This window comes from Brevundimonas sp. NIBR10, assembly GCF_027912515.1.
Classification (GTDB): Bacteria; Pseudomonadota; Alphaproteobacteria; order Caulobacterales; family Caulobacteraceae; genus Brevundimonas.
The window spans coordinates 334029-390714 of sequence record NZ_CP115464.1 but is presented as its reverse complement, the minus strand read 5'-3'; the positions used below and the strand labels follow the sequence as shown (position 1 = coordinate 390714).

At 67.8% G+C, this 56686-nt stretch carries 51 protein-coding genes (2 of these 51 only partly in view); 26 read left to right on the top strand and 25 right to left on the bottom strand.

The annotated features are described in order from the left end of the window. The 4 genes in view from pheT to pheS are tightly spaced (at most 5 nt apart) and all read right to left on the bottom strand, a layout consistent with a single transcriptional unit that may run on beyond the window. Positions 1-67, bottom strand: partial view of a phenylalanine--tRNA ligase subunit beta gene (pheT, locus tag O5K39_RS01950; RefSeq protein WP_271145629.1) — the beginning only. It extends 2375 nt beyond the left edge of the window; 67 of the gene's 2442 nt are visible here — the first part of the coding sequence; its start codon is at positions 65-67; its stop codon lies off the left edge, out of view. Further along, positions 64-441, bottom strand: a complete 378-nt coding sequence (locus O5K39_RS01945) for a hypothetical protein (protein ID WP_271145628.1) — start codon at positions 439-441, stop codon at positions 64-66. The genes pheT and O5K39_RS01945 overlap by 4 nt, the downstream gene beginning before the upstream one ends. Further along, complete coding sequence (locus O5K39_RS01940; RefSeq protein WP_271145627.1) at positions 438-845, bottom strand: hypothetical protein; 408 nt, start codon at positions 843-845, stop codon at positions 438-440. The genes O5K39_RS01945 and O5K39_RS01940 overlap by 4 nt, the downstream gene beginning before the upstream one ends. A gap of 5 nt (positions 846-850) precedes the next feature. Continuing rightward, positions 851-1933: a phenylalanine--tRNA ligase subunit alpha gene (gene pheS / locus O5K39_RS01935; RefSeq protein ID WP_271145626.1), complete on the bottom strand. Its 1083-nt coding sequence runs from the start codon at positions 1931-1933 to the stop codon at positions 851-853. A gap of 117 nt (positions 1934-2050) precedes the next feature. Here pheS and O5K39_RS01930 point away from each other — a divergent pair, with 117 nt between their 5' ends. Further along, positions 2051-2923 carry a pirin family protein gene (locus O5K39_RS01930; RefSeq protein WP_271145625.1) on the top strand — a complete coding sequence of 291 codons (873 nt, stop codon included), beginning with the start codon at positions 2051-2053 and terminating at the stop codon, positions 2921-2923. Positions 2924-2945: 22 nt separating this feature from the next. On the opposite strand, the gene O5K39_RS01925 is transcribed toward O5K39_RS01930, so the two are convergent. From O5K39_RS01925 to timA, 5 genes are all read right to left on the bottom strand, one after another. After that, a complete protein-coding gene (locus tag O5K39_RS01925; RefSeq protein ID WP_271145624.1) occupies positions 2946-4727 on the bottom strand; it encodes an ATP-binding protein in 1782 nt (593 codons plus the stop codon). 222 nt (positions 4728-4949) lie between these two features. Further along, entirely contained in the window at positions 4950-7769 is a 2820-nt protein-coding gene (locus O5K39_RS01920) for a TonB-dependent receptor (protein ID WP_271145623.1), read from the bottom strand. Between the two features lie 189 nt (positions 7770-7958). Next, the gene (locus tag O5K39_RS01915) at positions 7959-8324 is read right to left on the bottom strand and encodes a hypothetical protein (protein ID WP_271145622.1); all 366 of its coding nucleotides are present in this window, start codon (positions 8322-8324) and stop codon (positions 7959-7961) included. A 103-nt stretch (positions 8325-8427) separates the two neighbouring features. After that, the gene (locus tag O5K39_RS01910) at positions 8428-9648 is read right to left on the bottom strand and encodes an MltA domain-containing protein (RefSeq protein WP_271145621.1); all 1221 of its coding nucleotides are present in this window, start codon (positions 9646-9648) and stop codon (positions 8428-8430) included. Next, a complete protein-coding gene (gene timA / locus O5K39_RS01905; protein ID WP_271145620.1) occupies positions 9648-10286 on the bottom strand; it encodes a TIM44-related membrane protein TimA in 639 nt (212 codons plus the stop codon). Before timA ends, O5K39_RS01910 begins: the two co-directional genes overlap by 1 nt. Before the next feature lie 214 nt (positions 10287-10500). Here timA and secB point away from each other — a divergent pair, with 214 nt between their 5' ends. From secB to O5K39_RS01890, 3 genes are all read left to right on the top strand, one after another. Next, positions 10501-11019 carry a protein-export chaperone SecB gene (secB, locus tag O5K39_RS01900; protein WP_271145619.1) on the top strand — a complete coding sequence of 173 codons (519 nt, stop codon included), beginning with the start codon at positions 10501-10503 and terminating at the stop codon, positions 11017-11019. Positions 11020-11132: 113 nt separating this feature from the next. Beyond that, the gene (locus O5K39_RS01895; RefSeq protein WP_271147209.1) at positions 11133-11453 is read left to right on the top strand and encodes a 2Fe-2S iron-sulfur cluster-binding protein; all 321 of its coding nucleotides are present in this window, start codon (positions 11133-11135) and stop codon (positions 11451-11453) included. Positions 11454-11514: 61 nt separating this feature from the next. Then, positions 11515-11853, top strand: a complete 339-nt coding sequence (locus tag O5K39_RS01890; protein WP_271145618.1) for a PilZ domain-containing protein — start codon at positions 11515-11517, stop codon at positions 11851-11853. Here the strand turns inward: O5K39_RS01890 and O5K39_RS01885 are convergent. Further along, positions 11850-12704, bottom strand: coding sequence for an HAD family hydrolase (locus O5K39_RS01885; protein WP_271145617.1), 855 nt, complete (start codon positions 12702-12704; stop codon positions 11850-11852). The two genes, O5K39_RS01890 and O5K39_RS01885, sit on opposite strands and share 4 nt — an antisense overlap. 194 nt (positions 12705-12898) lie before the next feature. On the opposite strand from O5K39_RS01885, the gene lpdA reads away from it, so the two are divergent. Then, complete coding sequence (gene lpdA / locus O5K39_RS01880; RefSeq protein ID WP_271145616.1) at positions 12899-14302, top strand: dihydrolipoyl dehydrogenase; 1404 nt, start codon at positions 12899-12901, stop codon at positions 14300-14302. On the opposite strand, the gene O5K39_RS01875 is transcribed toward lpdA, so the two are convergent. From O5K39_RS01875 to fsa, 4 genes are all read right to left on the bottom strand, one after another. Then, entirely contained in the window at positions 14299-15312 is a 1014-nt protein-coding gene (locus O5K39_RS01875) for a retroviral-like aspartic protease family protein (protein WP_271145615.1), read from the bottom strand. The two genes, lpdA and O5K39_RS01875, sit on opposite strands and share 4 nt — an antisense overlap. Positions 15313-15381: 69 nt before the next feature. Then, positions 15382-16296 (bottom strand): tyrosine recombinase XerC, encoded by a 915-nt coding sequence (locus tag O5K39_RS01870; RefSeq protein WP_271145614.1) that lies wholly within the window; start codon positions 16294-16296, stop codon positions 15382-15384. Between the two features lie 25 nt (positions 16297-16321). After that, positions 16322-17047 carry a DUF484 family protein gene (locus tag O5K39_RS01865; protein WP_271145613.1) on the bottom strand — a complete coding sequence of 242 codons (726 nt, stop codon included), beginning with the start codon at positions 17045-17047 and terminating at the stop codon, positions 16322-16324. A gap of 50 nt (positions 17048-17097) precedes the next feature. After that, a complete protein-coding gene (gene fsa / locus O5K39_RS01860; RefSeq protein WP_271145612.1) occupies positions 17098-17751 on the bottom strand; it encodes a fructose-6-phosphate aldolase in 654 nt (217 codons plus the stop codon). Positions 17752-18003: 252 nt separating this feature from the next. On the opposite strand from fsa, the gene O5K39_RS01855 reads away from it, so the two are divergent. The 4 genes from O5K39_RS01855 to O5K39_RS01840 all read left to right on the top strand — a co-directional run bounded on the left by O5K39_RS01855 (position 18004) and on the right by O5K39_RS01840 (position 24734). Beyond that, the gene (locus tag O5K39_RS01855) at positions 18004-20166 is read left to right on the top strand and encodes a primosomal protein N' (protein WP_271145611.1); all 2163 of its coding nucleotides are present in this window, start codon (positions 18004-18006) and stop codon (positions 20164-20166) included. Between the two features lie 169 nt (positions 20167-20335). Continuing rightward, on the top strand, positions 20336-21205 hold the full coding sequence (locus O5K39_RS01850) for an alpha/beta hydrolase (protein WP_271145610.1): 870 nt from the start codon (positions 20336-20338) through the stop codon (positions 21203-21205). Next, positions 21202-23736 carry a hypothetical protein gene (locus O5K39_RS01845; RefSeq protein ID WP_271145609.1) on the top strand — a complete coding sequence of 845 codons (2535 nt, stop codon included), beginning with the start codon at positions 21202-21204 and terminating at the stop codon, positions 23734-23736. The genes O5K39_RS01850 and O5K39_RS01845 overlap by 4 nt, the downstream gene beginning before the upstream one ends. Beyond that, a complete protein-coding gene (locus O5K39_RS01840) occupies positions 23733-24734 on the top strand; it encodes a protein-L-isoaspartate O-methyltransferase (protein ID WP_271145608.1) in 1002 nt (333 codons plus the stop codon). Before O5K39_RS01845 ends, O5K39_RS01840 begins: the two co-directional genes overlap by 4 nt. A 3-nt stretch (positions 24735-24737) precedes the next feature. Here the strand turns inward: O5K39_RS01840 and O5K39_RS01835 are convergent, their stop codons facing one another. Beyond that, positions 24738-25217 carry an SRPBCC domain-containing protein gene (locus O5K39_RS01835; protein WP_271145607.1) on the bottom strand — a complete coding sequence of 160 codons (480 nt, stop codon included), beginning with the start codon at positions 25215-25217 and terminating at the stop codon, positions 24738-24740. A gap of 47 nt (positions 25218-25264) precedes the next feature. On the opposite strand from O5K39_RS01835, the gene O5K39_RS01830 reads away from it, so the two are divergent. Next, complete coding sequence (locus tag O5K39_RS01830) at positions 25265-25591, top strand: metalloregulator ArsR/SmtB family transcription factor (protein ID WP_271145606.1); 327 nt, start codon at positions 25265-25267, stop codon at positions 25589-25591. Between the two features lie 60 nt (positions 25592-25651). Here the strand turns inward: O5K39_RS01830 and O5K39_RS01825 are convergent, their stop codons facing one another. Then, positions 25652-28723, bottom strand: a complete 3072-nt coding sequence (locus O5K39_RS01825) for a calcium-binding protein (RefSeq protein WP_271145605.1) — start codon at positions 28721-28723, stop codon at positions 25652-25654. 214 nt (positions 28724-28937) lie between these two features. Further along, positions 28938-30287, bottom strand: a complete 1350-nt coding sequence (gene glmM, locus O5K39_RS01820; RefSeq protein WP_271145604.1) for a phosphoglucosamine mutase — start codon at positions 30285-30287, stop codon at positions 28938-28940. Positions 30288-30434: 147 nt separating this feature from the next. Between glmM and glmS the strand changes: the two genes are divergently transcribed. Then, a complete protein-coding gene (glmS, locus tag O5K39_RS01815; protein WP_271145603.1) occupies positions 30435-32252 on the top strand; it encodes a glutamine--fructose-6-phosphate transaminase (isomerizing) in 1818 nt (605 codons plus the stop codon). A 9-nt stretch (positions 32253-32261) separates the two neighbouring features. On the opposite strand, the gene O5K39_RS01810 is transcribed toward glmS, so the two are convergent. Together O5K39_RS01810 and O5K39_RS01805 are read right to left on the bottom strand one after the other, a co-directional pair. Beyond that, complete coding sequence (locus tag O5K39_RS01810; protein ID WP_271145602.1) at positions 32262-32942, bottom strand: response regulator transcription factor; 681 nt, start codon at positions 32940-32942, stop codon at positions 32262-32264. Then, positions 32939-34891 carry an ATP-binding protein gene (locus tag O5K39_RS01805; RefSeq protein WP_271145601.1) on the bottom strand — a complete coding sequence of 651 codons (1953 nt, stop codon included), beginning with the start codon at positions 34889-34891 and terminating at the stop codon, positions 32939-32941. The genes O5K39_RS01810 and O5K39_RS01805 overlap by 4 nt, the downstream gene beginning before the upstream one ends. Before the next feature lie 217 nt (positions 34892-35108). Between O5K39_RS01805 and O5K39_RS01800 the strand changes: the two genes are divergently transcribed. Both O5K39_RS01800 and O5K39_RS01795 read left to right on the top strand, forming a co-directional pair. Continuing rightward, positions 35109-35561 (top strand): peptidase S1, encoded by a 453-nt coding sequence (locus O5K39_RS01800; protein ID WP_271145600.1) that lies wholly within the window; start codon positions 35109-35111, stop codon positions 35559-35561. A 610-nt stretch (positions 35562-36171) separates the two neighbouring features. Beyond that, entirely contained in the window at positions 36172-37410 is a 1239-nt protein-coding gene (locus O5K39_RS01795) for an argininosuccinate synthase (RefSeq protein ID WP_271145599.1), read from the top strand. Positions 37411-37422: 12 nt separating this feature from the next. Here the strand turns inward: O5K39_RS01795 and pyrF are convergent, their stop codons facing one another. Then, positions 37423-38154, bottom strand: a complete 732-nt coding sequence (gene pyrF, locus O5K39_RS01790) for an orotidine-5'-phosphate decarboxylase (protein ID WP_271145598.1) — start codon at positions 38152-38154, stop codon at positions 37423-37425. An 84-nt stretch (positions 38155-38238) separates the two neighbouring features. Here pyrF and O5K39_RS01785 point away from each other — a divergent pair, with 84 nt between their 5' ends. After that, complete coding sequence (locus tag O5K39_RS01785) at positions 38239-38937, top strand: MarC family protein (RefSeq protein ID WP_271145597.1); 699 nt, start codon at positions 38239-38241, stop codon at positions 38935-38937. Here O5K39_RS01785 and O5K39_RS01780 read toward each other — a convergent pair. Beyond that, entirely contained in the window at positions 38934-39656 is a 723-nt protein-coding gene (locus O5K39_RS01780) for a TetR/AcrR family transcriptional regulator (protein ID WP_271145596.1), read from the bottom strand. The two genes, O5K39_RS01785 and O5K39_RS01780, sit on opposite strands and share 4 nt — an antisense overlap. A 178-nt stretch (positions 39657-39834) precedes the next feature. On the opposite strand from O5K39_RS01780, the gene O5K39_RS01775 reads away from it, so the two are divergent. The 11 genes from O5K39_RS01775 (at position 39835) to O5K39_RS01725 (ending at position 53454) form a co-directional block, all read left to right on the top strand. Then, positions 39835-42060 (top strand): TonB-dependent receptor, encoded by a 2226-nt coding sequence (locus O5K39_RS01775; RefSeq protein ID WP_271145595.1) that lies wholly within the window; start codon positions 39835-39837, stop codon positions 42058-42060. Between the two features lie 118 nt (positions 42061-42178). Then, complete coding sequence (locus tag O5K39_RS01770; RefSeq protein ID WP_271145594.1) at positions 42179-43714, top strand: MFS transporter; 1536 nt, start codon at positions 42179-42181, stop codon at positions 43712-43714. 119 nt (positions 43715-43833) lie between these two features. Then, complete coding sequence (gene sucC, locus O5K39_RS01765; RefSeq protein ID WP_271145593.1) at positions 43834-45024, top strand: ADP-forming succinate--CoA ligase subunit beta; 1191 nt, start codon at positions 43834-43836, stop codon at positions 45022-45024. 3 nt (positions 45025-45027) lie between these two features. Continuing rightward, complete coding sequence (locus tag O5K39_RS01760; protein WP_271145592.1) at positions 45028-45612, top strand: hypothetical protein; 585 nt, start codon at positions 45028-45030, stop codon at positions 45610-45612. Positions 45613-45658: 46 nt separating this feature from the next. Beyond that, complete coding sequence (locus O5K39_RS01755) at positions 45659-45919, top strand: DUF6364 family protein (protein ID WP_271145591.1); 261 nt, start codon at positions 45659-45661, stop codon at positions 45917-45919. Next, entirely contained in the window at positions 45903-46325 is a 423-nt protein-coding gene (locus O5K39_RS01750; RefSeq protein WP_271145590.1) for a PIN domain-containing protein, read from the top strand. Before O5K39_RS01755 ends, O5K39_RS01750 begins: the two co-directional genes overlap by 17 nt. An 18-nt stretch (positions 46326-46343) precedes the next feature. Further along, positions 46344-47246, top strand: a complete 903-nt coding sequence (sucD, locus tag O5K39_RS01745; RefSeq protein WP_271145589.1) for a succinate--CoA ligase subunit alpha — start codon at positions 46344-46346, stop codon at positions 47244-47246. A gap of 164 nt (positions 47247-47410) precedes the next feature. Beyond that, on the top strand, positions 47411-48124 hold the full coding sequence (locus O5K39_RS01740; RefSeq protein ID WP_271145588.1) for a hypothetical protein: 714 nt from the start codon (positions 47411-47413) through the stop codon (positions 48122-48124). 217 nt (positions 48125-48341) lie between these two features. Then, positions 48342-51359 (top strand): 2-oxoglutarate dehydrogenase E1 component, encoded by a 3018-nt coding sequence (locus tag O5K39_RS01735; protein ID WP_271145587.1) that lies wholly within the window; start codon positions 48342-48344, stop codon positions 51357-51359. 117 nt (positions 51360-51476) lie between these two features. Further along, positions 51477-53027, top strand: a complete 1551-nt coding sequence (odhB, locus tag O5K39_RS01730; protein ID WP_271145586.1) for a 2-oxoglutarate dehydrogenase complex dihydrolipoyllysine-residue succinyltransferase — start codon at positions 51477-51479, stop codon at positions 53025-53027. Between the two features lie 16 nt (positions 53028-53043). Then, positions 53044-53454: a hypothetical protein gene (locus O5K39_RS01725; RefSeq protein ID WP_271145585.1), complete on the top strand. Its 411-nt coding sequence runs from the start codon at positions 53044-53046 to the stop codon at positions 53452-53454. Here O5K39_RS01725 and O5K39_RS01720 read toward each other — a convergent pair. Continuing rightward, entirely contained in the window at positions 53448-54029 is a 582-nt protein-coding gene (locus tag O5K39_RS01720; RefSeq protein ID WP_271147208.1) for a GNAT family N-acetyltransferase, read from the bottom strand. The two genes, O5K39_RS01725 and O5K39_RS01720, sit on opposite strands and share 7 nt — an antisense overlap. 8 nt (positions 54030-54037) lie before the next feature. Continuing rightward, the gene (thpR, locus tag O5K39_RS01715; protein WP_271145584.1) at positions 54038-54574 is read right to left on the bottom strand and encodes an RNA 2',3'-cyclic phosphodiesterase; all 537 of its coding nucleotides are present in this window, start codon (positions 54572-54574) and stop codon (positions 54038-54040) included. 127 nt (positions 54575-54701) lie between these two features. Here thpR and O5K39_RS01710 point away from each other — a divergent pair, with 127 nt between their 5' ends. Then, positions 54702-55451, top strand: a complete 750-nt coding sequence (locus O5K39_RS01710) for a Bax inhibitor-1/YccA family protein (protein ID WP_271145583.1) — start codon at positions 54702-54704, stop codon at positions 55449-55451. A 66-nt stretch (positions 55452-55517) separates the two neighbouring features. Here O5K39_RS01710 and O5K39_RS01705 read toward each other — a convergent pair whose 3' ends face one another. Together O5K39_RS01705 and O5K39_RS01700 are read right to left on the bottom strand one after the other, a co-directional pair. Continuing rightward, positions 55518-55859, bottom strand: a complete 342-nt coding sequence (locus tag O5K39_RS01705; protein WP_271145582.1) for a DUF2794 domain-containing protein — start codon at positions 55857-55859, stop codon at positions 55518-55520. Positions 55860-56162: 303 nt separating this feature from the next. Beyond that, on the bottom strand, positions 56163-56686 hold the 3' portion of the coding sequence (locus O5K39_RS01700; RefSeq protein ID WP_271145581.1) for a trypsin-like peptidase domain-containing protein. The gene runs 943 nt beyond the window's last position; the window shows 524 of its 1467 coding nt (coding positions 944-1467); its start codon lies off the right edge, out of view; it ends in the stop codon at positions 56163-56165.

The following is a 56686-nucleotide window of genomic DNA, read 5'->3' as shown; positions in this document are numbered from 1 at the left end:
CGGCGACCTGGGCCGCATCGGCGGTGGTCTCCAGATGGTCCTTCAGCCAGGCGAGCGTGAACTTCACGGCTGCACCCCGATGCCGCGCAGGCCGTCGAGGAAGTCCGGCGCGCCCGTATAGGCGACCGAGAAGAACCCGCACCGCTCGAACCGGCAGTCGCGGAACGGAATGCAGCCGGTGATCTTGGTCGGCCCCAGGGGTTGCAGCATCAGATTGGCCATGTCGCCGTCGGCCGAACCCAGGTTGCAGCCTGCGAAGTCGCAGCCCGAGACCGGCACGATCACGGCGGGGCCGTGAAGCTCGCAGTCGATGAAGGTCCGGCCCTCGATCACCGAGGCACCGCCCAGCGCGACCTCATGCATCAGCAGCGGCAGCCAGATCCGCTGACCCGTGTAGATCGGACCGGCACCATAGGCGGCGAATTGGAAACCCGGGGTCATGCGCCGGTCCCTTCGGTGGACAGGCCGGTCAGGCCGGCCGCCAGATCATCGAGCACGGCCTCGGGTCCCGTGAAGCCGATCTGGACGAATTTGCAGCGCACGAAACGGCAATCCACCAGGCCGATCGCCCCGATGATGTGATCGCCCAGCGGCCGCAGCATCAGGCTTCTGGGATTGGTCGTGGCTCCCAGGTTGCAGCCTTCCAGCGACACCCCGCCCATGGCCGCGATCACGGCCGGACCCTGGATGACGCAGTCGGTGAAGGTCTTTCCGCGAATGACGGTCTCCCCGGCATTCAGGTGCTGGACACCCAGCAGGGGCAGCCAGACGGCTTCCTTCTCGAAGGTGGTGCGGGCGACCTGTTCGCGGCCGAGGGCTTCGTCGTGGAGGGGGTTCTGGGTCATGACGATCAGCTCAGGCCGGAGGCGGGATTGGGGGCGGAGAAGGCGGAGAAGCCGTAGTGGGCCAGCCACCGTGTGTCGGCCTCGAACATGGGGCGCAGGTCGGGCATGCCGTACTTCAGCATGGCCAGGCGATCGACGCCCATGCCGAAGGCGAAGCCCTGGTATTCGTCCGGGTCGATGCCGCAGTTCCTCAGCACATTGGGATGCACCATCCCGCAGCCGAGGATTTCCAGCCAGTCGTCACCTTCGTTGAACTTGAGCTGGCCGCCGGAGCGGTCGCAGCGGATGTCCATCTCGGCCGAGGGCTCGGTGAAGGGGAAGTGGTGCGGGCGGAAGCGTGCATCCACGGCGTCCAGCTCGAAGAACCGGGCGATGAAGGTCTGCAGCGTCGTCTTCAGGTGTCCCATGTGGATGTCGCGATCGATCACCAGGCCCTCGACCTGATGGAACATCGGGGTGTGGGTGGCGTCGGAATCCTTACGGAAGGTCCGGCCGGGCGCGATGATGCGGATCGGCGGTTGCCGCGATATCATGGTGCGGACCTGCACGGGCGACGTATGGGTCCGCAGCACCTTGCGCTCGCCCGTTTCGGGGTCGGGCCTCAGGAAGAAGGTGTCGTGCATCTCCCGTGCCGGATGTTTGGGCGGAAAATTGAGCGCGGTGAAATTGTGAAAATCGTCCTCGATGTCGGGCCCTTCGGCGACGGCGAAGCCCATGGAGGCGAAGATGGCGACCATCTCGTCCATCACCTGCATGGTCGGATGGACCGCGCCCTTTCGGCGAGGCCGCGACGGCAGGGTCAGGTCGATGCGCTCGGACAGCAGCCGCGCGTCCAGCTCGGCGGCCTCCAGCTCGGCCTTCCTGTTCGCGATCGCCGAGGCGACCCGGTCGCGCAGGCCGTTGATGACCGGCCCCTGTTCGCGCCGCTCGTCGGGGCTCATCGTGCCCATCCCCTTCAACAGGCCGGAGATGACGCCGGTCTTGCCGAGGGCGGAGACCCGCACGGCCTCGACCTCGGCCACGGTGGTCGCGCCGCCGATCGCGTTGATCAGGTCGAGTTCGAGCTGGGGAAGGTCGGAATGGGACATGGTCGGCAGCGTCTAGCCTCTGGCGCGGCGTTCGTCACCCTCGGGGCGGCGGGTGGTGCCGTCGAAACGCGCCGGAAGCCGCTGGCGACCCGTGATCCGGCACATTAGATGTTGCTGATGACATCCCTGACTCCCCGCACCGTCGCCCGTCGGCATCAGGCCGTCCGTGACGACATCGGCGACCTGATCACCCGTCGGCCCCTGCCCGGACCGGGTCTGGACCAGGTCGATCCCTTCCTGTTCCTGAACCACCATGGGCCCCAGACCTATGCGCCCGGCAATCGCGGCCTGCCGTTCGGGCCGCATCCGCATCGGGGGTTCGAGACCGTGACCTTCATCCTGGAGGGCGAGCTGGCGCACAACGATTCCGGCGGCGGCGAGAGCATCATCCGCGCCGGCGGGATCCAGTGGATGACGGCCGGATCGGGCCTGATCCACGCCGAACTGTCTCCGGCCGGCTTCAAGCGCGACGGCGGGCCGATGGAGATCCTCCAGCTCTGGGTCAATCTGCCTTCGCGGCTGAAGATGACGGCACCGGCCTATGTCGGGCTCCAGGCCGAGGACATCCCGACCTTCACGACCGACGATGGGCGGGTCACGGTCGAGGCCGTCTCGGGTCGCTGGGGCGAGACGACCGCCCCGATCCAGTCGCTGATTGACGTCCAGATGGCGGTGGTGCGGTTCCGGTCCGGCGGGACGTTCACGGCGCCGATCGCGCGCGGTCGTAACGTCTTCCTCTATGTCGTCAGGGGCCAGGTCTCGGTCGGTGGCGCATCGGTCGAGCCGTGGCATCTGGTGACGCTGAACGACGACGGGGATGCGGTGGCGATCGAGGCGGGTACGGACGCCGTCGTCCTGCTGGGTCATGCCGCACCGATCGGCGAGCCTGTGTTCTCCCATGGGCCGTTCGTGATGAACACGCGCGAGGAGATCATCCAGGCGATCGAGGACTACAACGCCGGCAAGTTCGGACCCCCGCCTCCCGTCTGAGCTGGAATGCGTCTAGCGTCGCTCAGGCCGCGTGGGGATCGGCCAGGGACACGGCGACCTCGGCCCCCTCGCCTGGCGTGGTCTCGATCGACAGTGCCCCGCCGGACTGACTGGCGAAGGCGGCGGCCTGGGCCAGACCCAGCCCGGCCTGACCGGTCTTGGTCGTGAAGAAGGGTTCGACGGCGCGGGCGGCGACGTCGCGGTCCATGCCGGGGCCGGTGTCGCGGACGCTGAGCCGGGGCCCCTGATCGGTCATCTCCAGCCGGACGGCGACGGAACCCGTGCCGCCGACCGCCTCGACCGCATTGGTCAGAAGCGCCCGCACCGTGGCCTCGAAGGCGACGGGGTCCAGCCGGGCAGGGGCGGGACCGGACGGGGCCTCGACCAGAAGGTCGATGCCGGGCCCCGCCTGGGCGCGCAGGCGACTTTCCATGGCGCGCAACAGGACGCCGACGTCCAGGGTTCGGACCTCGCTCTCACTGGTCTCGACGAAGGCCGACAGACGCTGGGTCACGGCCTCGCCGCGACGCCCGGCCGCCAGGGCCGCCTCGCCCAGGCGGCGCACGCGCCCGGCGTCGTCCGCCTGTTTCAGGATCATGTCGAGCGCCGAGGTGATGACGCCCAGCAGGGCGTTGAAGTCTCGAGCCACGTCGCCGGTGATGCGTCCGACCGTCTCCAGCCCCCGCCCGGCGTCGCTCTCGGCGTGGAGCAGGGCGGCCAACCTTTCGGCCTCGGCCAGGGCGGTGTCGGCCTCGGCGCGGGCGGCGCGGGCCTGGTCCAGGGCGTCTTCGGCCAGTGTGCGGGCCTCATCACGCTCGCGGACCGCCTGCGCGACAACGGCATCGGCCTCGGAGGCGACGGCTTCGGAGGGGGCATCGGCCTCAACCTCAGCTGGCACGGCCTCACCGGCCAGCAACAGGGATTCGGTCACGCCGTCGGGCCCCGCCAGTGGCAGGATGTTCCAGCGCATGGGAACGCCGTCAGGACCGGGCACCATCAGCGGACCCGCCTCGCCGGGGCCGACGCGCAGGGCGGCGCGCAGGGACTGGCGTGCCTCGACCCTGTTCACCGGGGCCACGAATCGGTCGGCGAAGTCGGCGCCGATACAGGGCTGGCCGTCGATCCGGTCCAGGGCCTGACCGTTGGCCAGCCGGATCTCGCCTTGCAGGGTCACGACCACCAGGGCGCTGGACGCCGCCTCGAACACCCGGCCGGTGATCTCGGCGACCGGATCGACCGTGGGTTCGACGACGACGGTGTCGGGCGTGGTCAGGCCGTCGGTCTCGACGATGGCGGCCGTCGATCCGACGATCTGGCCCATGTCGTTCTCGATCGGCATGGCGGTGACCGAGACCAGCATCTTTCGCCGCGTCGCCGGATTGGCCAGGATGTGCTGGAAACCGCGCACCGTCTGGCCGCGCAGGGCCCGGGCGCTGGGCAGCATGTCGGGCGGGATCGGCCGTCCGTCCGGAAAGGTGATGCCCCAGGTCGCCGAGTGGAACCGCAAGCCCAGCAGTTCGGCGTCGCGTCGCCCCATCAGCTGGTGCGCGGCCCGGTTGGCGAAGACGAATTTCCCTTGCGTGTCTGTCTCGACGATGGCGACGGGAATGGCGTTCAGGGTCTCGAACAGCCGCTTGTCGGCCGATTCGGCGACCTTCTGCACCACGTCCAGCTCGCCGGTGGTGGTCACGACCCGGCTCCTGTGGGTCAGGGCGAACCAGGTGGAATAGGCGGCGATCAGGGTCATGATGCCGGCGAGAACCGCCAGCACCCACACCCAGTTGACCTCGCCCTCCAGAAACATCGTTCGGTCGTCCCATTTCGGCGCAGCCCCGCGCCGCATAGGCCGCACGTTGCAAAGTGCGAGCCTGTTCTCGCCCGGCAGGCGAAACGCCGCCCATCACTCGACCGCCTGAACCCCGTCCGTCAAGCCGCCGCCCGCAGATGACGCACCGCCCCCTGAAGGAGGCATGAAAAAAGGCCGGACGTCGCCGCCCGGCCTCTCTTTCGTCAGGTCTCGTCAGCTTCAGAGCTTGAAGCGCACGCCGACGAAGACGTTGTAGCCGAACTTCTCGTACTCATAGGTCCGCTCGGTCGAGCCGTAGTAGCGGACGCCGGCCGAGTCGGTCAGGTTCTTGGCCTCGCCGAACACCTCGATCCCGTTGCCGAAATCGTAGCTGGAGGTGAAGTCCAGCTGGCCACGACCCTCGACATAGAGGTCGAGCCCGGGCCGGGTCGCGTCGATGGCCTCCAGGAAGTCGCTGCGGTGGGTATAGGACACCCGGGCGCTGAAGCCGTACTTCTCGTAGAACAGCGCGGCGTTCCAGGTGGTGTCCGACTGACCGGGCAGGACAAAGGTGTTGCGTCCGGCATAGGCGCGGCGGGTTTTGATCTCCGCATCGGTCAGGGTGTAGTTGGCGAACACCCCGAAACCCGAAGCCCAGCCCGGCAGGAAATCGAAAGTCTGCTGCCAGTTCAACTCCACCCCCGAAAGATGACCCTCGGGCGCATTGCGGGTTTCGGTCACGATGGCGCTGACGGTCCCGCCCGGCAGGACATAGGGCTCGACCGAGTTCAGGGTGAAGCGGTAGTTCGACAGGTCCTTGTAGAAGGCGTTGATCGAGACGACGCCCAGCGGCCGCAGATAGTATTCCAGGCCTGCGTCGAAGTTGTTCGACAGGGTGGGTCGCAGGTCGGGATTGCCGCGCGCCACTGTGGTCACGCCAGCGTCAGTGGTTTCCAGCACCCGGGGGACGATGTCGGCATACTCGGGACGCGAGATGGCGCGTGTCAGGGCGACACGACCGATCAGGTTGTCGTTGAAGCTGTGACGAACCGTCAGATTGGGGAAGAAGTCGGTCTGCTCGCGTCCGACCGTGCGCAAGGTCCCTGTCGTGCCACCCGGCGGCACCACCAGGGCGGATCCGTCGAAGCTGGTCTGTTCCAGCCTCAACCCCACCAGGACGTTGGTCGCCCCGATATCGAACCGGGCCTGGCCATAGCCGGCCAGGATGTCTTCCTGCGCGGTGTAGTCGGCGCTCAGCGACTGGGGGATGCGCCGTGACGCGGCATTGGTCGAGACCGCGCGCACGCCGTCGAGATAGGTCTCGACCAGATCGTGATCGAACTTCAGACCCAGGTCGTAGTCATAATTCTGCGACGGGGAGGTGCTCAGCAGAGGGGCCAGCAGGCCGGGGTTGACCGGGGCGGTGGTGGTCCGGTCGCGATAGCGTTCCTCGTCGGCGGTGATGTCGCGGGTCGCGTACTTGGCCCCGAACTTCAGTGTCACGTCGCGGTCGAACAGCACGGTCGGCAGTTCCAGATTGGCCTTGACCGCCACGTCCTCTTGTTCGGTCGTGTTCGAGCGGAAGGTGTTTTCCCGGAAGCTGTAGTTGGTCGGCGTCGCATAGTAGGTCGAGGCGAACGGCGAATAGGTCGGCGAATAGTGGTTGGTCGTGTCGTAGCTCAGGGTCTGGGACCCCGAGCGATAGACCAGTTCGTCGCGGTGCGGATAGGTCTGCTCGCTGCGGGCCCACGACACCGCGCCGTCCAGCACGGCCCCGTTGGTGAAGGTGTGTTCCGCGCCCAGGTTCAGGGTCGCGATCTGATTGTCCTGCTCGCGGTGACGCAGTTGCTTGTAGATGCGCGCGCCGGTGAAGGTCGCGGTCCGGTCGGTCGATCCAGCCTGAAGCACCCCGTCCGAATAGGTGAAGCGCAGGGTGTCGCGGAACTCGTTGTCGTTGAACTCGGCGAACGACCCGCGCAGCCAGGCCCGGGTGGCGTCGGACGGCCGCCATTCCAGCGCCGCCGTGATCGCCTTGCGGGTGCGTTCGGTCTCATAGTCCTTGAACAGGGTCTCATCGAGATAATAGCGGTTGGTGGTGGCGTTGTAGTTCCACGCGTTCTCGACGTTCTCGGGCCGGCGGTTGGTCTGGGAGAAGCTCAGCGACACCAGGGCGCCGAAGGTCTGGTCCGGTCCGAAGACGTTGGACAGGGTGCCGCCCGCGCGGACATCCGAACCGCCGTAGTCGTTGTAGCTGCCGCCGCCATAGGCGCTGACCGCCAGGCTGCGCTGGTCGAAGGGCGAGCGCGTCTTGATGTTGACGGCGCCGGCGATCGAGTCGGCGTCCTGGCTGGGCGACAGGGTCTTGGAGACTTCCACGGTCGAGACGATGTCGGACGGCAGGGTGTCGAGGTCGACGGCGCGCGTGGTGGGCGAGACGGCAGGGACGGCGACTCCGTCGACGGACACGGCGGTGAAGGCGGCGGGCGCGCCACGCACGTTGATGTAGCGGCCTTCGCCCTGATCGCGCTGGATGGCGATGCCCTGGACCCGCTGGAGCGATTCCGCGACATTGGGGTCGGGATAGCGGCCGATGGCGTCGGCCGACAGGATGTTGACGGTGCCCTGGGCGTTGCGCTGCTGGTTCAGCGAGCGGGCGATCCCGTCCGTGATCACCCCGGTCACGACCACGTCCTCGATCGACACGGCGTCAGCGTCGGCGATCAGGGCGATGTCCAGTGTGGTCACAGTGCCGGCGGCGACCGTGACGGGTCGTGTCGCATCGGGCAGGCCGAGGTAGCGGATTTCGAGTGTCGCGGGTCCGGGTTGCAGGCCCGACAGGCTGAACGTCCCCTGGGTGTCCGTTACCGCCCGGCGACCGGTCTCGCGCACCACGATCTCCGCGCCCGGCAGGGCGGCACCGGAAGGCCCGGTGATCCGGCCCGAAAGGACCTCGCCCGCCGGCGGGGCCTCGGCCACGGACGGTGCGGTTTCGGCGGCCGACACGGCGCCGGCAAAGGCGAGCGGCACGATGGATGCGCCCAGAAGAAGAGCCAGTTTCATTGCATGATCCCCACGCGCGACCGGGCGATATTTCGCCTCGATCCGATGGGGCGGCCCTTAGCCCTGCGCAGCTACGTCACCGCGACGGTTCCACGACGCCTGTTTCGCGGTTTCTCTTCGGGGGTGTGACAATCCATCCCGTGACGGAGAATCTGTCACATCTTCGATATGTGAACCGGCCGCAGAGTCTCAGTGGGCGTAGCGCCGGCTGCGGAAGGCGCGGCCGGTCAGCAGGGTCTTGATGAAGAAGAAGATGGCGATGGCGATCGCATAGCCCAGGAACAGGGCCAGACAGGTCATCCAGAACTCCAGGCTCATGATGTCCGGCAGGACCATCGAACCGCCGTCCAGCATGGGCCTGATCATCATGATCAACCGGTCGACGATCACGGCCCCCAGCGCGCTGCCGCCCAGACCGCGCCAGCCGCCCATCATCAGGGCGGCGATCAAGGCGATGATCAGGCCGGTCACCTGGTTGACGCTGTCGAACCCGCCCGAGGCCAGGGCGAACAGGCCGTTCAGCAGGCCGCCGATCGAATCGATGAGACTTTCCATAGGGACGCTCCGTTCGGCGCGCCTTAGCGGCGGCCTGATACAGGGTTAACGTCGTTCGCCGGGATTCGCTCCGCATGGCACCCCGTCGTCCCGATGCGGTCGATCAGCGCGGTACCAGTCGCCACATCCGCAAGGGATGCCGAACGGTGCCGGCCTCGGCCCCCGCCGCCTCGCCCCGCCCCATGTAGAAGTCGGCGCGGACCGGCCCCCGGATCGCCGATCCGGTGTCCAGCGCCACGACCAGACCCTGATAGCCCCCGCGGGCTCCTGCAAGAAGGGGGGCGCCGTTCAGATTGCCTGCGTCCGCCTCGATCCAGACCAGGTCGCCGTAGGTCCAGTGGGCGGGATCGACGGCGATAGACCGGCGGGCGGTGAGTGGAATCCCCGCCGCCCCGGCCGGGTGACCCCCGTCGTCGGGCTGCAGGTCGAAGAAGATATAGCGGGGGTTCAGGGCCGTGATCGCCCGCGCCTCGCGTCCTCTATGCGCGGCTAGCCATGCGCGGATGGCGTCGCCGGAGGTGCCGTTCTCGGGCAACAGGCCCTGCGCCGCCATGGGCCGGGCGATGCCGGTGAAGGGCCGGCCGTTGTCGGCGGCATAGGCGGCCCGCCCCGTCGCTCCGTCCTCGAAGGTCAGATAGCCCGAGCCCTGGATCTGGAGGAAGAACAGGTCCTCGGCCCTCATCCAGGCCAGGACGGGCGCGGAGGGCGATCCGGCCGCCGCCGCCGCCTCGATCGCCGCCCGGTCGGCATAAGGGCCGGTCGAGCCGTCTGGACGGCGCTGCACCACGCCGGCCGCCGTCTTTTCCAGATCCAGCGGCCGAGCCAGCACCGGCATGTCGAACTCGCCCCCCTGTGCGTGGCGGGCCGGATATTCGGGCGCGAAATAGCTGGTCAGCAGGCCGGGGCGGCCGTCCGGCGTCCGGGCCGCCTCGACGCGGAAGCCGCGCTCGAAGAAGCTGCGGGCCACGGCCGGGGTCACGGGTTTCGAGGTCTGGCGGATCGCCTGGGCTTCGTCGCAACGGGCCATGGCGGCAGGCTGCCGCGCCGCACGGCAACCCTCGGCATAGGCCATGAAGGCGGCCAGGTGATCTTCCCGCGACCAGCCGGGCAGGCCGGCGGGACTGTCGGCGGGCAGGGTTTCGTAAGGTACGGGTTCGGGCGGGGGTGCTGCCGGTTCCTGGGGCGTGACCACGGGCGGCGGTGCCGAGGGTGACGGGGCCGTCGTCGAACAGGCGGCCACCATCAGCAGGCCGCACAGCATGCCGATCCGGACTGGGCCGATCCGGGCCAGACCCGGCATCGACCGCACGGCGGAGCGGCGCATCAGGCGGTGGCGGGTTCGACCCGCGCCAGGACCCAGTTGGGATCGGTCGCGCCCAAGGTGCGCTCGAACGTCCAGTGCTCGGCCGTGCGACGTTCCTCGATCCGGGGCTCGCCCGGCGCCCCCGGCGTGGCCTCGCCCTCGGGCGGAATGATGTTGGAGCGGATCTCGGCCAGGAAACGGACCTTGGCGATGGCGCGGTCGCCCTCGACCGTGGCGCTTTCCAGATCGGCGCGGGGGGGATGCAGGAACTCGACCTGTTCGGTCTCGCCGCGCACCTCGCGCGCCGCGATGCCGTGCTCGAACGACTCCATCACCGCCGGGGCCAGCAGGGGTTTCAGCGCCGCCCTGTCGCCCGAGGCATAGCCCCGCACGATGGTCTCATAAGCCTGACGCGAGCCGTCGAGGAATTTGCCCGCATCGAAGGCCGGATCACGGGCGCGGAGGCCGGAAATCGCCTGCATCGTGATCGAATCCAGCGCCGGGCGAGGGGCCGGGGGCGTCTCGCCGGACGGCAGGACGGGGGTCTTGGCGTCCTCCTGCGGCTGGCGGCCGACGCGTTTGCCCAGCACATTGTACAGCTGGAACAGCACGATGGCCGCGATCACGGCGAACAGAACGATGAGAACCTGGGCCGGCAATCTGGATATCCTGAGATGGGCGTCGGCGCGGCCTGAGGGGGCTGCGTCCTTCAAGCGGAACGATTAGGGGCTGATATGGATGCGCGCAAGGCGCGGCGCACCCCCGCCGGGTCGTGCGCCGTTGCCGCAGGGCCCGCCTTCTGATAGTCGCCGCGCCTCATGCGAGGCCGCGTCCGGCCTCAGCCCCACAGCTTCATTCGACGGCCCCACGCCCATGACCGACGTTTCCCCCACCGACAGCACCGTCCCCGCGCCCGGCGAGAATGCCCAGGGTGGCCCGCCCACCGGCGGCTTCCGCATCCTGGCGCAATATGTTCGCGACCTGTCGTTTGAGAACCCCAAGGCCCCCGAGAGCCTGCGCATGGAGGGCAAGCCCGCCATCGACATGGGCGTCGAGCTGAACGCCCAGGGCCGCCCGGACAATCTGTTCGAGGTCGAGATGCGGCTGTCGGTCAAGGCGACCACCGACGCCGGTCCGGTGTTCAACGTCGAGCTCCACTACGGCGGCCTGTTCCAGCTGAACAACGTCGCTCCGGCCGACATCGAGCCCCTGCTGCTGATCGAATGCCCGCGCTACCTGTTCCCGTTCGCGCGCGAGATCATCGCCCGCGCCACCTCGGATGGCGGCTTCTCGCCCCCCTTCATGATGGACCCGATCGACTTCGTCGGGATCTACATGGCGCGCCAGCAGCAGATGGCCCAGAATCGCGACGCCCAGCCGGGCCAGGCTTGAGGCCCGGCCGGGTGATCCGGTCCGGATCGCCCATGCGCTGAGACACCGGTGTCGACGACGAGAGTTCGTCTTCCCGGCTTGTGCGGGGCGCGGACATTGATATGACGCGTCCCATGGCCAAGATTACCTATATCCAGCACGACGGCGGCGAGAGCACCGTGGACGTCAAGCCCGGTCTCTCGGTGATGGAGGGGGCGGTGCGCAACAACGTTCCCGGCATCGACGCCGACTGCGGCGGGGCCTGCGCCTGCGCCACCTGCCACGTCTATGTCGATCCCGACTGGACCGAGAAGACGGGCAAGCCCTCGGCCATGGAGGAGTCCATGCTGGACTTCGCCGAAGAGGTCGAGCCGAACTCGCGCCTGTCGTGCCAGATCCGGGTGTCCGACGATCTGGACGGGCTGATCGTCCGCCTGCCGCAAAGCCAGCACTGACACCCCGCCTTTACGAAGTCTGGGGCACGGTCGTCGCCGGTCAGGCGTTACGGTCCCCAGTATGGCGTTGCTCTCATCTCCCAGCGAACGACGGCTCGAGCCGCGCCAGGTCGCCAATGCGCGCGGCGTGCTGGTGGCGCCGGGTCTCGAACTGGTCTGCATGATCGTGGACCTGTCGGGCGGCGGCTATCGCGTCCGCCTGGACCGTGGCCTGTCCCTGCCGCGTCAGGTCATGCTGGTGGACATCGCCGCCGGCACCGCCTGCGAGGCCGACGTCGCCTGGTGCAAGGGCATGGAGGCGGGCCTGAAATGCCGCGTCCGCGCCAACAGCCTGAGAGGCCTGGTCCCCGCCCGCTTCGCCCCCGCCCGCGACGCCTGGGTCAGGGCCGGTGGGCGCTAGACCCCCGACGGCATCGTCCCCGAGTTGATGGCGATCCGCCCGACCAGACCCTTGACGATCAGGTCCAGCGCCGAGCCTTCGCGGTAATCGGCGGCGGCGACGAAATTGACCCTGTCCTCGCTGATCAGCCCATAGATCTTCTGCTGGTCGCGTTCGGAGTTGCGTGGGTCATAGACGGCGATCGAATAGCCGCCCTTGGTGTGCATCATCTTCATGGTGGGCACGTCGGTGTCGCCGTCGCCCAGGAAGATCATCCGATCGAACGGCACGGCCCGGTCGTCGTCGGGCATGAATTTGTTGATCTGTTCGTGGTCCCAGTGGTTCAGGACGCCCTTGTTGATGCGGAACAGATACTGGGTCTTGGTGGTGTAGTTGACCCCCACCGCCGGCCAGATGGCCACGCCGTGGTCGTCATAGACGAATTTGGACGCGAACACGTGGTGGAAGGCGTCGCGGATCGGACAGCCGTCGATCATCTCCTCCAGCCCGGCCGAGATGATGTAATGCTCGATGTCCAGGCCGTATTCGGCGCCCTTGGCGTTGATCCGCTCGAACCAGCCCGGTCCGGTCAGGTCGGCCTTGAGCCCGTCGAACAGCTTCACGTCCTCGCCGTGCCCGGCCAGCAGCCGCTTGGTGATGGGGTTGCCGTGCTCGCGCGCGCGCTGGAGCATCAGCTGCATGTACATCAGGATGTTGTCGGCGTCGGCGGTCTTTGTCAGCCGGTCCGCCTCGCCCCAGAAGTCGCCGATCCCCATGCCCAGCGAGGGGATGAAGGTTACCTCCTGCATGTTCCCCCGCGCCAGGGTGCCGTCGAAATCATAGATGATGGCGGTCTTCAGACGGTCGGCCATTGTGGCCTCCTGGAGTTAGGGCTTGGCCGCCATGGCTTAGGGCCTGGATCAAACCGGCTCAAGCCAGGGCTTGCCGCACGCGATCACGGGCGATCGAAAAGGCGCCGCTTGCCGGTTCCCCGTGGCGTCCCGATGTTCTAGGACACGCGCGCGCCCTCCTCGACCCGCGCGACAGACCCTCGAAGGATACTCCCATGGCCGAAACTTCCTATGACGTCGTCATCATCGGCGGTGGGCCCGGCGGGTACAATGCGGCGATCCGGGCGGGCCAGCTGGGGCTCAAGGTCGCCTGCGTCGAGATGCGCGAGACCCTGGGCGGGACCTGCCTGAACGTCGGCTGCATGCCCTCAAAGGCCCTGCTGCACGCCTCGGAACTGTTCGAGACGGCGGTCAAGGAGTTTCCCAACATCGGCATCAACGCTGGCACCCCGACGATCGATCTGGCCAAGATGATGGGCCAGAAGCAGGACAGCGTCACGGCCTTGACCAAGGGGATCGAGTTCCTGTTCAAGAAGAACAAGGCCGACTGGATCAAGGGCAAGGGCAAGATCTCCGGTCCCGGCAAGGTGGAAGTGACCGCTGCCGACGGCACCGTCACCACCCTGACGGCCAAGGACATCGTCATCGCTACGGGCTCGGAGCCCACCCCGCTGCCCGGCGTGGATTTCGTTCCCGGCAAGGTGATCGATTCGACCGGTGCCCTGTCGCTGTCGGCCGTGCCCAAGAAGCTGATCGTCGTCGGCGCCGGGATCATCGGGCTGGAACTCGGGTCGGTCTGGCGGCGTCTGGGGGCCGAGGTGACGGTGGTCGAATACCTGCCGCGCATCACCCCGGGGATGGACACCGATCTGGCGACCGCCTTCCAGCGCGCCCTGACGAAACAGGGCATGACCTTCAAGCTGGGCTCCAAGGTCACGGCGGCCAAGACCACCAAGACCGGGGTCGAACTGACCGTCGAACCGGCGGCCGGCGGCGCGGCCGAGACCCTGACGGGCGACGTCGTCCTGGTCGCCATCGGCCGTCGTCCCTACACGGCCGGACTGGGCCTTGAGACCGTCGGAGTCGAGACCGACAAGCGCGGCGTGATCGTCGGCGATCACTTCAAGGTGGCATCGGGCGTCTGGGTGATCGGCGACGTCACCACCGGTCCGATGCTGGCCCACAAGGCGGAAGAGGATGCGGTCGCGGCCATCGAGCTGATCGCGGGCAAGGCGGGTCACGTCGACTACAACCTGGTGCCCAGCGTGGTCTACACCTTCCCCGAGGTCGCCTGGGTCGGCAAGACCGAGGACCAGCTGAAGGCCGAGGGCGTCGCCTACAAGTCAGGCAAATTCCCCTTCACCGCCAACTCGCGCGCCAAGATCAACCACGAGACCGAAGGCTATGCCAAGGTCCTGGCCGATGCGACGACCGACCGGATCCTGGGCGTCCACATCATGGGTCCCCAGGCCGGCGAGATGATCGGCGAGGCCTGTGTCGCCATGGCGTTCGGCGGCGCATCCGAAGACCTGGCCCGCACCAGCCACGCCCACCCGACCCGCTCCGAAGCCGTCAAACAGGCGGCCATGGGCGTCGAAGGCTGGACGATGCAGGCCTAACTCCGCGTCGGCCCCGCGATCGCCCGCCTCAACCCCGTGAAGCTCATCCGCGAGCGGCCGAAGTCGAGCGACACCGTCCGGAACCGGTAGAGGACGTCCGCCCCCAGCAGCAGGGCGGGCGCCTCGATCAGGTCCAGCGCCCCGAAGGCGTGCAGGTCGGCGAACAGCAGGGAGGTCGGCCCAAGACGCTGGCGGTTGATGTCCAGCATCCCGACCGAGCCCCGCTCGGCCATCAGGGTCTGGCCGGTGACGCCGTAAACCGGGGTCAGGGCGCGCTGGATCGTCGTGCCCCCGCGACCGCCCAGCGCCCGGTGCAGGGCCATATTGCCGATCGAATACTGGGCCCCGGAATCGACGAAACACTCGACCGGCACCCCGTCGGCGCGGGCGTTGAGCAGGATCATCTGGCCGAACTCGCCGGTGCGGATCCGGCTGCAGTCGCCGCGCCGGATGCGGCTTGAGGTCCCGAAGGCGCGGCCGAACTGGATGATGTCGGGCCCCGACGGGCGCAGCAGCATGGTGCGCCGGACCATGTCGAACTGCAGCTCGAACCGCGACAGCACGTCCAGCCCCAGCAGGCCGTCGGCGGCCAGCATCTCGCGCGGGAAGACGGCGGCATAGACGTCGTTGAACCGCCGCCCGCCGAAGCTGAGCCGCGCGATCTTCACCGTCGGCGCGATCTCGGCCGAGGTCACGCCGTGGACCAGGATCGACGGACCTGCGGGCAGGGCCAGGGCCGTGGCCAGGTCGGCGGCGATGGCGGTGCGGCCGGCCCCGGTGTCGAGCACGAACTGTGACCCCGCATGGCCGTTGATATTGGTCTTGGCCGACATCCGGGTCAGCAGGTTGGAGAGCAAGGCCGTGCGGTCTTCGGTGGGCGGCAGGCGGGTTCCGGTAACCTGGGACAGAGCCAGGGCCGGGGTCGCCGCCAGACCGGTCAGTGCCGCGAGCCCACCTGCAAAGGCGCGGCGGCTGGTGGTTCTGTCCGACGTGACGTTTTCCGCCCTCATCCCCGCCTCCCCAGCGGCTTTGGTGCGAAGTCTAGGCCCAAATCGGGCGGTGAGTCCAAACGGCGGCGGTCAGGCCCGGGGATGCGCCGCCGCATAGGCGCCCAGCAGGCGGGCAGAATCGACGGCGGTGTATTTCTGGGTCGTCGACAGGCTGGCGTGGCCCAGCAGGTCCTGGATCGAGCGCAGGTCGGCCCCGGCCCCCAGCAGATGGGTTGCGAAACTGTGCCTCAGGGCATGGGGGGTGGTCGAGGCCGGCAGGCCCAGCCGCCCGCGCAGGGCCTGGACCGTCGCCTGCACATGGCGCGGGCTCAGCGGCCCGCCCCGTACGGCCCGGAACAGGGACTCGCGCGGTCCGATCACAAAGGGCTGGAGCGCCAGATAGGCATCGACCGCCTCGCGCACGGCCGGCAGGACGGGCACGAGCCGGGTCTTGGATCCCTTGCCGACGATACGCAGGGTCTCGGGCAGGGGCGCATCGGCGCGGATCAGGCTGAGCGCCTCCGAAATCCGCAGGCCGCATCCGTACAGCAGGGTCAGCACGGCCCGATCGCGCGCGGCAGCCCAGGGCGCGCGGTCGGGATCGGCGTCCGGATCGTCCAGCATCTCTCGCGCCTGAACCGCAGTGACCGGCCGGGGCAGGGTCGCCTTGATCCGGGGCCCGCGCACCAGGGCCAGCTGCGGCGTCGGGGTGTCGCAGCGCCGGTCGAGAAAGCCGTGCAGCGACCGGATCGCCGCCAGGGTCTGGCCCAGCGACCGTGCGTTCAAGGGATGGTCGCCGCTGCGCCGCGCCGCCAGATGGGCGCGGACCTCGGCGGCGGTGACGGTCCCCAGATCAGCGAGCGATTGCGCCTCGCCGCGATGCTGTTCCAGAAAGGCCAGCCAGGTTCGACCGATGTGGCCATAGGCCTCCAGCGTCCGGGGCGACAGGCGGCGTTCGTGCGCCAGATGTTCCAGCCAGGCGAACAGGGCCTCGGAGGATGTCATGGTTTCGGCCCCGACGCCGCGCCCTTCACGTCAGGATCGGCCAGCGTTCGGCGGTGCGCTCCACCACCCGGGCGATGAAGGCGACCAGTTCGCAACCCATGCTGGGCGTGAAACCCTCGGGATCGGGCGAGCCGAAGGCGCAGATGGCGTGGCGCACACCTGTGACCTCGATCTGCGCCGCGCCGCCGCCGAAGATGGGGGCCATGCGGATCAGGGCGACGGACTGCACCTGGTCCTCGTTCGCGCCGAACAGATCCAGCCCGGCGAAGTTGGGACCCAGCCAGGTCAGGCCGTGATCGCCGAGCAACCCATCGACGCCGCCCGGCTCCAGCGCGCGCCAGCCGAACGGCACGCCGCCGGGCTTCTCGATGGCGATGGCGGCGCCGGCCAGGCCGAACCGACCCTGGGCACAGGCGTCCAGCCGCCGGGCCAGGTCGGAATGGTTGCGCGCCTCCAGCAGGTCCAGCGAGGCGACATGGGTCTGGGTCTGGGCGGCGAAATTGGCGCGGGCCACGGCCTCGATCTGTTTGCGCGCGTCCGATTCGCGGGTGACGACGGCCTCCAGCCGGGTCAGGGCGGCGGCCCCGAACTCGACCACATTGCGGCCGTGGGGCTTCAGCCCGATCTCCTCCAGCAGGGACCGGTCGTCGAGCAGGGTCTGCGGATTGGCCTGCAACCATGCCCGGACGTCCGGCCAGTGCGGCGCCGGATCGGTCTCGACTTCGGCGAAAAGGTCCCGGGGTCCGCTCATTTGGGTCCGCTCACGGTCACGTCTCCTCCCGGAAACGCCGGGGTCGGATGCTACAGGATGGACTGACCGGTCTTGCCCCAGTCGGCCAGGAATTGATCAAGACCCTTGTCGGTTAACGGGTGCTTGACCAGGGCCTTGAAAACGTCGGCCGGCAGGGTGGCTGCGTCCGATCCTGCCGTGGCGGCGGCCGAGACATGGTTGGGGTTGCGCAAGGACGCGGCCAGGATCTGGGTGTCGAAACCATGCACGTCATAGAGGACGCGGATTTCCTCCAGCAGGCCGATGCCGTCGGCGCCGTGGTCTTCCAGCCGCCCGACGAAGGGCGAGACGAATGTCGCGCCCGCCTTGGCCGCCAGCATGGCCTGGGCCGCGCTGAAGCACAGGGTGACGTTGGTCTTGATGCCCTTGTCGGCGAAGTTCCGAGCTGCGCGCAGTCCGTCCCAGGTCAGGGGCAGCTTGACCACGACATTGGGGGCGATGGCGGCCAGCTTGTCACCTTCGCGGACCATGGTCTCGAAATCGGTCGCCACGGCTTCGGCCGAGATCGGCCCCTCGACCAGGGCGCAGATTTCGGCGATGACCTCGGCGATGTTCCTCCCCGACTTGGCGATCAGCGACGGATTGGTGGTCACGCCGTCCACCATCCCGGTGGGCAGCATGTCCTTGATGACGGTGACGTCGGCGGTGTCGAGGAAGAGTTTCATGGGGCAGGTGTTTAGCGGGGGCGAAGGCGGTTGGCGAGCCTTCTCCTCCCCGTCGGCCGCTTGGCCGATGGGGCTGCGGGCGGCTCGTATACGAGCCGTCCTCAGGCGCGGCGCGGCTTCGCGCCGTGACGGAGGGGGCGACACGGTGTCTGGCCTTGCGAGCCCTCTCGTCTTCTTGGGTGTCGCCCCCTCCGTCAGCTCGCAAGAGGCTCGCTGCCACCTCCCCATCGCTGCGCGACGGGGAGGAGAAGGTTGATCGTCGCCTCCGTCCTGATCCCCCTGCCGGTGCAGGAGGCCTTCGACTACGAGGTCCCCGAGGCCATGACGCTGACGCGCGGGGACCAGGTCGCCGTGCCGCTGGGTCCCCGGCTGATGCGCGGGATCGTCACCGAGGTGCGCGAGACGACGGGGTCGAACCGCAGGCTCAAGGCGGTCGACGGCCTGCTTGACGATCCGCGCCTGCCGCCCCGAACGGTCGATTTCGTCGAATGGGCCGCCCGCTGGACCCTCAGTCCGCCGGGCGAGATGGCGGCGATGGCGCTCAAGGGTTTGCGCGCCCCGCGTCCCCGGCCCGAACGCCGCCTGCGCCGGGTCGGCGACCGGACCCCGGCCCGGCCGACCGCCGCACGCACGGCGGTGCTGGAGGCGATCGGCGACCGGGCCATGACCCGGCCCGCGCTGACCGCCCTGTCCGGCGCGTCATCGGCCGTCATCAAGGGACTGATCGACGAGGGGGTGCTGGAACTGTTCGAGGTCGAGGCCCTGGCCGCCTTCGACCCTCCCGATCCCGATCACGCGCCCGCCCGGCTGAACGCGGACCAGGCGGCGGCGGCCGATGTGCTCGCGGGTGCGACGGCGAAGGGCGGATTCGCCCCCTTCCTGCTGGATGGGGTCACAGGGTCGGGCAAGACCGAGGCCTATCTGGAGGCGGCGGCGCGGACACTGAGGGCCGATCCGGACGCGCAGATCCTGATCCTGCTGCCCGAGATCGCCCTGACCCAGGCCCTGATCGCGCGGATCACCGACCGGTTCGGCACGGCCCCCGCCGAATGGCATTCCGGCATCGCCCCGCCCCGTCGCCGCATGGTGTGGGAGGCGGTGGTCGCCGGCCGCTGCAACATCGTGGTCGGGGCCCGATCGGCCCTGTTCCTGCCGTTCGCCAACCTCAAGCTGATCGTGGTCGACGAGGAGCACGACGGGTCGTTCAAACAGGAGGACGGGCTGGTCTATCACGGCCGCGACCTGGCCGTGGCGCGGGCCCGGATCGAGGGGGCGACGGTGGTCCTGGCCTCGGCGACGCCGTCGCTGGAGACCCTGTGGAACGCGCAGCACGGCCGCTATGGCTGGCTGAAACTGTCGGCGCGGCACGGGGCGGCGGTGTTGCCCTCGATCGAACTGCTGGACCTGCGCCAGAACCCGCCCGACCCCCAGACATGGCTGTCCCAGCCGCTGCGTGAAGCCATCGGCGAGACCTTCGCGCGCGGGGAACAGACCCTGCTGTTCCTGAACCGGCGAGGCTATGCGCCCGTGGTCCTGTGTCGCGCCTGCGGGCACCGGCTGACGGCACCCGACACCGACTCCTGGCTGGTCGAGCACCGCTATACCGGACGTCTGGTCTGTCACCTGACGGGGTTCTCGATGGTGCGGCCCCGGCTGTGCCCGTCGTGCGGGGCCGAGGACACGCTGGTCTCGGTCGGACCCGGCGTCGAACGGGTCGAGGAGGAGGTCCGGGCCCTGTTCCCCGAGGCGCGCACTGCCGTGTTCAGCTCCGACACCGTGCCGGACGCGAAGTCCGCGCGAGCCCTGATCCAGTCTATGATCGACGGGCAGATCGACATCCTGGTGGCGACCCAGGCCGCGGCCAAGGGGCACAACTTTCCCAACCTGACCCTGGTCGGGGTGGTGGACGCCGACCTGGGCCTGAGGGGCGGGGACCTGAGGGCCGCCGAGCGGACCTTCCAGTTGCTGACCCAAGCGACCGGTCGGGCCGGGCGACACGACAAGCCGGGCCGCGCCATCCTCCAGACCTGGACGCCCGAGCATCCGGTGCTGATGGCCCTGGCCGCGGGGGACCGGGACGCCTTCGTCGCCGCCGAGATGGCCGAGCGGGAGGCGGCGTCGCTTCCACCCCACGGCCGTCTGGCGGCCCTGATCCTGTCGGGCGAGGACGCGACTGCGGTCGAACGGGTGGCCCAGATGCTGGCCGAGGCCATTCCCAATGCCGAGCGGCTGGAGGTCTATGGCCCCGCAGATGCACCCCTGGGGCTGATCCGGGGAAGGCGACGCAAGCGGCTGCTGGTCCGGGCCGACCGGGACGTGGACCTGCAAGGCTTCCTGCGCGCCTGGCTGGCCCGGGTGAAGGTCCCGGGCTCGGTCCGGCTGACGGTCGACGTGGACCCCTATTCATTCCTCTGACGCGAGCGCGCACTGAAGCCCGTTAACCACACCGTTCCCCTGTCAGGCGGCGCCCTCTCGACACCGGCGTTATCCCGGGTCCAGATGGGCGGCGATGGAGCTTAACGGCACACAGAGGCGCAAGGTCTTCACGCGCGCCCTCGGCGCTGCGTGGCTGGCCGTTGGGGTCATGATGGCGTCGGGGGGCGTCGCCATGGCCTCGGGGATACCGCCTGCGAGCCGTACCTTCATCACCAGCGACGGGGCCCGTCTTCATTATCTGGAGGCGGGCCCTTCGCTGGCCCGGACCGTGATCTTGGTCCCCGGCTGGACCATGCCCGGCGGGATCTTCGAGCCCCAGATCGCCGCCCTGTCGGACCGTTTCCACGTCCTCGCCCTGGATCCGCGCGGCCAGGGTGACAGCGAGGTCACCCGCTTCGGCTATGCTTGGGAACGGCGCGGTGCCGATATCGGCGACCTGATCGCCGCCGCAGGAGGATCACAGCCGGTGGTGCTGGTGGGCTGGTCGCTCGGGGTGCTCGACGCCCTGTCCTGGGTGCATCAGGCGGGTGATGCCCGGATTGCCGGCCTCGTCCTGATCGACAACTCCATCGGTGAGCCGCCCGCGCCGGTCGCGCGTGAAGGGGCGTCCACTGCCAGTCCCGCCGACGCGGCCCCCATCCCCGAGGCCGAACGCCGTCGTCGGCGCGCCGCCTTCGTCGCCTCCATGTTCGCCCGCGATCCCGGCGCCGAGTACCGCGCCCGTCTGACCGATCAGGCCCTGCGCATGGACCAGGCCGACGAGCGCCGGCTGCTGGCCTACGACACGCCACGCGAGACCTGGCGCGACGCCGTCCATTCGGTGCGGGGGCCGGTCCTCTACGTTATCCGGCCACGCTGGCGCGAACAGGCGGCCAACCTCGTCGCCACCAAATCGAACGCCTCGGTCGCCGTGTTCGATGCGGCGGGACACGCCCTGTTCGTGGACGAACCCGAGCGGTTCAACGCCTTGCTGATCGACTTCCTCGACCGCCTCGACGCGTCGGGAGCGACCCCGTGAAGGCCGCCGCCCCTGCTGCCCGCGCGGCCCTGATCCCCCTGTTCCTGATCGCGCTCGGCGTGGTGGGGATCGAGAACGCCCTGACCCGCTATTTCGCCGTCGCGAAATGGTCGGAGTATGGCTACTGGATCATCTCCATCGTCATGGCCGGGTTCGCGCTCAGCGGGGTCTTCGTCGCCCTGTTCCGCGACACGACCGCCAGATTAGGCGTGCCCCTGAGGGCCATCCTGCCCGCCGCCATGGTGCTGGCCGCCGCGATCGGGTTCCAGGTCATGACGGCCAATCCCTTCAATCCGCTCCAGCTCCAGAACCCGACCACCTGGCCCGATCAGGTCCGCAACATCGGCCTGTATTACGCAGCGCTCCTGCCCTTCTTCTTCCTCGCCGGCCTCTATATCTCGCTGATCTTCGTCCTGAATCACCGCGAGATCGGCCGGGTCTATGGCTATGATCTGATTGGCGCGGGACTGGGCTCGGCGGTGGCCCTGGGGCTGATGTTCGTCGTCCATCCCTTCCTGCTGGCCCCCGTTCTGCTGATCCCGCTGGCCCTCGCGCCCTGGTTCCAGCCGGGCCGCAGCCGCTGGATCGGCGGCGTTCTGGCGCTGGCCGCCCTCGTTGGGGGCGAGTACCTGCTGTTCACCGGTCCGGCCCCGGCCTTCAGCGAGTTCAAGGCCATCTACGCCCCCCTGAACACCCCGGGCGCGAAGGTCGTCGCCGAAATCCGCGCACCCCGGGGCCACTATCTGCTGCTCGACGACTTCACCGAGCGGGTCGACGCCGACGTGTCGAACAACGCCGGAATGATGAACATCCCCGGCCCGCCCGCGACCTTCGGCCTGTACCGCGACGGCAACCGGATCGCCTCCCTGCCCAAGCTGTTCGGCCGCGACGCCGCCTATGCCCCCAGCGCCCTCAGCGCCGCCCCCTATGTCCTGCGCCCCGAGGCCGAGGTGCTGCTGGTCGGGATGTCCGGCGGGTTCCGCGTCGCCGAGGCGCTGGCCCTGGGCGCTCACCAGATCGACGGGGTCGAGGGCGAACCCGTGCTGCGCGCCGCCCTGATGCAGGGGCTCGGCCCGTCACCCGCCCTGCCGACCGATCCGCGCGTGCGCCTGCTCGACACCGGCCCCGTCGCCGCCGCCTGGCAGGCCGGTCCCAACCGCTACGACATCGTCGATGTCTCCGCCGACTTCGTGGACGCGGCCCCGGCCAATGTCACAGGCCTGACGGTCGAGGCGATGCAGGCCTATCTGGCGGCGCTGCGGCCCGGCGGCGTCATTTCGGTCTCGGTCTCGATCCGCGACTTTCCGGTCTATGCCCTGCGCGTGCTGGCCACGGCGCGCGAGGCCCTGACCACGCGCGGCATCGGCGACCCCGCCGCCCATGTCATGGTCTATCGCTCGGCCTGGAACGCGCGGATCCTGGTCTCGCCGACGCCGTTCTCGCCTGCCGACGCCGCGGCGTTGAGGACCTTCTGCGAGGCCCGGTCCTTCGACGTCTCCTGGGCCCCCGGTCTCGACGTCACCGCCGCCCGTGCCCGCCTGTTCAACGACCTGCCCAGCGTCTCGTTCGAGACCGGCCAGATGACGTCCAGCGGCCCCGACGACGCGATCGCCAACGAGGTCGCCGCCGTCCTCGCTGGTCGACCATCGCCCTCCAGCACCGCCTTCAACATCCGCCCCGCGACGCTGGACCGTCCCGCCTTCTATTCGTCGCTTCGGCTCGAACATCCCGCGACCCTGATCAAGCGGCTGGAGGTCCTGCCCCAGGCCGAGATCGGCGCCCTGGTCAATGTCGCGGTCCTGGGCCAGGCCATCCTGATCGCGGCGCTTGTGCTGCTGGCCCCCGCCCTGTTCCACCACAAGGCCGCCGGAAAGGTTGAGCGTCGCCGGTTCTGGCCCGTCCTCTATTTCCCGGCGCTGGGCCTCGGTTTCCTGTTCATCGAGATCCTGCTGATCGATCGGGCCGCCTTCTATCTGAACGACTATTCCTCGGCCTTCGCCATCGTCCTGACCGCCATGCTGATCTTCTCCGGCCTCGGCTCCATGGTCGCGGGTGCGGTCGCGGGCTTCCCCAAGGCGGCCTCGGCGGTGGGGCTCATCATCGTCCTGGCCTGGATCGGGGCCATGTTGCTGGGAGCCGAGGACGTCATCATGCGGACGCTTGACCAGCCATGGTGGGCCCGCGCCGGGATCGTTCTCCTGGCCGCCGCACCGGTGTCTCTGGCGCTCGGCCTGCCCTTCCCGCTGGGCCTGATTTCGGTGGGGGAGGGGCGGGCCCTGCCCTGGGCCTGGGGCCTCAACGGCGCCTTTTCCGTCGTCGCCACGCCCCTGGCCAATCTGATGAGCCGGGATATCGGCTTTTCGTCCCTGCTGATCGCGGCGGCCGGTCTCTACACCCTGGCCTTCCTCGCCCTGCCGACGGCCCTGCCGGTGTCGGTGCGCCGGACCGGCACCGTCTCGCACCCGGCCGGAAACGTCATCAATCCCACCTTCGACAGCCCTGGCCAGACGCCGCTGGAGACGCCCGCATGACCACGATCGACCGCCGTGCCCTGATTACCGGCACTGCCGCCACTGCCGCCACGGCCCTCGTCGGCTGCGACGAAGCCACGACGAAGAAGCTTCAGGCCCGCCTGAATCCCGGCCAGACACCGGGCGGGGCCGCCCCCGCCGCGACACCCGCCGCCCCCACGGCGGCCACCGCCGGTGCACCCGCCGCCTCCGCCGTCTCGACCACCGTCCGCGCCCCCGCCTCGCCCTGGACCTACGCCGCCTTCGACGCCGCGATGCAGGCCTCCGGTCGTCCCCACGTCGTCACCGAGGCCCAGTGGACCGAGATCAACGCCAGGAAGCCCGCCGCCATCGAACGTATCCGCGCCTATCTGGCCGGGCGCTTCAACGGCGTCGCCGACCCGGCCGTCATCGCCGCCTTCGAGAGCGTGCCGCGCGAGTATTTCCACTACGCCTACGCGTCACAGGCCTCGACCGCCTACCAGGCCTATGAGGCCAACCCCAAGCCCTGGGCCATCGGCCACGGCTCCGTCCTGTCCGACTATCTGGGCCAGGCCTATATGACCCAGCTGGCCGCACCCAAGCCCACCGATGTGACGCTCGAGATCGGCACCGGCTCGGGCTTCCAGTCGTCCCTGCTCGGACGCATCGTCCGCGATGCCTATACGATCGAGATCATCGAGCCGATCGGCCGGGCGGTGGGCCGGATCTTCGCGCCGCTGGGATACACGAACGTCCACGGCCGGGTCGGCGACGGCTATTTCGGCTGGCCCGAGGTGACCGAGGGCTTCGACACCATCATGCTGACCTGCGTGGCCCAGTACGCCCCGCCCGAACTGTTCCGCCAGCTCAAGCCCGGCGGCAAGCTGATCATCCCGATCGGCCAGCCGTTCAGGCGGGGCCAGGTCCTGTACGTCTACACCAAGGACGCCGAGGGTCGCGTCCACTCCCGCCGCGACGTCGGCGTCTTCTTCATCCCCATGACCGGGGCCATGCAGGCGCGGCCGAAACCCGCCTGAGGCCTACCGATACATCCCCTCGCGGATGTTGAGGCCATGCTCGATCCACGCCTTCATGGCGCACAGCATCTGCGACCAGCCCATGCAGTTGCCGTAGGACGCCTTGAGCCCGGTCTCGGTCTCGCGCCAGCCTTCCTCGGCGATGGTGACCAGGGTGCGGGTGTCGTCGTCCAGCGGTGCGAAGGTCATGGTGACCGTGGTCATGTATCCCTTGCCCGCCGGAGCCGCCTCGCCTTCGGGAGGGCCGTCGTTGGCCTCCCAGCGCAGCACGATCTTCGCATTGGGCACCACCTCGACCACCTCGACCGGGAAGGCGCCGGGGAAGTCGCGAAAGTCCCAGGTCACGGTCGCCCCGGTCTCCAGCCGGCCCCTGGCCCCACCGGTGGTGAAATAGTGCGACAGCTTGCCTGGATCGGCCACTGCCTCGAACACCTCGGCGACCGGGCGGGCGATCCGGCCCGAGACCTGAAACCTGAACTCCATGACCGGCTCTCCTTGCTGCGAGGCCAGTTAGGTTATAAAAATATAACGTGTCAACCGAATCAGAGACGGACGCCGTCTTCAAGGCGCTCGGCGCGCCGGTCCGGCGCCGGATGCTGGATGCGTTGAAGGATGGGCCGCGCACGACGGGCGACCTGTGCGAGACCTTTGACGGTCTCGATCGCTGCACGGTCATGCAGCATCTTAAGGTGCTGGAAGCGGCGGGGCTGGTGGTCGCGCGGCGCGAGGGCCGCGAACGCTGGAACCACCTCAATGCCTTGCCGATCAAGGCCGTCCACGACCGCTGGATCGAACCCTATGCGCGCCGGGCCGTGGGCCTGATCGACGCCGTGCGGGTCGCGGTCGAGGACGTCTGAACACCGGGACGGCCTCGGAGGAACCGCGCTGCGGCCCCTCCTTGTCCGATCCGGCTCCTTCTAGAGGTACCAGTCCTGGCCGTGATAGGCGCCCTGGCTCGCGGTCGGGTCGAGGTCCAGCATGAACCGGCCGGACAGGCTCGAAAGGCCGGATCCTGCGTCGAGATCGTCCAGGGCCGGCAGGACAGACGGGCCCGCGTCCTTGACGCCCGTTTCCTCGCCGATTCCGCCGGCCGCCCAGATCACGTCGGCTGTCCGCAGGGTGGTGTTGGTCAGACCGACGACCATGTCGTTGGTCCCGTTGCCGCCCAGGTCGACGAACAGGAAGGACGCGCCGTTCAGATAGGCGATGCCGAAGGTGTCGCTGGCCCCCGTACGCACGGCAGTCAGGTCGATCCGGTCCGTTCCCGAGACGAAGTCATAGATGATGTCCGCCGCGCCCGAGGTCGAATCCGAGACCCGGTCGTAGCGGAACGTATCCGCGCCCGCCCCGCCGAACAGCTGGTCGGCACCCCCGCCACCGGCGATGATGTCATTGCCCGCGTTGCCGACGATCGGATCGGCCAGCGACGACCCGACCAGGATGTCGGCCGAAGCCGAGCCCTCCATGTAGACGCCGAACCCGCCGCCATAGTCGATGTCGCTGCCGTTGACCGTGCGCCCCACCGCCGTGGTCAGGAACAGCCCCTGGGCCGTCTCGGCATAGACATAGCTCCAGCCGTTGGCTTCGCGATAGATGGTGACCGAGGTCGCTCGCAGGGCGGTAATGTCGATCCGGTCCTCGCCCGTCGTAAAGTCGTACAGGTTGTCGAAGCCCGAGGTCTGGTTGGAATCGCCGCGTCCGTCATAGCGGAACACGTCCGCCCCGGCCCCGCCGCCTATGGCATCCGCGCCGCCGCCGCCGATCAGAATATCGGCGCCCGCGCCGCCGAAGATGGGATCGGCGGTGCTGGAACCGAAGATGGTGTCGGCGCCCGCCGAACCGATCACATAGACGCCGAAGTTGCCGTTATAGATGAAATCGTCGGCATTGACGTTGGAGCCCCGGACGAAGATCTGCACCGGGCCGCCGGGGGTTTCGGCGAAGACCACCGAACTGCCGTCGGCCAGTCGCCCGACGCTGACCGAGGTGGCGTTCAGAGCGGCCAGATCGATCTGGTCCACGCCCGACTGGAAGTCGGTGATCGTGTCCTGGGAACCGGCCGACGAATCCGAGGCTGCGGTGTAGCGGAACACGTCGGCACCCGCGCCGCCGGTCAGGGTGTCGGCACCGCCGCCGCCCACGATCAGGTCGTCGCCGGCCCCGCCCGCCAGGGTGTCAGGCGCGGCGTTGCCCTGCTGGATCACGGGCTGCGGCCCGCCGAGGGTGAAGGCCACGTCCGAGAACTGCAGACGCTCGACATTGGTCAGGCGATCGGATCCGTCCGCCCCGGTCACGGTGGTCAGGCCGTTCAGGGTCGAGATTGTGTAGCTGGCGTAGGCGCCGTTGAAGACAGCCGTGTCCGTGCCGGCCCCGCCGTCGATGATGTCATTGCCGAGGCCGCCGGTCAGACGATCGTCGCCGTCGTTGCCGAAGATGGTGTCGATGCCCGCGCCACCGTCGATGGTGTCATTGCCCGAAACCAGCACGCCGCCGCCTCGTGGCCCGACGGCACCGCCGCTGTAGAGATCGCCGTACAGAAAGTCGTTGCCGTCGCCGCCCAGGATGAAGTCGTCGCCGCCGTTGCCGTAGACGGTGTCGTTACCCGCGCCCCCGTCCAGCGTGTCGCGGCCGGCGGCCAGATAGCCGTTCAGGCCGTTGTCGTTGTCCTCGTCGCCGTAAAGGATGTCGTCGCCGAGGCCACCGATGCCGGTGTCGTCGCCCTGGCCGCTCCAGATCCGGTCCGCGCCGCCGCCTGCGTCGATGGTGTCGTCACCGGCATTGCCGCCGAAGAACTGGGTGGCGACGTCGCCGGTCATCGTGTCGTTGCCGCCGAGGCCGTAGAAATTCCCGCTGCGGGCGACGTTGAAGGAATCGTCGAAATTGGTCAGGCGGATGTTGTTGCCCAGGACCTCGACCGAGGTCAGGGTGCCGCCGATCACGGCACCCAGTCGTGCGACGCCGTCGGTCGTCAGGTCCAGATTTACCCCCGACGTCCGGGCGATCAGGCTGACGTTGATGACGTCGTTGCCGTCGCCACCGTCGAAGCTGTCACCAAAGCCGATGAACGCCGTGTCGTCGCCCGCGCCGCCCGTTACCGTTTCGGCAATTCCGTCGTCGAGTTCCGCCCCGGAAACGGTCCGCCCGGCGGCATTCTGCAGCAGCGAGCCGAAATTAAAAGAGGAGGTCAGGTTGTCGTTGCCGTCGCCGCCATCGATGATGTCGCGCCCGGCGCCACCGTCGATGCTGTCATTGCCGACGCCACCCAGGATGATGTCGTCGCCGTCGTCGCCGCTCAGGCTGTCGTCGCCCAGCCGACCCTCGATCAGGTCATTGCCCGCGCCGGCAGAGATGCCTTCGTTGGTCGCGCCCCCGAAGAATTGGTCGTTGAAGTTCGTCAGGACGGCCTGGAAGGTCTCGAAATTGGTGAAGGTCCCGCCTGTGACCCCTGCATAGGCGGCTTGCCCGGCCAGGGCATCGCCCGCCATCTCGATCGTCACGCCGGCCGTCCGGGCGGACAGGTCGATGCGCAGCCGATCCGTGCCGATGCCGCCGTCGGCGATGTCGCCCTGGCCGGCGGTGATCGTGTCGTCGCCCGCGCCGCCGTTCAGTGTGTCGATCTCGTTGTCGTCGACATAGTTGCTCAAGCTTGGGGTGCGAACCGCCACGTTCCCGAGGAAGCCGTCGGTGAAGGTCAGGGTTGCCAGGCCGCCGGTGATGAAGTCCACGCCGTCATCGCCGTTGACCGTGTCCCGGCCACGCCCGCCCATCAGGAAGTCCCGTCCGGCCCCGCCGGAGATCTGGTCGTCGCCGTCGCCGCCGTCGACCCCGTCGCCCGCATTTTCCAGCGCCCCGGTCTCGTCGCCGCCGCGAATGACGTCGTTGCCGGCACCCCCACGGATGGAGTCGCCGCCCTCGAAGCCGTCGATGATGTCGTCGCCCGCCCCCCCGATCAGATCGTCAATTCCGGTCGTTCCGGTGAAGGTCGGCATGGTTGTTTCTCCCTATTGTTGAGGGAAACGTGGGCCGGTTGTAAACAGTCTGTCAACCGTTGTTCGGCGTTTTCGCCAATTCGGGGACATCATTTGTGCATTGAAATATCAATAGAAATGCACGTTACCGTACATTGACGGTGGCGGGAAGGCTGCGGCTCGCGGGTCCGGATTTCCCGCGTCGCGAGCGCAACCCCGACCCAGGAAGAACGGGTCAGCCCGCCGCCTGCACCGCCCCCGCGACATCGGCGACCACCGATTTCACCAGCGCCGCGTCGTCGCCCTCGGCCATCACGCGGATCAGCTTCTCGGTGCCCGAGGGCCGGACCAGAAGCCGGCCTGCGCCATTCAGTCGCGCCTCGCCCGCGGCGATGGCGGCGATGACCGTGGCATCCTCCAGCGGTTTGCCCGCCGAATAGCGCACGTTCTTCAGCAGCTGCGGCACCGGGTCGAACTGGCGCGCGAGCTCGCTCATCGGCTTGCCGGTCTCGACCATGACGGCCAGCACCTGCAAGGCCGCCATCAGTCCGTCGCCCGTCGTCGCATGGTCGTGCAGGATCAGATGCCCGGACTGTTCGCCGCCCAGGTTGAAGCCGCCCTCGCGCATCCGCTCCATCACATAGCGGTCGCCCACCTTGGTCCGCTCCAGCGTCAGCCCCTCTGCCTTCAGCGCCCGCTCCAGTCCCAGGTTCGACATCACCGTCGCCACCACGCCGCCGCCCTGCAGCAGGCCGCGCCGCGCCCAGTCCAGACCGATCAGGGCCATGATCTGGTCCCCGTCCACCACCTTGCCGTTCTCGTCGCAGATGATCAGCCGGTCGGCGTCGCCGTCGAGCGCGATGCCGATGTCGGCCCGGTACTGTTTGACCGCCGCCGACAGGGTCTGCGGGTGGGTCGAGCCGCATTCGGCGTTGATGTTGGTGCCGTTCGGCGTCACCCCGACCGAACAGACCTCGGCCCCCAGTTCATAGAGGGTCGTCGGCGCGACCTTGTACCCGGCCCCGTTGGCGCAATCGATGGCGATGCGCAGGCCTTGCAGGCTCAGGTGACGCGGGAACGCCGCCTTGGCGATCTCGATATAGCGGGCCTGGGCGTCGTCGATCCGCTTGACCCGGCCCAGCGCGCTGGACCCGGCCAGGCCTTCCTCAAGGCCCGCGTCCATCATCCCTTCGATCTTCAGCTCGGTCTCGTCCGACAGCTTGTAGCCGTCGGGCCCGAACAGCTTGATCCCGTTGTCGGCATAGTCGTTGTGGCTGGCGCTGATCATGACCCCCAGGTCGGCCCGCATCGACCGCGTCATCATCGCCACCCCCGGCGTCGGCAACGGCCCGAAGGTCAGCACATCCATGCCCACGCTCGCGAACCCCGCCACCAGCGCCGGCTCGATCGTGTAGCCCGACAGGCGCGTATCCTTGCCGATCACCACCAGGTGTCGCCGGTCGTCGCCCGACATGAACAGCTTGCCCGCCGCCAGCCCGACCCGCAGCGCGACCTCGGCCGTCATCGGATAGGTGTTGGCCCGGCCGCGGATGCCGTCGGTGCCGAAATATTTCCTGTCGCCCAAAGCGGGTCTCCTGATCGTTTCGGCGGCCGTCCTGACACGGAAACCTTCCGAAACTCCATATTAGCTGTCTTGCCCCTTAATATCCCATAGAGGCGAGTCCGGATCGAAGTCCGCAGGCGTCGCGGCGACCCATCTGGAGCAGAACTCATGTGCGGCATCATCGGCATCGTCGGTAAGTCCCCCGTCGCCGACCGCCTGGTCGAAAGCCTGAAACGGCTGGAGTACCGGGGCTACGACTCCGCCGGCATCGCCGCCAAGGTCGACGGTGTGCTCGAACGCCGCCGCGCGCCCGGCAAGCTGAAGGAACTGGAAAAAGTCCTCGCCGCCCAGCCGCTGGAGGCCACCACCGGCATCGGCCACACCCGCTGGGCCACCCACGGCGCCCCGACCGAGCGGAACGCCCACCCCCACATCGCCGGCCGCGTCGCCGTCGTCCACAACGGCATCATCGAGAATTTCGCCGAGCTGAAGGCCGAGCTGATCGCCGCCGGCCGCGTCTTCTCGTCCGACACCGACACCGAGGTGGTCGCCCACCTGCTGGACACCAACCTGAACACCGGCCTGGCCCCCCTCGCCGCCTTCAAGGCCACGCTCGACCGGCTCTCGGGTGCCTTTGCGCTGTGCGTCCTGATCGGCGGCGAGGACGAAGTGATCCTGGCGGCCCGGAACGGCCCGCCGCTCGCCGTCGGTCACGGCGACGGCGAGATGTTCATCGGCTCCGACGGACTGGCGCTGGGCCCCTTCACCAACAAGATCACCTATCTGGAGGACGGCGACTACGTCCTGCTCAGCCACGAGGGCGCCCGTATCTTCGACGCCACCGGCGAGGTCGCCCGCCCGGTCAAGACCGTGCCCGCCTCCGCTGCCCTCATGGAGAAGGGCAACTATCGCCACTTCATGGAAAAGGAGATCCACGACCAGCCCGAAGGCTGCCAACGAACGATTGCCGCCTATGTCGATGTCCTGAACGGCACCGCCTCCATCCCCGGCGACATCGACTGGCAAAATCTGGAGCGGATCCAGATCGTCGCCTGTGGCACTTCCTGGATCGCCGGCATGATCGGCCGTTATCTGATCGAGGCCCTGGCCGACCTGCCCGTGGACGTCGAGATCGCGTCCGAGTTCCGCTATCGCAACCCCAGCCTGCGCCCCAACGCCCTGGCCATCGCCATGAGCCAGTCGGGCGAGACCGCCGACACCCTGGCCGCCCTGCGTCACTGCAAGGCCGCCGGCATGAAGTCCGCCGTCGTCGTCAACGCTCCCGAATCGACCATGGCGCGCGAGGTGGATCACGTCTGGCCGATCCATTGCGGGCCCGAGATCGGCGTCGCCTCGACCAAGGCCTTCACCGCCCAGGTCAGCGTCATGATCGCCCTGGCCATCGCGGCCGCGCGTGCGCGGAACAAGATCGATGCGGCCGAGGAACAGCGCCTCGTCAAGGTCCTCTTGGGTGCCCCCCGCCTGATCGCCGAGGCCATCGGCCTGGAATCCGCCATCAAGGACGTCGCCGCCGAGATCGCCAAGGCTCGCGACGTCCTCTACCTCGGTCGCGGCCCCATGTCGGCGCTCGCGCTGGAGGGCGCGCTCAAGCTCAAGGAGATCAGCTATATCCATGCCGAGGGCTATGCCGCCGGCGAGCTGAAGCACGGCCCGATCGCTCTGGTCGACGAAGCCACCCCCGTCATCATCCTGGCCCCCTTCGACACCTGGTTCGAGAAGTCCGCCTCCAACATGAGCGAGGTGATGGCCCGGGGCGGTCAGGTCGTCTTCATCACCGACCCGGAGGGTGCCAAACACGCCCCCGCCGGCGCCAAGGTCGTCGTCACGGCTCCGGCGTGCGACCCCCTGATCTCCGCCCTGGTCATGTCCGCCCCGATCCAGCTCCTCGCCTACCACGTCGCCGTGGTGAAGGGCGCCGACGTCGACCAGCCGAGGAACCTGGCCAAGTCGGTGACGGTGGAATAGGGCTGAGCGTCAGCCTCGGGTCGTCGAACCGTCCCTGATGTCCAGCCGGCCTTGCCGGACCGCCTCATAGACGGCCTCTCCGCGCGAGTTGACCTCGAGTTTCCGGTAGATCGACTTGACGTGGTTGCCGACCGTCAGGGGCGATATGCCCAGGATACGCGCCGCCTCCTTGTAGCTGAGGCCACGCGCGAAGATGGTCAGGAGCTCGGTCTCTCGCGTGGTCAACGGCTCGGAGGGGTCCTCGCGTCGGCTCGGGGTCGGGGCTGCGCGCAACCGTTCCAGCAGATAGACCGCCGCCGCCGGGCTGATTGGTGCGCCGCCGTCGAGCGTGACCCGGATGCCGTCCAGGATCACCGTCGCCGGACTGTCCTTCAGCAGATAGCCGTCGGCCCCGGCCTTCATGGCCGCCACGACCGTATCCCGGTCGCCGAAGGCGGTGATGACCAGCGCTCTGCACCCCGTCGCCGCCTTGATGGCGGGAAGAACGTCCAGACCATTTCCATCCGGCAGGCCGATGTCGGTCAGCAACAGATCCGGCCGTCCCGCGATCAGCAAGGAGACCTCGGCGATCATCGATGCCGTCGCGCACAGCGCCAGATCGTCGGACGATCCGATGATCTCGCTGAAATGGTCCCGGATCGCCGGATCATCCTCGAGGATGGCGATCCGGCGCACGTCCGGGGCCGTCATGGCGCATCACCTAACGCAGGCAGGACCAGCTGGATGCGACCGCCCGGCGCGTCGCTGTCGATCGACAGGGCGGCGCCGATGACGGCCGCGCGGGTCCGCATGTTGGCCAGGCCTCGCCCGGCCGTTCCACCGGGGCGGATGCCCCCACCGTTATCTGCGATCATCAGCCGGACTGCGCCGTCGAGGCTCCGGTCCACATTGATCGTGATGCGATCGCCACCCGAGTGTTTGAGCGCATTGGTCACCGCCTCCTGAAGAATGCGGAACACCTGAAGCACGGCGCGGGGCGGATAGTCAGGCAGGGGCTGATCAATCCCGCTCGACCAGTCCAGGCCAAACCCCGCGACCTCCACCCGCGGCCTGATCCGCTCGTGGAACGTCGTGAGCGCCGACCCGAGCGATTCCCCCACGGAATCCATGGAATCGATCATCAGCCGCATCTCGTCGATCACCGCCTGAAGGCCCTCCGCCATCCGCTCGGGATCGGCCTTGCCCCGACGTGCGGACAGGAGAAGCCCCATCAACTGACTGCCCAGACCGTCGTGCATGTCGCGCATGATACGGCGACGCTCCTCGTCATGGGCCTGGTCACGGACCCGCTCACGTTCGCGGGCGTGGGCCGCCTCCAGTTCGGTCTCGCGCGCGGTCAGCCGCTCCGACAGCATCGCGTTCAGGGTCACCGACGACTGGAACAGGGTGAAGTTCCGCTGGAGAAAGGCGGCCACCAGGGCCAGCAGCAGGATGGGGGCCGCGTCCTTGAGGTAGCCGCCGCTGTTCAGGCCGAACCCGTCGCCGGCTGCGTCCAGAACGGCGCAGACCGCGCAGACCGACAGCAGGGCGGCTTCCAGCCGCCGCGGCTCGGCGTGTCGGACGAAATGCCAGACCAGCCGCCCCACGACCGCCACGCCCAGGGCCAGGGTGAACCAGGTCCAGACGGTCGCCGGCACGTCATAGCCCTGCGGCATGGGCTGCGTCCGCAGCCAAAGGACAACCCCGCCGGTGAAGACCAGCCAGGCCGCGGCCGTTGCCGCCTGAATCCCCCGGATCGGCTTTCCGGTCCAGGCGTCGATGAAGCCGAGCAGCGCCGCTGACACCAGGCTGTTGACGGCGAAGAAGGCGATCATCCGTCCCATCCCGCCGAACGGCGGATCCAGCACGAGGGAATAGGCGGCCAGTCCCGACCAGCTCCAGCACAGCACCATCAGCCAGAAGGCGAAGTGCCTGTCCTGTGCCCGCCAAAGCAGCAAGGCGGCGAACAGGCCCAGCAGGAAGGTCGTCCAGCCGGAGATCAACACCCGGTCGGTGAACTGCCACATCCGTTGCGCCGCCCAGGGCGACACCTGTTCCCACGGCCCCAGGACCGGTGGCACCAGGTCCGTATAGGGGAAACCCTGCCGGACGGTGATGAACACGATCTCGTTCGAACCCGCACGCACCAGACCGGACGGCAGCCGGATCAGATGCGGTCGCTGGCCGTCAAAGGTCTGGCTGCCGAACGCCATCCGACCCTGCGACAGGACGATCGAGCCGTTGACCATGACCATGAGGTTGTCGACCTGCTGGTATGTGACCATGCCGAGCCCCTCGGGCGGAACGGCGGGCAGATCGAACGTGAGCCTGAGCGCCAGATAGCTGGGATCGCAGCAATCCGTGAGCGGCAGTTCGGCGTCGGCGAAGGCGGCGGTCAAAGCGGCCTTGGGAGTCGGCTCGGCCAGCTCCGCCAGTTGCGTCCGGACAAAGGCGATCCGGTCGACCTCTGCGGTCCGTGGTGAAGAGAGCAGAAGCGGCTGAACAACGCCCCAGTACGCCGCCTGCACCGCGACGACGACCAGGAGAAAGGCCAGCACACCTCGCCACCGGGCGGACAGGGCGGGCACCAGGGTCACCAGGGTGGCGTCCAGCCGGGGCGGACGGACGCCGCCCGAATGCGTATCGCCCTGAATCGTCATGCCGCCCCGTCTTCTCCGCCGGACCCCGGATCGGTCCGCCCTTCAGCATGTTCGCCGCGGCAAAGCTTGCAAGGCGAATCTTCCGGACACCTAGCCGAAGAGACGCCGGGCGCGACCACCATACCTATGGTGCTCGTCAACAAGCTGTGCCGTGGGGATGATGTCGACATCGGACGTATGCGACATCGCCTGGATCGTCCGCTTAGGGACCAAGACCATGAAGATGTTTGCTTCCGCCACGATGGTGGCTCTGATGCTGGCCGGTGCCGCGACGGCCCAGGACGCCAGTTTGAACGCGACCTACGGCGAGATTTCGCTGCGCGCCGGCTTCACCCCCGACCCCTATGCCGTCTCCGTCACGGCGGGCGGCAGCGTGAACGGGGGTGCCCTGCCCGGTGCCTGCACCGGCATGATCTCCAATGCGCCCGACTTCGAGGTGACCTATTCCGCCGGGTCTCTGCCGCTCGTGTTCCGGACCCTGTCCGGCACCGACACCACCCTGATCATCAACGGCCCGGACGGCCGCTGGTACTGCGACGACGACAGCTACGGCGACGGCGACGCCATGGTCCGCTTCAGCCGCCCCCAGAGCGGCACCTACGACGTCTGGGTCGGCGTCTTCGGCGGCAACTCGGCCAGCGCCACGCTTCAGATCACCGAGACGCCCTGAAGCGGCTAGGGCGCGTGCAGGGGCCGAGGCGGAGGGCTTTGGCCGACTCCTCCCGGACATCCGGCCCCTGCCGCCACCCGACGGCTAAAGCAACGCCCGGGAGCAGCGCCCAGTCGAGCACGCCATAGCGGCACCAACGGCCGCTCCGGGCAGAAAATTGTCTTTTTTCTCGCCCACCACAAACACCCCTTTTCGCCCCCAAACCCCCGTCCCGCCTACACGCAGTTCGTCGCTCGAAGGCTTCGATCTAGCATGCGTCCAGACCGTAGTAGGATGCGGTCGCTCGATGGATCGAGGGGGTATTTCAAGCATAACACCGAACGGTCCGGACTCTTCGGACTCTTCGGACTCTTCGGACTCTATTTTCGGAGCCCGGACAGTCCAGCGGGACCGACCGCCGACCCGGATTTCAGCCTGTTCAGACTATTCAGACCTCGTTTTTGATCCACCGCCGGCCCCGGCGCACCCCTTATCCCTCGCGTTTCAGACCATTCAGACTTTTCAGACCCTGCTTTTCCCACCCACCCCTTTGACCCACAGGTCTTGCATCCGCCGCCTTCACGCCGTTTAAGCGCGCGCAACCGCCTCCCCGCGATCAAGGGTCTCTTCCATGTCCAAAGCCTCGTCCGCCCCCGTCAAGAAGGTCGTCCTCGCCTATTCGGGCGGGCTCGACACCTCGATCATCCTGAAGTGGCTGCAGACCGAGTATAATGCCGAGGTGGTGACCTTCACCGCCGACCTGGGCCAGGGCGAGGAGCTGGGGCCGGCGCGGGAGAAGGCGCTGAAGATGGGGATCAAGCCCGAGAACATCTTCATCGACGACCTGCGCGAGGAGTTCGTGCGCGACTTCGTCTTCCCGATGTTCCGCGCCAACACCGTCTATGAGGGCCAGTATCTGCTGGGCACCTCGATCGCCCGCCCGCTGATCGCCAAGCGCCAGATCGAGATCGCCCGCATGGTCGGCGCCGACGCCGTCTGTCACGGCGCGACCGGCAAGGGCAATGACCAGGTCCGGTTCGAGATCGGCTATTATGCGCTGGAGCCCGACATCCGCGTCATCGCCCCATGGCGCGAATGGGAATACCGCTCCAGAGAGGCCCTGCTGGACTTCGCCGAGAAGAACCAGATCCCCATCGCCAAGGACAAGCGCGGCGAGGCCCCCTTCAGCGTCGACGCGAACCTGTTGCACTCCTCGTCCGAGGGCAAGGTGCTGGAAGACCCCGCCGTCGAGGCCCCCGAGTTCGTCCACCAGCGCACGATCAGCCCTGAGGACGCGCCCGACAAGGCCCACGTCTTCACCATGACCTTCGAGAAGGGCGACCCCGTCGCCATCGACGGCGTGGCCATGTCGCCCGCCACCATCCTGACCAAGCTCAACGAACTGGGCCATGCCAACGGCGTCGGCCGTCTCGACCTGGTCGAGAACCGCTACGTCGGGATGAAGTCGCGCGGCGTCTACGAGACCCCCGGCGGGACCATCCTGCTGGCCGCGCACCGGGGCATCGAATCCATCACCCTGGACGGCGGGTCCATGCACCTGAAGGACCAGCTGATGCCCAAATATGCAGAGCTGATCTACAACGGCTTCTGGTTCGCGCCTGAGCGCCTGATGCTTCAGCAAGCCATTGATTATTCACAACAAAAAGTGTCCGGTACGGTCACGGTCAAGCTCTACAAGGGCAATGTGGGCATCATCGGCCGCGAGAGCTCCTACAGCCTCTACGACCAGGACCTGGTCACCTTCGAGGAAGGCGTCCAGGCCTATGACCACAACGACGCCGCCGGCTTCATCAAGCTGAACGCGCTCCGCCTGCGCGTCCTGGCCAAGCGCGACGCGCGCCAGGCCTGATCGGGGAGGGGGCTAGACCAGCGCCATCTGCCCGGCGATGGCCAGGGCGGCCGCCCTCGGGTCCGTCGCCGCGCTGATCGGGCGGCCGATGACCAGGTGGGTGGCCCCGTCCCTCAGGGCCTGTTCCGGGGTCGCGGCCCGGGCCTGATCGTCCAGGGCGGCTCCGGCGGGCCTGACCCCCGGCGTCACGATCAGGAAGTCGTCGCGGCCGCTGGCCCGGGCGATCTCGCGCACCCGGGCGGCCTCGTGGGGGCTGGAGACCACGCCGTCGATCCCGGCCTCCAGCGCCTGGCGGACCCGGTGCTCGACCAGCAGGGCCGGGGACAGGCTGTGGTCGTCGGCGATCAGGTCGTCTGCGTCCAGGCTGGTCAGGACCGTGACCCCCAGCACCTTGAGCCCCGACCCGGCCACCCCCCGCGCCGCCGCCGCCATGACCTGGGGCCGGGCGTGGACCGTCAGCAGGTCGCACCCCGCCTCGGCCAGCACCGCCGCCGCCTTCTCCACCGTCGCCCCGATGTCGTGCAGCTTCCAGTCCAGGAAGATGCGGTGCCCCCCGGCCTTGAGCTCCCGCGCCAGGCCCATCCCGTCCGAGGCGAACAGCTGCAGCCCGATCTTGTAGAAGCCCACGGCGTCCCACGTCGCCTCCACCAGGGCCCGTGCCTCGGCCACCGTCGGCAGGTCCAGGGCGCAGATCAGGCGGGGATCGGGCGGCCGGTTGGGACGGACTTCGGCGGCAGGGGTCATCGACGGACTCGCGCGGAGCGGCTAAGCGTTGCGCTCTGAGACGTCGCGCTAGGGCCGGCGTGGGACTGGGGCTGAGGACACGGCATGGACGCGCTCGATCTGGGGGTCAACCTGTTCGTGGCCCTGTTCGCCCTGCTGGACCCCATCGGCAACATCCCTATCTTCGCCGCCGCCACGGCCGGGGCGACGATGCGCCAGAGGCTGTCGGTCTCGGCCCTGATCTGCCTATTCATCGCGGCCTTCCTGGCCTTCTTCTTCTTCACCGGCCTGGGGCTGCTCCAGTTCTTCGGCATCTCGCTGGCGGCCTTCCGGATCGCGGGGGGCATCCTCCTGCTGCTGCTGGGCCTCGACATGACCCGCGAGGACTTCCTGACCATGTTCGCCGACGCGGACGCCCAGGCCGACGCCAAGGACGTGCGGGGCTATGCCCGGCGGCGGTTCAAGCGGCTGATCGTGCCCTTCGCCATGCCCCTGCTGATCGGGCCTGGGGCCATCTCGACCATCATCATCCAGGCGGGCGAGGCGACCAAACTGGGTGCGACAGGCACTGTCGCCGGCGTGATCGCCATCGGCGCCGCCAGCCTGGCCACCTTCGTGGTCTTCACCCTGACCGGGCCGATCAGCCGCCTTATCGGCGAGGTCGGGATGGCGATCGTGGTGCGGGTGCTGGGCCTGATCCTGTGCGCCCTTGCGATCCAGTTCATCCTGGCGGGCCTGGGCGAAGCGATCCCGGGCATGTTCTCGGGCGCGGTGACCTCGCCCTATCCCTCAGGCGGGCACTAGACGGTGTCCGGTTCCCCGCAGACCGCCCGGAACCCTGCCGCCGCGAACCGGACCATATAGGCGCAGGCGCTCTCCAGGTCGCCTGACCGGGCCAGCCCGCCCGACAGCCGGTCCAGCCGCCCGGTCTCGCCCAGGGTCAGGGTCAGGGCACCCGACAGGTTGTGATAGCCCCAGTACAGATCGACCTCCCGCGCCCACGGCATGACCCGGGCGATCAGCTCGATCAGCCGATGGATGGCCGGGTCGAAATAGCGGGCCATGGTCTCGCCCCCGAAGGCGGGGTTGGCGTTGGTCTGAGCCACCAGGGCGGCATAGTGTTTCCAGCCCGGCCCGCCCTTGAGCGACCACTCGAAGGGCGGCCGCAGAAAGGCCTCGAGCAGGCCTTCGAGCGTCATCGCCTCGCCCATCTCGGCGGCATAGCGGTTGATGGCGTCGACCCGGTCGGTGTTCCAGACCTCGGCCCGCCTCAGGAAGACCGCGTCGAACAGGCCCCGCTTGGCCCCGAAATAATAGTGGACCAGGGCGGTATCGACGCCGGCCTCGCGCGCCACCTCGCGGATGGTGACACCATAGAAGCCATGCTTGGAGAACAGGTCTTCGGCCGCATCCAGGATCATCTCGCGGGTGTCGGGCGTCGCCCCCGGCGCGGCCTTTGGCGGGCGTCCGCGTCGGGCCGGGGCAGGCGCGGGGTTCGGGTGTGTAGCGTCCGACTTGGTCATCCGGTCACGCTAGTCTCGCATCCGCCCCCTGTGCAACGGCGCCACAGAGGCGGACCGATGGCTGCGCAGACAAGCGGGGCCGTTTGACACCGCGCTCAAACGAGGTCAGTTTCAGGAAAATCATCGAACGCTGAATAAAAGCGTCGTGGCTGGAAACAACAGGAACGGAAAGACCCACATGAAACGATTCATGAAGAGCGCGCTGCTGGCCGGCGCGGCGATGGCTGCCATTTCGTCGGGTGCCTATGCCCAGGATGCCGTGCCCCAGGATGACGCCGCTTCGCTGGACGACGTCGTCGTCACCGCGCGCCGCCGCGACGAACAGCTGAAGGATGTCCCGGTCGCCGTCTCGGCCCTGAGCGAGGAGCGCCTGGAACAGACGGGCGCCGCCGACATCACCGCCCTGCAGCAACAGACCCCGAACGCCACGGTCCAGGTCGCGCGCGGCTCCAACTCGACCCTGATCTCCTTCATCCGTGGCGTCGGCCAGCAGGATCCGCTCTGGGGCTTCGAGCCCGGCGTCGGCCTCTATGTCGATGACGTCTATGTCGCCCGCCCCCAGGGCGCGGTGCTCGACATCTATGACGTGGCCCGTATCGAGGTTCTGCGTGGCCCGCAGGGATCGCTGTACGGCCGCAACACGGTCGGCGGCGCCATCAAATATGTGACCTCGAAACTCTCGACCGACCCGTCGCTGACCCTGCGCGGGACCGTCGGTTCCTACAGCCAGGTCGACGGCATGATCGCCGGCTCGGTCCCGATCACCGACCAGCTGCGCATCGGCGGCGCCATCGCCAGCTACAACCGCGACGGCTTCGGCAAGAACCTGAACACCGGCGCGGAACACTATAACAAGGACGTCCTGGGCGGCCGGATCAGCGTCGAGTACCAGCCCTATGACAACGCCTTCTTCCGCCTGGCCTACGACCGGGTCGAGGACAACTCCAACCCCCGCCACGGCCACCGCGAAGTCGCCGGCGTCACCGCCGGTTCGGGTATCCCGGGCAGTGTCTATGACACCCGCGCCGGTATTGGCGACACCAATGAGGTCACGACCGAGGGCGTCTCCCTGACGGCCGAGATCAACCTGTCGGACATCTGGACCTTCAAGTCGATCACCGCCTATCGCAGCGGCGATACCAACACTGTCATCGATTTCGACAACACGCCACAGCCGACCCTCGACATCCCGGCCATCTATGGTGACCACCAGTTCACCCAGGAGTTCCAGTTCCTGTTCGAGACCGACCGGATCCAGGGCGTCGCCGGCCTGTACTACCTGAACGGCACCGCCTCGGGGGCCTTCGACACCATCGCCGGGGCCCTGGGCATCGTCATCGGCACGGCCGGCTATGTCGATACCGAGAGCGTCGCCCTGTTCACCGACGTCAACTTCGACCTGACCGAGCGCCTGCACCTGGGTATCGGCGCCCGCTACACCAGCGACAGCAAGACAGGCGACGTGTTCCGCGCCAACTATCTGACGGCGGCTCGCAGCCCGCTGCTGGGCGGCACGCCGCGCGCCACCCTGGGCGCGGCCCGGACCGACTACACCAACTCCAAGAGCTTCGACGACTTCTCGCCACGCGTGGCCCTGTCGTATGACTTCTCGGACGCCGTCACCGGCTATGTGTCCTGGTCCAGCGGCTTCAAGTCGGGTGGTTTCGACATGCGCGGCGACGCCATTTCGACGCCCCAGACCGTCAACGGCTACAACCCCGAAACCGTTGACTCCTACGAAGCCGGTCTGAAGGGTTCGCTGTTCGACCGCCGCCTGTCGTTCTCGTCCGCCGTCTTCTACAACGAGTATTCGGACCAGCAGGTCACCACCCAGGTTCCAATCCTGAACGCATCGGGCGTCGCCACCGGCATCGCCTCCTTCGTCGACAACGTCGGGTCCTCGACCATCTACGGCGCCGAGTTCGAGGGCGCGGCCTATCTGTCGGACAGCCTGACGGCCAACTTCGCCATCGGTTACCTGAAGGCCGAGTTCGACGAGTTCAATCGCTTCAACCTGACCACCCGCCTGTTTGAGAACATCGCCGATCAGGTCGTGCTCCAGAACGCGCCGGAATGGACCGGCTATTTCGGCCTGACCTGGACCGGCCAGGTGTTCGGCGGCGGCCTGGCCGTCACGCCTTCGGTCAGCTACCGCGACGACTACAGCCAGTTCGAGTTCCCCAACCCGATCCTGGACCAGTCGGCCTTCAGCCTGGTCGATCTGACCGTGATCTGGACCGATCCGTCGGACCGGTGGACCGTGGGCCTGTACGGCCGGAACCTGACGGACGAGGAATACAGGGTCGGCGCCTACAACTTCGCAGGCGCGACCTTCGACAACTCGCTGATCGGCTACTACGGCCCGCCGCGCACCTTCTCGGCATCGCTGCAGTACAAGTTCTAGAAACAGACGACAGTTTGCGGATCGGGGCGGCGGTGAGGACCGCCGCCCTTTTTCGTTGCGACGACAGGCGGGGCGGCTAGGGTCGCTCCCAACAACAAGAACGCCCCGAGGAAACCGCATGACCGACGCCACGAGCCCGACCGCGCGTATCGAGAAGCCGGGCTATCGCTTCTATGTGCTGGCGATCCTGATCTTCGTCTACATGCTGAACTTTCTGGATCGCCAGATCATCGGCATCCTGGCCGCGCCGCTGAAGGCGCATTTCGGCATGTCGGACAGCCAGTTCGGCCTTCTGGGCGGCATCGCCTTTGCCTCGGTCTATTCGACCCTCGGGATTCCCCTTGCGTGGCTGGCCGACCGGTTCAGTCGCGTGTGGATCATGACTGGTGCCCTGACGGTCTGGTCGGCCTTCACCGTGCTTTGCGGCATGGCCGGCTCCTTCACCCAGCTGTTCCTCTTCCGGATGGGTGTCGGCGTGGGAGAGGCGGGCGGCGTCGCTCCCGCCTATTCCCTCGTCGCTGACTATTTCCCGCCGCACCAGAGGGCGCGCGCGCTCGCCGCCTTCGCCTTCGGCATTCCGCTCGGGACGGCCGCTGGAACCCTGGTCGGCGGCCTTCTCGCGGCCCGTTACGGCTGGCAGACCGCCTTTATCGTCGTGGGTCTGCTGGGCCTGCTGGTCGCGCCCGTGCTGCGCCTGACCGTCCGTGACCCGAAACGCGGCGGGACTGATGCCGCGAAGGCGACGGTCGCCCCGGTGGCTCCTGTCACGGCCGAGGCCCAGGCCATCATCGATCAGGCGGCGCAGGGCCCCGGGCGGGCCGCCGCCTTCATCATGCTGGGTCTGGGGGTTGCCTGTCTGATCGGCGCGGCGCTCGGCGCGACCGGCGTGGCGCTGGCGGGCAAGACGATGCTGTTCGTCTTCGCGGCCATTCTCGCCCTCGTGATCGGTGCCTCGCTCTATATCGCCCGCGCCACGGCTTCGGTCGTCATCCCCAAGCCGAGCTTCTGGCTGCTGGCTCTCGGCGCGGCGGCGTCTTCGGTGTGTGGTTATGGCGTGGCGGGCTGGCTGCCGCTGTTCTTCATGCGCAGCTTCGGCCTGACCCTGGCCCAGACCAGCTGGTACTATTCCGGCATCGCCCTGATCGGCGGTCTGGTCGGCATCTGGGGTGGCGGCATGATCGCGGACAGGCTGGCGAAACGCGGCAAGGGTGCCTATCCGCTCGTGCCCGCCGTCGCCTTCCTGATCTCGGCCCCGTGTTTCATTCTCGCGATGAACTCGACCTGGCTGATCGGTCTGTTCGTACCCGGCGAGGCGGTGCTGAACTCGCCCCTGGCCCTGACCCTGGCCTTCCTGATTTTCCTGATCCCCACGGGACTGAACCTGGCCTGGCTGGGGCCGATCACCGCATCGATCCAGCATCTGGTCCCTGCGCCCATGCGTTCCACCGCCTCGGCCCTGTTCCTGCTGATCAACAACCTGCTGGGGATCGCCGTCGGCTTCTTCTATTTCGGCTGGATGAGCGATCTGCTGGCCCCCACCTTCGGGGAGGAAAGCCTGCGCTGGGCGATCTACACCGGCATGGGCTTCTATCTTCTGGCGTCGGTTCTCCTGTTCGGGGCATCAAGAACGCTGAAACGCGACTGGGTAGATTAAGGTGCCCAGCCTCGGTGCGATATCGCTCCGGGGCTGTTGCACCTGCGAAGGAGCCGCGCCTATAAGCGCGACCAAATCTTCCCCAAGGGCCATTCTTCCCTAAGAGATCGCGGGCGCACATGAACATTCACGAATACCAGGCCAAGCAGGTCCTCAAGAGCTTCGGCGCCCCGGTGGCCGAAGGCGTCGCGGTCACCTCGGTCGATCAGGTCGAGGCCGCGGCCAAGTCCCTGCCCGGTCCGCTGTATGTCGTGAAATCCCAGATCCACGCCGGCGGGCGCGGCAAGGGCAAGTTCAAGGAACTGCCGGCCGATGCCAAGGGCGGCGTCCGCCTGGCCTTCTCGGTCGAGGAAGCGGTCAAGCACGCCGGCGAGATGCTGGGCAACACCCTGGTCACCGCCCAGACGGGCGAGGCCGGCAAACAGGTCAACCGCCTGTACATCGAGGACGGTGCCGACATCGAGCGCGAGCTGTACTGTTCGCTGCTGGTCGACCGTGCGCACGGCCGTATCGCCTATGTCGTCTCGACCGAGGGCGGTATGGACATTGAGGCCGTGGCCCACGACACGCCCGAGAAGATCGTCACCATCGTCATCGACCCGCAGACGGGCGTGACCGAGGCCGACGTGGCCACGATCAACGCGGCCTATGGGTTGACCGGCGACGCGGCGGAAGACGGCAAGTCGCTGTTCCCGATCCTGTACAAGGCCTTCGTCGAGAAGGACATGGCGATGCTGGAGGTGAACCCCCTCATCGTGATGAAGGACGGCCATCTGCGCGTCCTGGACGCCAAGGTCAGCTTTGACGGCAACGCCCTGTTCCGCCACGACGACATGAAGGCCCTGCGCGACGAAACCGAGGAAGACGCCAAGGAGATCGAGGCGTCGGAGTGGGATCTGGCTTACGTCGCGCTCGACGGCAACATCGGCTGCATGGTCAACGGCGCCGGCCTGGCCATGGCGACGATGGACATCATCAAGCTGTACGGCAAGGAACCCGCCAACTTCTGCGACGTCGGCGGCGGTGCCGGCAAGGAGAAGGTCGCGGCGGCCTTCAAGATCATCACCGCCGACCCCGCCGTCCAGGGCATTCTGGTCAACATCTTCGGCGGCATCATGAAGTGCGACGTCATCGCCGAGGGCGTGGTGGCGGCCGTGAAGGAAGTGGGCCTGAAGGTGCCGCTGGTCGTCCGCCTCGAAGGCACCAACGCCGAACTGGGCAAGAGAATCCTGAACGAGAGCGGCCTCACCATCCAGGCCGCCGACGACCTCGATGACGCCGCCCAGAAGATCGTCGCGGCGGTCGGCTAAATCATGAGAGGCTTTCGCGGCCTTGTGACGGCGGCGCTGCTTGCAGCGTCGCCGTTTCTCGTTGCGGCCCAGGCCGCGCCGGCCCCCGCTCCCACCGACGTAATCGCCACCCTCAACACCGTCTGCGTCGCGGCCGGAGGCGATCCGGCGAGGGCTGCGGCCCTGGCGGCCGAGGCGGGGTATTCGCCGGTGCCGGAGACCATGGTGCCGCGCCTGCGCAATGCGTCTGAACGCGCCGGCTTCATGCGATCGAACGCGACCGACATCACCTTCGTGATGACCGGCCGGATGACGCGTCGGGTCGGGCGCGACACGGTGGTCATGGATTTCTGCGGCGTCAGCGCCCGGCCCACCGACCACCGGGCCCTCGATGCGACGCTGCAGCGGATGATGGGCTTCGCCCCCGTACGGGCCGCGGGTCTGGAGGCCTATGCCTGGCTGCAGACGCCCGAGGGCCGCGCGCCGAGCCGCAGCCTGTCGGACGCCCAGTTCGTCGCCATGGCTGGGACCGGACAGATGCGGCTGGTGGCCCTGGATCGTTCGGGGCCGGGTTCAACCCTGATCTATTTCCGGCCTCGCCTCGACTAGATCGACAACACAGGCTATGTGCTACACATAACCCGTGTAGCGCAGCATGACCCGCAATCTGACCCTCGCCATCGACGACGACCTGCTCGACAAGGTGCGGGTGCTGGCGGCCATGAAGCGGACCAGCGTCAACGAGATGGTGCGCGGCTTTCTGGCCCGACTGGTCGAGCAGGAAAGCGAACACGACGAGGCGACCGAAGCGCTATTGAAGCTGGCCCGCGAGAGCAAGGGCCGGATGGGCGACTGGCGGCCGGGCAGCCGTGACGAGATCTACAGCGGGGAACCTCGGTTTGATCGCGAGTACTGAGGTCTTTCTCGACACCAATGTGCTGATCTACGCCGCGCTCGGCTCCGTCGATGAGCCGGTCAAGTACGAGCGTGCGGTCGAACTCCTGACGACGCGATTCGGCACGTCGGGTCAGGTCCTCGCGGAATTCTACGTCAACGCCCAGCGCAAGGGCTCCGTCCCTCTCACGGCCGACGAGGCACAGGAGTGGGTTCTGCGCCTGTCCAAGAAGGCCTTCCAGCCGGTTGACTTCAAGATCATCCGGGCCGGCATCGACCACGCTCGCCGGTATCACCTGTCCTACTGGGACGGGGCCATCATCGCAGCGGCCGAACGCCTGGGCGCCAAGGTGCTCTATTCCGAAGACCTCAATCACGGGCAGACCTACGGGTCGGTCCGCGTCGAAAATCCCTTCCTCTCCGCCTGAACAAAGAAGCGAACCGCCATGTCCATTCTCGTCGACAAGAACACCAAGATCATCGTCCAGGGCCTGACCGGCAAGACGGGCGGCTTCCACACCGAACAGGCGCTGGCCTATCACGGCACCCAGATGGTCGCGGGCGTGCACCCGACCAAGGGCGGCACCAACTGGACCGGCTCGCACGGCGAGAGCCTGCCGATCTACGCCTCGGTCGCCGAGGCCAAGGAGGCCACGGGCGCCGATGCCAGTGTGATCTACGTCCCGCCGTCGGGGGCCGCCGCCGCCATCATCGAGGCGATCGACGCCGAGATCCCCTTCATCACCTGCATCACCGAGGGCATCCCGGTGCTGGACATGGTCAAGGTCAAGCGTCACCTCGAAGGCTCCAAGTCGCGCCTGCTGGGCCCCAACTGCCCCGGCATCCTGACCCCCGACGAATGCAAGATCGGCATCATGCCGGGCTCCATCTTCAAGAAGGGCTCGGTCGGCATCCTGTCGCGCTCCGGCACCCTGACCTATGAGGCGGTGTTCCAGACGACCAACGAGGGCCTGGGCCAGACCACGGCGGTCGGCATCGGCGGCGACCCGGTCAAGGGCACCGAATTCATCGACGTGCTGGAACTGTTCCTGGCCGACCCGGAGACGACCTCGATCATCATGATCGGCGAAATCGGCGGCGGCGCGGAAGAAGACGCCGCCCAGTTCCTGATCGACGAGGCCAAGAAGGGTCGCAAGAAGCCGATGGCCGGCTTCATCGCGGGCCGTACGGCACCCAAGGGCCGCACCATGGGCCACGCCGGCGCCGTGGTCTCGGGTGGCAAGGGCGATGCGGAATCCAAGATCGCCGCCATGCAGGCCGCCGGCATCCGCATGTCGGAATCGCCCGCGCGCCTGGGCAAGACGCTGGTCGAAGTGCTCAAGGGCTAGGCAGCCCTTGAGCGTCGCGCCTCTGGCGCGAGGCGCGAGGCGCGAGGCGCTAGCGCTAGCGACGCGGTCGCTCGCTGCTTGAGCGCCACCTTGTTTGGACAGGTTTCGACAGGCTCGCTTCGGCGGGCCTGTCGTCATTGTGGGCTCCGAACGGAGGGGTCGCCATGATCGAACTGCTGGCTGCGCTGAGTATCGTGACCCAGGGGCCGCCGCCTCCGGCGACGCCGCCGACCGATCTGAGGCTGGAGGCGTTCAGAGCCGCCTGCGTGCCGCATCGCCGCGACATCGTTGCGACGGCCGCGATGATGGCGGCCGACGGCTGGGCGATCGTGCCCGATGACGACCATCCCGAGCTGATGGCGACCATGGGCAAGGCGCGGGCCGAGGCGGTCGATCCGGAGCTTCAGATGACCGCCGACTTCACCATCTGGGGCAAGGCCTGGGGCGAGCGGACCTTCTACGTCGTCCTCAATCGCATCCACGCGGTCCTGCGCGAGGAAGAGGACGACGACGGCGACGGCGAAATCCAGGAGTGGGAGGATCGCGACGAGATGACCCTGCTGGGCTGCGGTCTGTGGGACTTCGACACGACCGAGCGGATACCGGCCTCAGTCGTCGATGCCTGGGTCGGCACGCCTGCGGTTGAGACCTTCGACCTGCCGGGCGAGATGATCGGCGGCACCTGGAACCTGTATCACATGCTGCCCGGAACGGCCGACGTGAAGGTCGGCTTCATCCCCGAGGGCAGCGATTTCGAGGCCCGGACCGGCTTCTCGGGCGTGGCCATCACCATGGGATCGGCAACGGAAGACCCGGACGAACCGGAACCGGTCCCGGATGACGAGTCGCACGACCACGCTGAGGAGGACGCCGACTGACCGGCGCTTCGGCATCGTTCGTTCGCGAATTCTGCGTCGCCGACCCCGTCCGACACGAGCCGTTGCAATTTTTGCGGTGGTAAAGGGCATTTTCTATCCCTTTCGCCCCGGTTCGGTCATGACCCGTCAGGAAACAGCGCCTATATGAACCGCAGCTTCACGCAGATGTGACCGTGACGCTTGCCACGATACGAAAAAAGTCGGGACGACGAATACAATGGCGGACGATGCCGGTCGGCTGAACCAGGTCTTTGCCGAGACCAGCTTCCTCTACGGAGCCAATGCCGCCTTCATCGAGGGCCTGCACGAGCAGTGGGCCGCCGATCCGGCCTCGGTGACGGCCGAGTGGCGCTCCTTCTTCGACCAGCTCAAGGACACGGCCGCAACGGTGACGGCGTCGGGTGCCGCCGGTGGCTGGGGTCGCGGCGCGATCCTGGAACCGACCGAGGAAACCGGCGTGTTCGACGGCGTCTGGCCGGCACCGAAGCCCGATCCGAAGAAGCCGGTGCCCGTCGCCAAGACCGCCCCGGCCCCGGTCGAGGCCGCCTCGGCTCCTTCGGCAGACGCCGTCCGCGCCGCCGCCCACGATTCGATCCGCGCCCTGATGCTGATCCGCACTTATCGGGTGCGCGGCCACCTGCATGCCAAGCTCGACCCGCTGGGCATCGAACAGCCGATCCAGAACGCCGAACTGACCCCGGAATTCCACGGCTTCGGCCCGGGCGACCTCGACCGCCCCATCTATCTCGACGGCGTTCTGGGGCTCCAGTACGCGACCGTCCGCGAGCTGATGGCCATCCTGGAAAAGACCTACTGCGGTCCGATCGGCATCCAGTACATGCATATCGCCGAGCCCGAGGAGAAGGCCTGGCTGCAGCAGCGCTTCGAGGGTGCCGACAAGTTCGATCGCACCACTTTCACCCGGGAAGGCAAGCTGGCCATCCTGAACAAGCTGATCGAGGCTGAGGGCTTCGAGCGGTTCAGCCACAAGCGCTTCCCCGGCACCAAGCGGTTCGGTCTGGACGGCGGCGAGGCGATGGTCCCGGCGCTGGAGCAGATGATCAAGCGCGGCGGCGCCCTGGGTGTCGACGAGATCGTCATCGGCATGGCCCACCGGGGCCGTCTGAACACCCTCGCGACCGTGATGGGCAAGCCCTACAAGGTCATCTTCCATGAGTTCCAGGGCGGCTCGGCCGTGCCGTCGGACGTCGAGGGTTCGGGCGACGTCAAATATCACATGGGGGCCTCGTCGGACCGCGAGTTCGACGGCAAGAAGGTCCACCTGTCGCTGACCGCCAACCCCTCGCACCTCGAGATCGTCAACCCGGTCGTCCTGGGCAAGGCGCGGGCGAAACAGGCGTTCGACATCCGCGAGGCCAATGCGGGTCTGCCCGAAAGCCAGTGGGCGCTCGACCGCTCCAAGGTCATGCCCCTGCTGATCCACGGCGACGCCGCGTTCGCGGGTCAGGGCGTGGTCGCCGAATGCTTCGCCCTGATGGGTCTGAAGGGCTACCGTACCGGTGGGACGATGCATTTCGTCATCAACAACCAGATCGGCTTCACGACCAGCCCGCGCAACTCGCGCTCGACGCCCTATTGCTCGGACGTCGCCCTGATGGTCCAGGCGCCGATTCTGCACGTCAACGGCGACGACCCTGAAGCGGTCGTCTTCGCCGCCAAGGTGGCCACCGAGTTCCGCCAGAAATTCCACAAGGACGTGGTGGTGGACATGTTCTGCTACCGCCGATATGGCCACAACGAAGGCGACGACCCGACCTTCACCCAGCCCCTGATGTATTCCAAGATCCGCGCCCTGTCTTCGACGCGCGAGATCTATGCGCGACAGCTGGTCGGCGAGGGCGTGCTGTCTCAAGCCGACGCCGACGCCCTGGTCACCAAGTTCGAGGCCTGGCTGGACGAACAGTTCGAGGCCGGCAAGACCTTCCAGGCCGACAAGGCCGACTGGATGGACGGCCAGTGGAAGGGCGTGGGTATGCCCGAGGACGACGAGCGTCGCGGCAAGACCGAGGTCCCGGCCGAGAAGCTGCGCGACTATGGTCACCGCCTGACGACCATCCCGAACTCGATCGACATGCACAAGACGCTGAAGCGCGTCATCGAGGCGCGTCGCGAGGCGATCGATACCGGAAACATCGACTGGGCCACGGCCGAGAGCCTGGCCTTCGCCTCCCTGCTGGACGAGGGCTTCCCGATCCGGCTGTCGGGCCAGGATTCGGTGCGCGGCACCTTCTCGCAGCGCCACTCGGGCATCATCGATCAGACGACCGAGGAGCGCTACATCCCGCTCAACAACCTGCGCGAGGGCCAGTCCCATTTCGAGGTGATCGATTCGGCCCTGTCGGAAGAGGCCGTGCTGGGCTTCGAGTACGGCTATTCGCTGGCCGATCCGAACACCCTGGTCATGTGGGAGGGCCAGTTCGGCGACTTCGTCAACGGGGCCCAGGTCGTGATCGACCAGTTCATCACCTCGGGCGAACGCAAATGGCTGCGCATGAGCGGCCTGACCATGCTGTTGCCGCACGGATATGAGGGCCAGGGTCCGGAACACTCCTCGGCCCGCCTCGAACGCTTCCTGCAACAATGCGCCGAGGACAATATCCAGGTCGCCAACTGCACGACGCCCGCCCAGTATTTCCACATCCTGCGTCGCCAGATGCAGCGGCCCTTCCGCAAGCCGCTGGTGATCATGACGCCCAAGAGCCTGCTGCGGCACAAGAAGGCGGTGTCTTCCATCGCCGAGATGGCCGAGGGTTCGTCCTTCCACCGCGTCCTGCACGACGACGCCCAGACCCGCCCCGAAATCTCGGGCATCAAGATCAAGGCCGACAAGGACATCCGCCGCGTCGTCCTGTGCTCGGGCAAGGTCTATTACGACCTGCTGGACGTGCGCGAGAAGAAGGTCGCGGCCGGCGAACCCTGCGACGACGTCTATCTGCTGCGGCTGGAACAGTTCTACCCGTGGCCGATGAAGTCGGTGTCGATCGAACTGGCCCGCTTCCCCAACGCCGAACTGGTCTGGTGCCAGGAAGAGCCCAAGAACATGGGCGGCTGGACCTTCGTCGATCCGTGGCTGGAGCTGACGCTCGACAAGCTGAAGATCAAGGCCAAGCGCGCCCGTTACGTCGGTCGCCCGGCCTCGGCCTCGACCGCCGCCGGCCTGATGAGCCGCCACCTCAAGGAACTGAAGGCCTTCACCGACGAGGCCTTCGCCTGACCGCCCGTCCCGGATAACGGCCTGGCCGTTTCCGGGATGACAAATGACCGCCCCGGCTCCCCTTAGGGGCGAGCTTGCCCTATATACCGCCACGCCCGAAACGACCGGAACCTTCCCATGGCCGACATCCTGACCCCCACGCTTGGTGAATCCGTCTCCGAGGCCACCATCGGCAAATGGACCAAGAAGGTCGGCGATCCGGTCAGGAAGGACGAGGTCCTGGTCGAGTTGGAAACCGACAAGGTCTCTCTGGAGGTCGTGGCTCCCGCTGACGGCACCCTGTCCGACATCAAGGCCGCGGACGGCGACACCGTGGTTCCGGGAACGGTTCTGGGCGTCGTGACCGAAGGCGCTGCCGCCTCTGCCGCCCCTGCGCCTGCCAAGGCCGCCCCGGCCGCCGCGGCCACCGCCGTTCCCGCCACACCGGCTGCGCCCGCCGCCGCCCCTGTTGCTGCTTCCGGCGGTTCGGTCTCGATCGCCGTCCCGACCATGGGCGAGAGCGTCGCCGAGGGCACGATGGGCAAGTGGCTCAAGGCCAACGGCGAATCCGTCAAGAAGGACGAGGTCCTGGTCGAGATCGAGACCGACAAGGTCGCGGTCGAGGTCTCCGCCCCCGCCGACGGCGTCCTGACCATCGCGGCCGACGAAGGTTCGACCGTGACGCCGGGCCAGAGCATCGGATCGATCGCCGCCGGTGCCGGTGCGGCGGCCGCAGCTACCGCTGCCGCGCCGGCCGCCTCCGCCAACGCCGGTTCGGCCCAGATCAAGTCGGGCGGCGCCACCCTGTCGCCCGCCGTCCAGCGCGTGGTGACCGAGAACAACCTCGATCCCAAGGCCATCGCCGCCACGGGACCCAAGGGCAACATCACCAAGGGCGACGCCCTGGCTGCCGCCGCCGCGCCCGCTCCGGCCGCTGCGCCGGCCCCGGCTCCGAAGCCTGCCGCCGCCATCACGCCTCGCGCCGATCAGCCGCGCGAGGAGCGGGTCAAGATGACCCGCCTGCGCCAGACCATCGCGCGTCGCCTGAAGGAATCCCAGAACACCGCCGCCCAACTGACCACCTTCAACGAGGTGGACATGACCCAGGTCATGGCGCTCCGCACCGCCTACAAGGACGCCTTCGAAAAGCGCCACGGCGTCAAGCTGGGCTTCATGAGCTTCTTCACCAAGGCCGTGGTCAACGCCCTGCACGAAATCCCGGCCGTCAACGCCGAGATCGACGGCACCGACATCATCTACAAGAACCACTATGACATCGGCGTGGCCGTCGGCACCGACAAGGGTCTGGTGGTTCCGGTCCTCCGTGACGCCGACACCCTGTCGCTCGCCGGCATCGAGAAGGGCATCGCCGACCTCGGCAAGGCAGCCCGCGACGGCGCCCTGACCATGGACCAGCTTCAGGGCGGCACCTTCACCATCACCAACGGCGGCACCTATGGGTCGCTGATGTCGACGCCGATCCTGAACGCGCCCCAGTCGGGCATCCTGGGGATGCACAACATCGTCCAGCGCCCGATGGCCATCAACGGCGAGGTCAAGATCCGCCCGATGATGTACCTGGCCCTCAGCTACGATCACCGCATCGTCGACGGCAAGGAAGCCGTGACCTTCCTGGTCCGCGTCAAGGAACACCTGGAAGACCCGCAACGGTTCCTGCTGGACCTGTAAGGCGAAAAGGCGGGCGATGACCGAGCTGGAAGTCGCCCGCTTTTCCACCCTGCCTGAAGGCGAACTGGCCGTCGCGATCCTGCGCAATCACGGGATCGATGCGCGCCTGCCCGACCGCGACATGGCGACGATGAATCCCGATCTTCTGATCGCCATCGGCAACGTCCGGGTCGTTGCGCCTGATCACCAGGTTCAGGCGGGGCGGGATCTGATCGCCCGTGTCCGCGCCGGCGAGTTCGCGCAGGAGGCGGAGCCCGAGACCGGCGACTGGACGATCGAGGCCATCCCGGGTCGCGTCGGCGATCTCGACGAAGGCGAGATCAGAGGTGTCCTGACGCAGGTCAAAAAGGCGGGTGCGATCGTCCTGATCCTGGCCTTCGTCGTCTTCCCGGTCTTCAGCTGCGTGATGATGGCCGGGGGCTATTGAGGGCGACCGATGCCTGTCCCGTCGATGAAGCGTCTGCGGTTCTCGCGCCACGCGTCCGCCGTCTGACCCCAGACATCGACCGTCGCGCTCTCGAACGGGGGCGGCAGGCGGCCCGGGCCACGGTTGGTCGAACCCAGCCGCTCGGCGACCCTGGCCGACGCGCTGTTGGCCGGATCGATGGTGTGGACCACGTCGGTCCAGCCGAGGACATCGACCGCATAGTCCATCGACGCCACCGCCGCCTCGATCGCATAGCCCTTGCCCATGGCGTCGCGATGCAGGCTCCAGCCGACCTCCGTGCCCGGCCAGCCGTGGGGTTGCCACGGCCCGATCCGGCCCATCCACTGGCCGGTCGACTTCTCGATCAGCGAAAAGAAGCCGACGCCTGTCAGGGTCCAGGCCCCGGCAACGGACATCATGGCGCGCCAGACCTGGGCCGGGGTCTGGGGGCCGCCGATGAAGCGCGTGGTCTCCGGGTCCGACTGGAAGTCGCACCACCGCTCGAAATCCGACGCCGCCGTCGGGCGCAGGATCAGCCGTTCGGTCTCGATCACGGGACCGGGGGCCTGCGACAGGGCAGGGGTCACAGCGGGTACTCCCGTTCGAGCTGATAGAAGCTGCCGTCGTCGCTGACCGTGCTGGAATACAGGCCGAACCGGTCGATCGGGATAGCCGGCGAATGCAACAGGTTGTGACCGGCGATCCAGGCCGCGATCCGGTCCGGATTGGTCTGGGTCTTCAGATAGGCCAGGGTCAGGTGCGGCCTGTAGGTGCGCTTCTCCATCCGGATCCCCGCCCGCTCCGCCGCCGCCTTGCAGCGCCCGGCCAGGACGTTCAGCCGCTCGTTCGCCTCCACCCCGGCCCAGAGGGTGGTCGAGCGGTGGTCGTCGCCGAATGCGCCCACGCCCTTCAGCTCGATATCGAACCGGCCGGACGGGATGCGGGCCAGTTCGGCGGCGAGGTCGTCGGCCTGGGTCTCGGTGACCTCGCCATAGAAGGCCAGGGTGACGTGCAGGGCCTCCTCAGGCCTCCAGCGCGCGCCGGGCAGGCCGGTCTGGCGGCGCTTGAGGGTCTCCACGACATCCCAGGGCATGGACAGGGCGGTGAACAGCCGGATCATGCGACCCTTGGTAGCGGCCGGGATCAGAATCGGAAAGTCCGCATTCCCTTGCGTGAGGGGCGATCTGCCCCGATATTCACGCCTAGGCCGGGGGTTTGCCCCGGCATCATGGGAGATTGATCTCGCGATGAGCGACTTCAGAAACGGTTTCACCAATGTGGCGCCCGCCTCGGCCGACATGTCGGTCGATGCCGGCCTGCGCAGCTTCATGCTGGGCGTCTACAACAAGGTCGCGCTCGGCCTGCTGGTCTCGGCGGCCCTGGCTTTCATTACCGGGTCCTATCCGCCTGTTCGTGACCTGATGTATCAGGTCACCGCCGACGGTCGGTTCGCCGGCTTCACCATTCTGGGCATGATCGTGGCCTTCGCGCCGCTGGTCGTACTGCTGGGCTCCGGGTTTGTGATGAAGAACCCCACGGCCGCCTCGGCCGGCGGGCTCTACTGGCTGGTCGTGGCCCTGATCGGGGCCTCGCTGGGCACGGTCGTCCTGCGCTACACGGGAGCCTCGATCGTCTCGACCTTCCTGATCACTTCCGCCGCGTTCGGTGCGGTCAGCCTGTTCGGCTACACCACCAAAAAGGATCTGTCCGGTTTCGGGACCTTCCTGATCATGGGCGTGATCGGCCTGATCATCGCCTCGCTGGTCAACATGTTCCTGCAGAACGGCCTGATGCAGCTGATCATTTCGGCGGTCGGCGTCCTGCTGTTCGCGGGCCTCACGGCCTATGACACCCAGCGCCTGAAGATGACCTACTACCAGCTGGGCGGAGACCGGAATGCGATGGGCATGGCCACCAGCTACGGTGCGCTGAGCCTGTACATCAACTTCATCAACATGTTCCAGTTCCTGCTGGCCCTGTTCGGCGGTCGCCGCTGATCGGCGAACCCGCCGAGGGATGAGACCAGAGGCCCCGGTGGAAACACCGGGGCCTTTTCTTCGGCCCTACTCCACCACCTGGAATTTGCGGCTGTCGAAGACGCGCAGCACCTGGGGCAGCTCGCGACCGCGCTTGAGCACGACACCGCCCTCGCCGATCACCGCCCACTGGCCCTGACGGGTCTGGAGGGCCGGCCGCTTCTCGATCCGGTACAGGGGCGCGTCGCCCGAGCGGCGATAGACGGCGAATTCGGCGACGTCCTTGTGGCCGACCATCGCATAGTCGCGCCACTCGCCGGCCGCGACCATCCGGCCATAGACCCGCAGGATCAGGTCCAGCTCGCGCCGCTCGAAGAAGACCGGACCGGCCTGGGGGCGGCTGTCAGAGGAGGGGGGATCAAGGCTCATCCCCCTGAAGTTAGGACGGCCGCACGCCCGACGCCACGGGGCAGACCGGCTGAATCATGCGGTCCGGAAAAATGCACGCGACACGAAATGGCCCCGTTTCGGTCCAGCGCCCGCCCGCTTGGACGGCGAAACAGCTCTTGTCGGCCCCTCGGAGTTCGGAAGCGTCCCGGATCCTGAACAGCCCCCCCAGCCCCCCTGGATGTTTCCAGCTATGGGCTCCGACGGGCCGGCGCTTCCTCCAAAGCGAGACGCCCGTCCTGCCTCCCTCCCCCCGATGGCACGGCGGGCGTTTTGCTGTCTGGATCACGCGGGGTCGTCCGACGGGGCTTCCGGCTCCGGCAAGGCCGCATCGGGTGCCGGCACCTCGGGCGTCGGGGCCGTGTCGGCCGTATCACCCAGGCTGACATCGATGGTCTCATCCCCGCGCTTGACGTGAAGCACGACCGGCCCGCCGGGGACGATCCACTGTAACAAGGCTGAGTTCAGCCCGGTCATGTCCGCGATCGGCGTCTCGCCCACCGAGATGACGACGTCACCGGCCATCAGCCCCTGCTGAGCGGCCTGCGACCCTCCGCCCACCGACGAGACGAGGACGCCGGTCACGCCTTCGAGATCATCGCTCGCCTCGACGGTGCGGAACTGGGCCCCGAAGGCTTCGGTGGTGCTGACGCCGTTCGCCACGGTGATCGGCGTGATCTCCTCCACCGTCATCGAGGTCGTGTGCTCCCGCCCATCGCGCAGATAGACCAGGGCCAGGGCCGCTCCCGGAGGCGCGATCCCGACCGTGGCGTTGACCGAGCCCGCGTTGGCGACCGGACGGTTCTGGA

Coding starts and splice junctions, on each gene's coding strand:
- O5K39_RS01875 (WP_271145615.1), bottom strand. CDS start 15,312: ATGAGGGCGGAAAACGTCACGTCGGACAGAACCACCAGCCGCCGCGCC.
- O5K39_RS01895 (WP_271147209.1), top strand. CDS start 11,133: ATGGCCAAGATTACCTATATCCAGCACGACGGCGGCGAGAGCACCGTG.
- O5K39_RS01810 (WP_271145602.1), bottom strand. CDS start 32,942: ATGACGGCCCCGGACGTGCGCCGGATCGCCATCCTCGAGGATGATCCG.
- O5K39_RS01770 (WP_271145594.1), top strand. CDS start 42,179: ATGACCGACGCCACGAGCCCGACCGCGCGTATCGAGAAGCCGGGCTAT.
- O5K39_RS01775 (WP_271145595.1), top strand. CDS start 39,835: ATGAAACGATTCATGAAGAGCGCGCTGCTGGCCGGCGCGGCGATGGCT.
- pyrF (WP_271145598.1), bottom strand. CDS start 38,154: ATGACCCCTGCCGCCGAAGTCCGTCCCAACCGGCCGCCCGATCCCCGC.
- thpR (WP_271145584.1), bottom strand. CDS start 54,574: ATGATCCGGCTGTTCACCGCCCTGTCCATGCCCTGGGATGTCGTGGAG.
- O5K39_RS01870 (WP_271145614.1), bottom strand. CDS start 16,296: ATGACATCCTCCGAGGCCCTGTTCGCCTGGCTGGAACATCTGGCGCAC.
- odhB (WP_271145586.1), top strand. CDS start 51,477: ATGGCCGACATCCTGACCCCCACGCTTGGTGAATCCGTCTCCGAGGCC.
- sucD (WP_271145589.1), top strand. CDS start 46,344: ATGTCCATTCTCGTCGACAAGAACACCAAGATCATCGTCCAGGGCCTG.
- glmS (WP_271145603.1), top strand. CDS start 30,435: ATGTGCGGCATCATCGGCATCGTCGGTAAGTCCCCCGTCGCCGACCGC.
- O5K39_RS01800 (WP_271145600.1), top strand. CDS start 35,109: ATGAAGATGTTTGCTTCCGCCACGATGGTGGCTCTGATGCTGGCCGGT.
- O5K39_RS01710 (WP_271145583.1), top strand. CDS start 54,702: ATGAGCGACTTCAGAAACGGTTTCACCAATGTGGCGCCCGCCTCGGCC.
- O5K39_RS01885 (WP_271145617.1), bottom strand. CDS start 12,704: ATGGCCGACCGTCTGAAGACCGCCATCATCTATGATTTCGACGGCACC.
- secB (WP_271145619.1), top strand. CDS start 10,501: ATGACCGACGTTTCCCCCACCGACAGCACCGTCCCCGCGCCCGGCGAG.
- O5K39_RS01780 (WP_271145596.1), bottom strand. CDS start 39,656: ATGACCAAGTCGGACGCTACACACCCGAACCCCGCGCCTGCCCCGGCC.
- O5K39_RS01920 (WP_271145623.1), bottom strand. CDS start 7,769: ATGAAACTGGCTCTTCTTCTGGGCGCATCCATCGTGCCGCTCGCCTTT.
- O5K39_RS01760 (WP_271145592.1), top strand. CDS start 45,028: ATGAGAGGCTTTCGCGGCCTTGTGACGGCGGCGCTGCTTGCAGCGTCG.
- O5K39_RS01940 (WP_271145627.1), bottom strand. CDS start 845: ATGACCCAGAACCCCCTCCACGACGAAGCCCTCGGCCGCGAACAGGTC.
- O5K39_RS01755 (WP_271145591.1), top strand. CDS start 45,659: ATGACCCGCAATCTGACCCTCGCCATCGACGACGACCTGCTCGACAAG.
- O5K39_RS01835 (WP_271145607.1), bottom strand. CDS start 25,217: ATGGAGTTCAGGTTTCAGGTCTCGGGCCGGATCGCCCGCCCGGTCGCC.
- O5K39_RS01925 (WP_271145624.1), bottom strand. CDS start 4,727: ATGTTTCTGGAGGGCGAGGTCAACTGGGTGTGGGTGCTGGCGGTTCTC.
- O5K39_RS01805 (WP_271145601.1), bottom strand. CDS start 34,891: ATGACGATTCAGGGCGATACGCATTCGGGCGGCGTCCGTCCGCCCCGG.
- lpdA (WP_271145616.1), top strand. CDS start 12,899: ATGGCCGAAACTTCCTATGACGTCGTCATCATCGGCGGTGGGCCCGGC.
- O5K39_RS01930 (WP_271145625.1), top strand. CDS start 2,051: ATGACATCCCTGACTCCCCGCACCGTCGCCCGTCGGCATCAGGCCGTC.
- sucC (WP_271145593.1), top strand. CDS start 43,834: ATGAACATTCACGAATACCAGGCCAAGCAGGTCCTCAAGAGCTTCGGC.
- O5K39_RS01725 (WP_271145585.1), top strand. CDS start 53,044: ATGACCGAGCTGGAAGTCGCCCGCTTTTCCACCCTGCCTGAAGGCGAA.
- O5K39_RS01910 (WP_271145621.1), bottom strand. CDS start 9,648: ATGCGCCGCTCCGCCGTGCGGTCGATGCCGGGTCTGGCCCGGATCGGC.
- O5K39_RS01795 (WP_271145599.1), top strand. CDS start 36,172: ATGTCCAAAGCCTCGTCCGCCCCCGTCAAGAAGGTCGTCCTCGCCTAT.
- O5K39_RS01785 (WP_271145597.1), top strand. CDS start 38,239: ATGGACGCGCTCGATCTGGGGGTCAACCTGTTCGTGGCCCTGTTCGCC.
- O5K39_RS01825 (WP_271145605.1), bottom strand. CDS start 28,723: ATGCCGACCTTCACCGGAACGACCGGAATTGACGATCTGATCGGGGGG.
- O5K39_RS01865 (WP_271145613.1), bottom strand. CDS start 17,047: ATGAGCGGACCCCGGGACCTTTTCGCCGAAGTCGAGACCGATCCGGCG.
- O5K39_RS01850 (WP_271145610.1), top strand. CDS start 20,336: ATGATGGCGTCGGGGGGCGTCGCCATGGCCTCGGGGATACCGCCTGCG.
- fsa (WP_271145612.1), bottom strand. CDS start 17,751: ATGAAACTCTTCCTCGACACCGCCGACGTCACCGTCATCAAGGACATG.
- O5K39_RS01705 (WP_271145582.1), bottom strand. CDS start 55,859: ATGAGCCTTGATCCCCCCTCCTCTGACAGCCGCCCCCAGGCCGGTCCG.
- O5K39_RS01840 (WP_271145608.1), top strand. CDS start 23,733: ATGACCACGATCGACCGCCGTGCCCTGATTACCGGCACTGCCGCCACT.
- O5K39_RS01735 (WP_271145587.1), top strand. CDS start 48,342: ATGGCGGACGATGCCGGTCGGCTGAACCAGGTCTTTGCCGAGACCAGC.
- O5K39_RS01945 (WP_271145628.1), bottom strand. CDS start 441: ATGACCCCGGGTTTCCAATTCGCCGCCTATGGTGCCGGTCCGATCTAC.
- O5K39_RS01915 (WP_271145622.1), bottom strand. CDS start 8,324: ATGGAAAGTCTCATCGATTCGATCGGCGGCCTGCTGAACGGCCTGTTC.
- O5K39_RS01740 (WP_271145588.1), top strand. CDS start 47,411: ATGATCGAACTGCTGGCTGCGCTGAGTATCGTGACCCAGGGGCCGCCG.
- pheS (WP_271145626.1), bottom strand. CDS start 1,933: ATGTCCCATTCCGACCTTCCCCAGCTCGAACTCGACCTGATCAACGCG.
- O5K39_RS01890 (WP_271145618.1), top strand. CDS start 11,515: ATGGCGTTGCTCTCATCTCCCAGCGAACGACGGCTCGAGCCGCGCCAG.